Source organism: Mesorhizobium sp. B283B1A (genome assembly GCF_020165735.1).
Lineage (GTDB): Bacteria > Pseudomonadota > Alphaproteobacteria > Rhizobiales > Rhizobiaceae > Mesorhizobium > Mesorhizobium opportunistum.
The window spans coordinates 1-49348 of the sequence record NZ_JAIUIQ010000044.1; the positions used below are offsets into that span (position 1 = coordinate 1).

Annotated in this window: 45 protein-coding genes; 18 read left to right on the forward strand and 27 right to left on the reverse strand. The window is 63.4% G+C overall.

Annotated features, from left to right (window positions below; genetic code table 11):
* Nucleotides 1-216, reverse strand: a 216-nt coding sequence (locus tag LB577_RS27485) for a hypothetical protein (RefSeq protein ID WP_224689712.1), incomplete at its 3' end; no start/stop codon positions are given.
* Between the two features lie 42 nt (nt 217-258).
* Here LB577_RS27485 and LB577_RS27490 point away from each other — a divergent pair.
* Together LB577_RS27490 and LB577_RS27495 are read left to right on the forward strand one after the other, a co-directional pair.
* Nucleotides 259-444 (forward strand): hypothetical protein, encoded by a 186-nt coding sequence (locus tag LB577_RS27490; protein WP_023763389.1) that lies wholly within the window; start codon nt 259-261, stop codon nt 442-444.
* A gap of 251 nt (nt 445-695) precedes the next feature.
* The gene (locus tag LB577_RS27495) at nt 696-1649 is read left to right on the forward strand and encodes an alpha/beta hydrolase (protein ID WP_224689713.1); all 954 of its coding nucleotides are present in this window, start codon (nt 696-698) and stop codon (nt 1647-1649) included.
* 27 nt (nt 1650-1676) lie between these two features.
* Here the strand turns inward: LB577_RS27495 and LB577_RS27500 are convergent, their stop codons facing one another.
* Nucleotides 1677-2576: a LysR substrate-binding domain-containing protein gene (locus LB577_RS27500; protein WP_013894970.1), complete on the reverse strand. Its 900-nt coding sequence runs from the start codon at nt 2574-2576 to the stop codon at nt 1677-1679.
* A gap of 224 nt (nt 2577-2800) precedes the next feature.
* Here LB577_RS27500 and LB577_RS27505 point away from each other — a divergent pair, with 224 nt between their 5' ends.
* The 3 genes from LB577_RS27505 to LB577_RS27510 all read left to right on the forward strand — a co-directional run bounded on the left by LB577_RS27505 (nt 2801) and on the right by LB577_RS27510 (nt 4714).
* Nucleotides 2801-2986: a hypothetical protein gene (locus LB577_RS27505; protein WP_023763386.1), complete on the forward strand. Its 186-nt coding sequence runs from the start codon at nt 2801-2803 to the stop codon at nt 2984-2986.
* Nucleotides 2987-3325: 339 nt separating this feature from the next.
* Nucleotides 3326-3460 carry a hypothetical protein gene (locus LB577_RS33190; protein WP_013894968.1) on the forward strand — a complete coding sequence of 45 codons (135 nt, stop codon included), beginning with the start codon at nt 3326-3328 and terminating at the stop codon, nt 3458-3460.
* Nucleotides 3461-3775: 315 nt separating this feature from the next.
* Complete coding sequence (locus LB577_RS27510) at nt 3776-4714, forward strand: GlxA family transcriptional regulator (RefSeq protein WP_348625706.1); 939 nt, start codon at nt 3776-3778, stop codon at nt 4712-4714.
* Between the two features lie 16 nt (nt 4715-4730).
* Here LB577_RS27510 and LB577_RS27515 read toward each other — a convergent pair whose 3' ends face one another.
* The 15 genes from LB577_RS27515 to LB577_RS27585 form a co-directional block, all read right to left on the reverse strand.
* Nucleotides 4731-5528, reverse strand: coding sequence for an ABC transporter ATP-binding protein (locus LB577_RS27515; protein ID WP_224689714.1), 798 nt, complete (start codon nt 5526-5528; stop codon nt 4731-4733).
* A complete protein-coding gene (locus LB577_RS27520; protein WP_013894965.1) occupies nt 5525-6298 on the reverse strand; it encodes an ABC transporter permease in 774 nt (257 codons plus the stop codon). The genes LB577_RS27515 and LB577_RS27520 overlap by 4 nt, the downstream gene beginning before the upstream one ends.
* A gap of 117 nt (nt 6299-6415) precedes the next feature.
* On the reverse strand, nt 6416-7366 hold the full coding sequence (locus LB577_RS27525) for an ABC transporter substrate-binding protein (protein WP_224689715.1): 951 nt from the start codon (nt 7364-7366) through the stop codon (nt 6416-6418).
* 161 nt (nt 7367-7527) lie between these two features.
* Nucleotides 7528-7866, reverse strand: a complete 339-nt coding sequence (locus LB577_RS27530; RefSeq protein ID WP_013894963.1) for a peptidase inhibitor family I36 protein — start codon at nt 7864-7866, stop codon at nt 7528-7530.
* Between the two features lie 93 nt (nt 7867-7959).
* Nucleotides 7960-8808, reverse strand: a complete 849-nt coding sequence (locus LB577_RS27535; RefSeq protein WP_224689716.1) for a DUF1194 domain-containing protein — start codon at nt 8806-8808, stop codon at nt 7960-7962.
* 92 nt (nt 8809-8900) lie between these two features.
* Nucleotides 8901-11462, reverse strand: coding sequence for an FAD-dependent oxidoreductase (locus LB577_RS27540; protein ID WP_224689717.1), 2562 nt, complete (start codon nt 11460-11462; stop codon nt 8901-8903).
* Between the two features lie 148 nt (nt 11463-11610).
* Nucleotides 11611-12369 carry an FkbM family methyltransferase gene (locus LB577_RS27545; RefSeq protein ID WP_224689718.1) on the reverse strand — a complete coding sequence of 253 codons (759 nt, stop codon included), beginning with the start codon at nt 12367-12369 and terminating at the stop codon, nt 11611-11613.
* Complete coding sequence (locus LB577_RS27550) at nt 12366-13598, reverse strand: hypothetical protein (protein WP_224689719.1); 1233 nt, start codon at nt 13596-13598, stop codon at nt 12366-12368. Before LB577_RS27550 ends, LB577_RS27545 begins: the two co-directional genes overlap by 4 nt.
* Nucleotides 13599-13620: 22 nt before the next feature.
* Complete coding sequence (locus LB577_RS27555; RefSeq protein WP_224689742.1) at nt 13621-15051, reverse strand: aspartate aminotransferase family protein; 1431 nt, start codon at nt 15049-15051, stop codon at nt 13621-13623.
* 103 nt (nt 15052-15154) lie between these two features.
* A complete protein-coding gene (locus LB577_RS27560; RefSeq protein ID WP_224689720.1) occupies nt 15155-16162 on the reverse strand; it encodes an NAD-dependent epimerase/dehydratase family protein in 1008 nt (335 codons plus the stop codon).
* Nucleotides 16159-16626, reverse strand: coding sequence for an EamA family transporter (locus tag LB577_RS27565; protein ID WP_224689721.1), 468 nt, complete (start codon nt 16624-16626; stop codon nt 16159-16161). Before LB577_RS27565 ends, LB577_RS27560 begins: the two co-directional genes overlap by 4 nt.
* 88 nt (nt 16627-16714) lie before the next feature.
* Entirely contained in the window at nt 16715-18064 is a 1350-nt protein-coding gene (locus tag LB577_RS27570) for an FAD-dependent oxidoreductase (RefSeq protein ID WP_224689722.1), read from the reverse strand.
* A gap of 2 nt (nt 18065-18066) precedes the next feature.
* Nucleotides 18067-19500 carry a UbiA family prenyltransferase gene (locus LB577_RS27575; RefSeq protein WP_224689723.1) on the reverse strand — a complete coding sequence of 478 codons (1434 nt, stop codon included), beginning with the start codon at nt 19498-19500 and terminating at the stop codon, nt 18067-18069.
* A gap of 226 nt (nt 19501-19726) precedes the next feature.
* Nucleotides 19727-19990, reverse strand: coding sequence for a hypothetical protein (locus LB577_RS27580; protein WP_023763371.1), 264 nt, complete (start codon nt 19988-19990; stop codon nt 19727-19729).
* A gap of 144 nt (nt 19991-20134) precedes the next feature.
* The gene (locus tag LB577_RS27585; protein WP_224689724.1) at nt 20135-22624 is read right to left on the reverse strand and encodes a mechanosensitive ion channel family protein; all 2490 of its coding nucleotides are present in this window, start codon (nt 22622-22624) and stop codon (nt 20135-20137) included.
* Nucleotides 22625-22822: 198 nt separating this feature from the next.
* On the opposite strand from LB577_RS27585, the gene LB577_RS27590 reads away from it, so the two are divergent.
* The 5 genes from LB577_RS27590 (at nt 22823) to LB577_RS27610 (ending at nt 29584) form a co-directional block, all read left to right on the forward strand.
* Entirely contained in the window at nt 22823-24082 is a 1260-nt protein-coding gene (locus tag LB577_RS27590; protein WP_224689725.1) for a sarcosine oxidase subunit beta, read from the forward strand.
* 10 nt (nt 24083-24092) lie between these two features.
* Entirely contained in the window at nt 24093-24389 is a 297-nt protein-coding gene (locus LB577_RS27595) for a sarcosine oxidase subunit delta (protein ID WP_224689726.1), read from the forward strand.
* Entirely contained in the window at nt 24386-27406 is a 3021-nt protein-coding gene (locus LB577_RS27600; RefSeq protein WP_224689727.1) for a sarcosine oxidase subunit alpha, read from the forward strand. The genes LB577_RS27595 and LB577_RS27600 overlap by 4 nt, the downstream gene beginning before the upstream one ends.
* Nucleotides 27399-27986, forward strand: a complete 588-nt coding sequence (soxG, locus tag LB577_RS27605; protein ID WP_224689728.1) for a sarcosine oxidase subunit gamma family protein — start codon at nt 27399-27401, stop codon at nt 27984-27986. The genes LB577_RS27600 and soxG overlap by 8 nt, the downstream gene beginning before the upstream one ends.
* Nucleotides 27987-28141: 155 nt before the next feature.
* Nucleotides 28142-29584, forward strand: a complete 1443-nt coding sequence (locus tag LB577_RS27610) for an MFS transporter (RefSeq protein ID WP_224689729.1) — start codon at nt 28142-28144, stop codon at nt 29582-29584.
* A gap of 22 nt (nt 29585-29606) precedes the next feature.
* On the opposite strand, the gene LB577_RS27615 is transcribed toward LB577_RS27610, so the two are convergent.
* Nucleotides 29607-30311 (reverse strand): nitroreductase, encoded by a 705-nt coding sequence (locus tag LB577_RS27615; RefSeq protein ID WP_224689730.1) that lies wholly within the window; start codon nt 30309-30311, stop codon nt 29607-29609.
* A 163-nt stretch (nt 30312-30474) separates the two neighbouring features.
* Between LB577_RS27615 and LB577_RS27620 the strand changes: the two genes are divergently transcribed.
* The 5 genes from LB577_RS27620 to LB577_RS27640 are packed head-to-tail and all read left to right on the forward strand — an operon-like array spanning nt 30475 to nt 38068.
* Nucleotides 30475-31074, forward strand: a complete 600-nt coding sequence (locus LB577_RS27620; protein WP_198028397.1) for a helix-turn-helix domain-containing protein — start codon at nt 30475-30477, stop codon at nt 31072-31074.
* 21 nt (nt 31075-31095) lie between these two features.
* Nucleotides 31096-33549, forward strand: coding sequence for an FAD-dependent oxidoreductase (locus tag LB577_RS27625; protein WP_224689731.1), 2454 nt, complete (start codon nt 31096-31098; stop codon nt 33547-33549).
* A complete protein-coding gene (locus LB577_RS27630) occupies nt 33546-34412 on the forward strand; it encodes a homocysteine S-methyltransferase family protein (protein WP_224689732.1) in 867 nt (288 codons plus the stop codon). The genes LB577_RS27625 and LB577_RS27630 overlap by 4 nt, the downstream gene beginning before the upstream one ends.
* Nucleotides 34413-34430: 18 nt before the next feature.
* Nucleotides 34431-35612, forward strand: a complete 1182-nt coding sequence (locus LB577_RS27635; RefSeq protein WP_224689733.1) for a pyridoxal phosphate-dependent aminotransferase — start codon at nt 34431-34433, stop codon at nt 35610-35612.
* Entirely contained in the window at nt 35609-38068 is a 2460-nt protein-coding gene (locus LB577_RS27640) for an FAD-dependent oxidoreductase (RefSeq protein WP_224689734.1), read from the forward strand. The genes LB577_RS27635 and LB577_RS27640 overlap by 4 nt, the downstream gene beginning before the upstream one ends.
* A gap of 142 nt (nt 38069-38210) precedes the next feature.
* On the opposite strand, the gene LB577_RS27645 is transcribed toward LB577_RS27640, so the two are convergent.
* The 7 genes from LB577_RS27645 to LB577_RS27675 all read right to left on the reverse strand — a co-directional run bounded on the left by LB577_RS27645 (nt 38211) and on the right by LB577_RS27675 (nt 45245).
* Nucleotides 38211-38798: an NAD(P)H-dependent oxidoreductase gene (locus LB577_RS27645; RefSeq protein ID WP_224689735.1), complete on the reverse strand. Its 588-nt coding sequence runs from the start codon at nt 38796-38798 to the stop codon at nt 38211-38213.
* A complete protein-coding gene (locus LB577_RS27650; RefSeq protein WP_023780453.1) occupies nt 38798-39379 on the reverse strand; it encodes an NAD(P)H-dependent oxidoreductase in 582 nt (193 codons plus the stop codon). The genes LB577_RS27645 and LB577_RS27650 overlap by 1 nt, the downstream gene beginning before the upstream one ends.
* 291 nt (nt 39380-39670) lie before the next feature.
* The gene (locus LB577_RS27655; RefSeq protein WP_224689743.1) at nt 39671-41074 is read right to left on the reverse strand and encodes an FAD-binding oxidoreductase; all 1404 of its coding nucleotides are present in this window, start codon (nt 41072-41074) and stop codon (nt 39671-39673) included.
* Entirely contained in the window at nt 41074-42375 is a 1302-nt protein-coding gene (locus tag LB577_RS27660; RefSeq protein ID WP_224689736.1) for a cytosine deaminase, read from the reverse strand. The genes LB577_RS27655 and LB577_RS27660 overlap by 1 nt, the downstream gene beginning before the upstream one ends.
* 195 nt (nt 42376-42570) lie before the next feature.
* Entirely contained in the window at nt 42571-43416 is an 846-nt protein-coding gene (locus tag LB577_RS27665; protein ID WP_224689737.1) for an ABC transporter permease, read from the reverse strand.
* On the reverse strand, nt 43403-44227 hold the full coding sequence (locus LB577_RS27670; RefSeq protein WP_224689738.1) for an ABC transporter ATP-binding protein: 825 nt from the start codon (nt 44225-44227) through the stop codon (nt 43403-43405). The genes LB577_RS27665 and LB577_RS27670 overlap by 14 nt, the downstream gene beginning before the upstream one ends.
* Nucleotides 44228-44240: 13 nt before the next feature.
* A complete protein-coding gene (locus tag LB577_RS27675) occupies nt 44241-45245 on the reverse strand; it encodes an ABC transporter substrate-binding protein (RefSeq protein ID WP_023763352.1) in 1005 nt (334 codons plus the stop codon).
* Between the two features lie 266 nt (nt 45246-45511).
* Here LB577_RS27675 and LB577_RS27680 point away from each other — a divergent pair, with 266 nt between their 5' ends.
* Both LB577_RS27680 and LB577_RS27685 read left to right on the forward strand, forming a co-directional pair.
* Nucleotides 45512-45895 carry a RidA family protein gene (locus LB577_RS27680; RefSeq protein WP_023763351.1) on the forward strand — a complete coding sequence of 128 codons (384 nt, stop codon included), beginning with the start codon at nt 45512-45514 and terminating at the stop codon, nt 45893-45895.
* Between the two features lie 55 nt (nt 45896-45950).
* The gene (locus LB577_RS27685) at nt 45951-46754 is read left to right on the forward strand and encodes a creatininase family protein (RefSeq protein WP_224689739.1); all 804 of its coding nucleotides are present in this window, start codon (nt 45951-45953) and stop codon (nt 46752-46754) included.
* Between the two features lie 4 nt (nt 46755-46758).
* Here LB577_RS27685 and LB577_RS27690 read toward each other — a convergent pair whose 3' ends face one another.
* Nucleotides 46759-47268, reverse strand: a complete 510-nt coding sequence (locus LB577_RS27690; protein WP_224689740.1) for a tyrosine phosphatase family protein — start codon at nt 47266-47268, stop codon at nt 46759-46761.
* On the reverse strand, nt 47265-48311 hold the full coding sequence (gene cobD / locus LB577_RS27695; RefSeq protein ID WP_224689741.1) for a threonine-phosphate decarboxylase CobD: 1047 nt from the start codon (nt 48309-48311) through the stop codon (nt 47265-47267). The genes LB577_RS27690 and cobD overlap by 4 nt, the downstream gene beginning before the upstream one ends.
* Here cobD and cbiB point away from each other — a divergent pair.
* A complete protein-coding gene (cbiB, locus tag LB577_RS27700) occupies nt 48310-49278 on the forward strand; it encodes an adenosylcobinamide-phosphate synthase CbiB (RefSeq protein ID WP_023763346.1) in 969 nt (322 codons plus the stop codon). The genes cobD and cbiB overlap by 2 nt on opposite strands.
* Nucleotides 49279-49348 lie beyond the last annotated feature (70 nt).

A 49348-nucleotide genomic window follows, 5' to 3' on the forward strand; every position in this document is an offset into this window, starting at 1 on the left:
GCCGCGATTGAGCAGCGCCATGCGCGCACCGGCGCCGGCGTTCACGCGAAGGTCACGCGGCAAGGCGCGGCCGGGAATAGGCCGCGCCCTTACGCATTCAATTTCATTTGTATGCAAATGTTTCCGGATCGCCCGATCCGGAAACCAAAACGCTGTTTTCGCGAAATCCATCCGATACATGGCAGGCGCATTTACCCGGCATTGCACGGCGGCCACGAATAAACCCTCGGCCGCCGCTGCTCTTCAAGGGAGATGAAAATGTCGATGTTCGAAAATCTCGGCCGCTTCGGTGCGACCATCAGGCAGGCCCACGCCAGGAACAGGGCGACCCGCGCGCTGAACAGCCTGCCGGCACATGTCCAAAAGGACATCGGCTGGCCGGCATCGCCGCAGAATGATCCGCAGGCCGCGCTCACCGCGCTGCTTCTGGGTACGTCACGCTGATGACCTTCGCCGACAAATGCAAATTGCTCGGCATCCGCCGGGGACCTCGCACGTCCCCGGCGATCACCAGCAACCGATTGGGCGCCGCACTCTTGCCGCGCCGCTGACCACCGCGGTATGTCGGATCCATGCGGCGGATCACACCACCGTGTTGCACACGGCGTCAATCTTGACATTTTCGGCCAGTACACGATCTTCAAAAAAGAAGGGGAGTTCTTTTAGTCGGCTGTCGCCGAAACTCGTGTATGCGCATGCCAAGTTTGAAAAGCCACTTCGTTTCCTTCGTGCTCAGGTACAGCCGGAAAAAGGCGTTTTCCAGCCCGGAAAACCTGCAACGCTGGATTGCCGCCGCGCGCAAGACCGAGGATCATCATCCGCCGGTCTCGCTGCAGCAGCGTTTCGACATCCAGACGCGCGCAGTCGACGGCTTTCCGGTCTACGAGATCGCCCCCAGGGCCGGCGAGCGCAAGCGGATTCTCTACCTGCACGGCGGCGCCTATGTCTTTGAAATCACGCCCTATCATTGGTACCTGATTGCCGACATGGCCGACCGTCTGGGCTATGCCGTCACCGTACCGATCTATCCCATCGCTCCCGAGCATGACTTCCACGCCATGTTCGGCATGGTTGGCGACGTCTATCGCCAAATGCTCGACGAGACCGACCCCGAGGACATCGTCTTCATGGGCGATTCCGCCGGCGGCAACATGGCCGTCGTGCTGACCATGATGGCGGCCGAACAGGGTCTGCCGCCGCCATCGCGTCATGTTCTGATTTCACCAGGGCTCGACGTTTCGCTTGCAAACCCCGAAGTGTTCGAAGCGGAGAGGAACGATCCCTGGTTGGGCATTGCCGGCGGACGGGAGGCGATCCGGCTCTACAGTGCCGGAATGCTTCCCACCGACTGGCATATCAGTCCGGTCTATGGCGATCTCTCGGTTTTGCCAAAGACATTGCTTCTCACGGGCTCGCGCGATCTCCTCACACCCGACAATCTGATCTTCGCGCAAAAAGCGCGCAGCGCAGGCGTCGAGGTCGAGCTCGTGTACGAGGAAGGCATGTTCCACGTCTGGCCATTGATCGACATGCCGGAATCGCGCCGCGCGCGCCAGCACATCGTCACGTTCCTCAACGACGTCGGCGCACCGATCAGCCAAGGCACCAGAACAAGCTTCGAAGCGCCCTCCGCCGAGGCGGCGGAGTAGCGCTTTCAGTCCCGCACGCCCGGCGGATCAGAACTTGCCGGTTTCCCGGAACACTTCGAAGGTGGCACGGATGTGGTCGGCGACAGCCTTGACCGGAGCGCTGGCATCCGGCGCCACCACCATGGCCAGATTGTAGGTGCCGATGTCGGGCATGCCGTCCTTCGGGCAGAGTTCGACCATGTCGTTGCCGAGGAAGGACTTCGGCAGCGGCGCCACGGCGAGGTCGGACATGATGGCGGCCCGCTGGCCGGCCGTATGGGCGCTCATATAGGCAATGCGGTAATTGCGCCCTTCGCGGCTCAGCGCTTCGAGCGCGCCGGCCCGCCAGGCGCAGCCCTCTTCCCATAGCGACACCGGCAAGGGCTCGCGCAAATGCGCGCAGCCGCCCTTGGCGCCGGCCCATACGATCGGCTCGGTCAAGAGCACCTCGGCGCCGAGCGCGCTGGTCTTGTAGGAATTGGTCAGCAGCGTGATGTCGAGCGCGCGGTCGTCCATGCGCCGGCGCAGGTTGCTGCTCTGGTCGATGGTGACGTCGACCGCGATCGAGGGATGCGACTGCGCGAAGCGCTTCAGCACATGCGGCAGCACGCGCTCGCCATAGTCATCCGGCGAACCGAGCCGCACCACGCCGACGATATCGGGGATGATGAACTTCGACACCACCTCGCGGTTGATCGACAACAGCCGGCGGGCATAGCCGAGCAGCATTTCGCCGTCCGTGGTGAGCGTCACCGAACGCGCGTCGCGCGCGAACACCGAGCGGCCGAGAATGTCTTCCAGCTTCTTGATCTGCATCGACACCGCCGACGGCGTGCGGAAGACGGCGTTGGCGGCGGTGGTGAAGCTGCCGGTCTCGGCAATCGCCACGAAAGTGCGCAAAACGTCGAGATCGAGCAGCGGTAGCGGATGATTGAGTGGGGCGTTCATGGCGATCGACCTTCAATTTTTCTGATACAAAGCATCATTCCATTTCGTTTGATTGAACATCAGTTTGGGAGGATAGTCAATCTTGTCGAAGCAGGATGCTGCCAGATGCAGCCCATGAAACCAACACGACACAGACCTGCATCCGACATGAAATGAAGCTGAAACAGACATGACGTAACCAGCCACTGCCTGGCATCCCCGTCAGGCACAGAAGGGAGAATGAAATGTCTATCCTGTCGTCCATCGGCCGCATCGCGACCGAATTCAGCGAGGCCCGTGCCCGCTACCAGACCGAACGTGCCATCCGTTCCCTGCCGATCGAACTGCAGAAGGATATTGGCTGGCCTGAAGCCTCCGACGCCAAGGCCGGTATTCGCAACGGCATCGGATCCTGGGCTGGAGCAAAGTAAACCGTGTGTATCAAATGCTGAAGGCCTGCCGCGCCACCCGCCCGGCAGGCCTTCTCTATTTTATTTGCATTCAAATGAATTCACGAGCCATGCTGCCGCTGCATGGCGCATATGAACAAGCCGCATAGCATCCCGATTTTTGAACTAACCGACTGTAAACAATAATGGATTCTGAGCATCATGCCCAAATTTGTCGCATCTGATGTCGCTTTTCATATCAAGCGCTTCGCTTTTGCGATTTAGTTTCTGCTTACACAAGCCTATATCACCGCCAGCAAACGAGCTGCCCCACTCCATCAAGCGAAGGCGACCCGTCTGAGCAACCGAATGGAGATGATCATGAAGCTTTTTGCCCGCCTCTTCGCCCGCCGCGAAATGAACCTGACGACCGCTCTCGAGCGTCAGCGCCTCGCCAACACCATGCCCGGCCAGACCGGCGCCATGGCTGCTGCACGCCTCGGCTTCGTCGCCTGAAGATTTCTTCGGGGCAGCGCGTCCCTGCCGCTGCTCCCATGACTGCAACGCCGCCCGGCCTTGGCCGAGGCGGCGTTTTTGTTTCGACCTCACCCGCTCCCGCGGGGTTAATCGATCGCATTGCCCATTTGCGACCCATGTCGCAAATTTAATCGCGTCCAGGCGGCGTAGCCGATTGACAAGCATGGTTTTTCCTGATGACGCTATGCTATTCGCGACATCCTGTTCGCGTCATGGCTGTGTGAGGTTCCCTTGAACGCCGTAAAGCATCCGATCAAGCGATCGTTTGTGTTCTTTCTTGTCCCCGACTTCACCATGATCGCTTTTGCGACCGCGCTCGACCCGCTGCGTTCGGCCAACCGCATGCTCGGTTACGAGGCCTATCGCTGGCGCCTGGCCAGCATCGACGGCAAGCCGGTGCGCGCCTCCAACGGTGTCGAATGCGCCGTCAACACCTCGCTCGAGGAGGAGCGCAGGAAGATGGCCGGCCCTGAACGGCCCAACATGGCCATCGTCTGCAGCGGCATCGATGTCGAGCGCTACCATAACAAGTCGGCCTTCGCCTGGCTGCGCGAGGAGTACAATCGCGGTGTCGCCGTCGGCGGCCTGTGCACCGGCGCGCACATCCTCGCCGCCGCCGGTCTGCTGTCCAACAAGCGCTGCGCCATTCATTGGGAAAACCTGCCGGGCTTTTCCGAGGCGTTTCCCAAGGCCAATGTCTTTGCCGATCTCTTCGAGATCGACCAGAACATCTACACCTGCGCCGGCGGCACCGCAGCACTCGACATGATGCTGAAGCTGATCGGTGACGATTTCGACGAGAGCCTCGTCAACCGGGTCTGCGAGCAGGTGCTGACCGACCGCGTGCGCAGCCCGACCGACCGCCAGCGCCTGCCGCTGCGTGCCCGCCTCGGCGTGCAGAACTCGAAAGTGCTGACCATCATCGAACTGATGGAAGGCAATCTCTCCGAACCGCTGTCGCTGATCGAGATCGCCGACCATGTCGACCTGTCGCGCCGCCAGATCGAGCGCCTGTTCCGCACCGAGATGGGCCGCTCCCCTGCCCGCTATTACCTGGAAATCCGGCTCGACCGCGCCCGGCACCTGCTGATCCAATCGTCGATGCCGGTGGTCGAGGTGGCGGTAGCCTGCGGCTTCGTCTCGGCCTCGCATTTCTCCAAATGCTATCGCGAGCTTTACGCCCGTTCGCCGCAGCAGGAGCGTGTCGACCGCAAGCAGCTGCTGGCCGCTTGATCCACAATTCCGCCGGTCAGGCCTCGGTCGGTTGTGCCTGCGCCGTCCGCATCGCCTCGACGCGGATATCCTCGGTCAGTCGCGCCTTCAGCGCGGAGAATTCCGGACTGGTTTTGAGCGTGTAATGGCGCGGATGCGGCAGGTCGATGGCGACGTCCGACTTGATGCTGCCGGGCCGCGCCGTCATCACGATCACCCGCGAGGCCATGAAGATCGCCTCCTCGATGTCGTGGGTGACGAACAGCACCGTCTTCTTGCGCCGTTCCCAGATGCCGAGCAGCAATTCCTGCATCAGCCCGCGCGTCTGGTTGTCGAGCGCGCCGAACGGCTCGTCCAGCAACAGGATCTCCGGATCGTTGGCCAACGCCCGAGCAATCGCCGTGCGCTGCTGCATGCCGCCGGAAAGCTGCTTCGGCCAATGGTTCTCGAACCCTTTCAGCCCGACGAGATCGACATAGGAAGCGACGATCCCGTCACGCTCCTTCTCAGTCATGCCGCGTTCGCGCAGGCCGAAGGCGATATTCTCGGCCACCGTAAGCCACGGAAACAGGGTGTAGGACTGGAAGACCATGCCGCGATCCGATCCCGGCCGCGTCACCGGCTTGCCGTCGAGCAGCACGCGGCCTTCGCTCGGGGCTTCGAGGCCGGCGACGATCCTGAGCAGTGTCGACTTTCCGCAGCCGGAGGGCCCCAGAATGGTGATGAAATCGTTGGCGGCAACCGCCATGTCGACCGGCATCAGCGCCCTGACCGGCTGTCCGCCGCGCACGCCGGCAAAGGTGCGCGAGACGCCCTCGATGAGAAGCTTGCTCACGCCAGGCTCCACGGAAAGAGCCAGCGGTTGAACGCCTTGAAGGCGAAGTCGGACAAAAGCCCGATCAGCCCGATGACGATGATGCCGAAGATGATCTGCCCGGTCGCCAGCCGCGACTGGCTGTTGATGATCATGTAGCCGATGCCCGACGACGAGCCGATCAACTCGGCGACGATGACATAGGTCCAGGCCCAGCCGAGCACCAGCCGCAGCGTCTCGGCGATCTCGGGCGCATTGGCCGGCATGATCACCCGTTTGACGATGCCGTTGTTGGTCGAGCCCAGCGTATAGGCGGCCTCGACCAGATCGCGCCGCGTCGACCCCACCTTGACGGCAATGATCAGGATGATCTGGAACACCGAGCCAACGAAGATGACGAGCAGTTTTTCCAATTCGCCGATGCCGGCCCACAGGATGAGCAGCGGAATGAAGGCGGATGCCGGCAGGTAGCGCGCGAAAGAGACGAAAGGTTCGAGAAACGCCTCCACCGGCTTCCAGGCGCCCATCGCGATGCCGATCGGCACGGCAACAACCGACGCCAGCACAAAACCGCCGAAGACCCGCCAGATGGTGATCAGTATGTCGAGCCAGAAACGGTCCTCGACCAGCAGCCGCCAACCGTCCCGCAGCATCGACAGCGGGTCGGCTAGGAAGATGCGGTTGACGTGCCCGCCAAGCGTGATCCAAGCCCAGAACGCCACAAACAGCACGAAGAAGGAAATGCCGAGCACGGTTCGGAGGCCCGGCGCGACCGGATGCAAGGGGCGCATCGTCAGATCGTCCGCATCGTCAGATCGTCCGCATCGTCATTTCGTCCCCATGCTCAAATTTGTCCGTGGGAAAGCGGCGGCGCCAGGCGCCGTCGCTTCATGGGCAAAGGCTGTTCGTCAGTTCGCCACCGCGCTGGTGTCGGCCAACGTCCCGACGTCGGGCGCTTCCTTGATCAGCCCCATCTGCAGCAGCAGATCGCCGGCGGTCTTGGAAAAATCCTGGAATTCCTTGGTGAAGAACTGCTTGTTTTCGGCCTTGTCGGCCCATTTCAGGTACTTCGCCGAATCCTCGAATTCCTTGGCAGACTGTTTCACATCGGCGCCCATGATCTCGTAGGATCTCTGCGGATCCTTCTTGATCAGGTCGAGCGCCTCGAAATAGCTGTCGGCGAGCGCCTTGGCGGCATCCGGGTTGGCCTTGAGGAATTCCGGCGTGCAGCCGACCGTGTCGAGGACCATCGGATAGTCGAGCGTGGTCGCCAGGATATGGCCTTGGTCGGCCTTGTCACGCACCGCCGAGATGAACGGCTCATAGGTGACCGCGGCATCGTTCTGGCCGGCGAGGAAGGCTTGCGCCGCCGCGTCCGGCTCAAGGTTGACGACGGTGACATCCTTGGTCGACATGCCGTTCTTGTTCAGGACCCAGGCGAGCATGAAATAGGGTGACGTGCCCGGCGCCGAGGACGCGACATTCTTGCCCTTGAGATCGGCGACGGTCTTGATGTCGTTGCGCACGACGATGCCGTCGGCGCCGTAGGATTTGTCGAGCTGGAAGATCTGCTTGGTGGTCACCCCGCTGGCGTTCCACACCAGCCAGGTCTCGACCGTGGTGGCGGCGCATTGCAGGTCGCCGCTGGCGATGGCGAGCGGACGGCTGGCCTGCGGCACCTTCTTCAAGGTCACGTCGAGGCCGTGTTTCTCGAAGAGGCCTGCCTGCTTGGCAAGCGTCAGCGGCGCGAAGCCGGTCCAGCCGCTAATGCCGATGGTCACCGACGTGGCGGCCATCACCGGCGCGGACAGGCCGGCGGCAAGCGTCAATGTTGCGGCAAAAATCGCGATTCTGCTCATGTCGGTTCCCCTTTTGTTTCTCTTGGAGGAAATAGTTCACAGACACCGGCGACCTTGTCAATCAACAGCATGGTGAAGCGTATGCCGGGTTGACCGCAGACAGCAGCCGGCCCGGCAGCCAAATGACCCAATGGCTACTGGCCGCCTGAATCCAGGATATTTTAACCGTCGCAGACGCACTCGGCGGACGAGATGCGATCGTTCCAGTTGCCTCCGAGATAGCGGGCTCTGCGGCCGATCTCGATCGAACGGCCGCCCATCCGCGTATCCTCATAGGCCACGAGCGTGCAGCCGCGGCTGACGAACACCGACGAAACACGATCGTTCCAGAACTGACCACCGCGAAAGCTCACCGAATCGTCGGGCGCCATTTCGATCGACCGGCCGCGAAAATTCGCGTGCTCGAACATGACGCAGGCAGGCTGGTCGTTGTATTGGGCGCTGGCGCCATCTGCAAAAAGCACGGACGCGACAGCTGTCAGGACGGCAAGGCGTTTCATCTGATGTTTCCTCGGTTCGACCGTGGCCCCCGCCGGCTGGATAGCGCGGGCTGATCAGTTTGCCAATGCCTCCTCCGACCCGCGCCTGGGTCTCTAGCGGCTGTCCGGCATCCAGCTCCGGTTGCGCCACATTTTCTCGCCGATCTGGCAATCGCTGGCGGGCTTTTCCTGCGCCAGCACGACTGGCGGACGATCCGCCTCCTCGGCCGCCCATTGCGGTGACGCCGGGCCGGCAAGCTCCAGCACCAGCTTGCGGCGGATGGCTTCGGGGAATTGCGTCCAGTCGTTGACCGGGATCATGAAGGCTCCTGGGCCGCCGATAACGCAGTCGCTGTAGTAGCGGTCGAGATCGTTGACGTCGTAGGCGCCGGAAAAGCCGCCGCGGGTCATCAGCGGCAGGCCGTTGATGACGATGCCTTGGCTGACCACCCCGTCACGGGTGAGGTTGACCGGCGCGCCCTGGTTGTTGGGCCCGTCTCCGGAAATGTCGATGACCCGCTTGGTCCCCTGGTAGCCGCTTTCGGCGAAAAGGTCGCTGCCGAACTCCAGTGCGCCGGAAATCGAGGTGCGTCGCGCGCTGTCGGGCGGATGCGCCGACATTTGCGCGACCACCCGCTCGGCATCGTCACGGTTGGCGATGACCGTCCATGGCACGATGACACGCTGCCAGCTCGTGCCGGCCCATTCGACATAGGTGACGGCGATCTTGCCATAGGAGCCATTGGCGATCGCCTGCAATACATTGTCATGCGTCAGTGCCGCCGCGTAGCCATGGCGCTGGATTTCGAGTTCGTCCGCCGACATCGACAGCGAGACATCGACCGCCAGCACCAGTTCGACATCGACAGGCTCGTCCGCGCGCGATCCCGGCGTCAGCCAGAGCGTCAGTGCCAGCGCGGCGCAGCCGGAAAGCAGATGTCTTGCACACGGGAAAGCAGACATGCCGCAAGGGTAAGCGAAAACCATCCGGTTAAAAAGACAAAAGCCCGGCTCGAGGCCAGGCTTTTGCGATCGCTCCGCTGCTCCGCCGGCACTCAGCTGCGCGGCTTGAGGTTCTCCGGATCATAGAGCGGCTTGTAACCGACAGCCGCGACTTCGACCGGATATGTCTCGCCGAAATACTCGACAGCCAGCTTGCGGCCTTCCTGGGCATATGCCCACGGCAGATAGGCGAGCGCAATGTTCTTGCCGATGGTCGGGCCGTAGGCGACCGAGGAAGTGAAGGACCGGCGGCCGAGTTCGTCGACCAGCGTTTCGCCCGTCTTTGGGTCCATCACCGGCATGATGCCGACGGGATAGCGGGCGACGCCCTTGGAATCGGTGTTCTCGGTCATCACCAGCGTGCACAGCATGGCCGGCTGGTGCTCGCGCGCGCGATACTCCAGGTGTTTGGCCTTGCCGCAGAAATCGTTCTCCTTGACCTTCGGACGCGCGAGATCGGCTTCGAGCAGATTGTACTCGGTCAAGAGGTCGGCGTTCTGCAGTCGCAGGCTCTTTTCCATGCGGCGCGTGTTGGCATAGGTCTCGACGCCGAACGGCATCACGCCGGTCGAGCGCAGCGCATCCCACACGGCGAGACCGTCCTCGTAGCGCATGTGCAGTTCCCAGCCCTGCTCGCCGACATAGGAGATGCGGAAAGCGGTGACGTCCTTGCCGCCGATCCTAACCGGCTTGATCGCCGCGAACGGAAAGTTCTCGAGCGAAAGACCCTCGGGGTTCTCGACCATTTTCTGCAGGGTGGCACGGGCATTCGGACCCCAGATGCCGATGGTGACGAATTTCTCCGTCACGTCGGTAATGGTGACATCGAAACCTTTGTCCTGCGCCGTGCGGCGCATGTACTGGAAGTCCCTCGGGCCGGCATCCGCGCCGTCGATCAAACGACAGCGATCCGCCATGCGGATGACGGTGAAGTCGGCGCGCACCATCCCTTCCTCATCGAGGAAGTGGGTGTAGATGCCCTTGCCGATATTGTTGTCACCGCCGATCTTGGCCGCGCAAAGCCACTCCAGCAACGCGACGTGGTCGGGTCCCTCGATGTCGTACATCGAGAAATGCGACAGGTTGACGATGCCGCAATCCTCGCTCATCGCCAGATGTTCGGCGTTGGAGACACGCCAGAAATGGCGATTGTCCCATTCGTTCTCGCGCACCGGTACGCGGTTGCCGTATTTCTCCAGCAGATGCTCGTTGGCGGCATAGCCGTGAGCACGCTCCCATCCGCCCAGTTCCATGAAGTAGCCGCCGAGCTCCTTCTCGCGCTCCCAGAACGGCGAACGCCTGATGTTGCGGGCCTTGGAAAACGGCTCGCGCGGATGCACCGCGGGATTGTAAACCTTCATCGCCGTTTCGGTGCAACGGTCCCAGATGAACTGTTCCTTCGTCTGGTGCGGATAGAAGCGCGCATAGTCGATGGCGTGGTGGTCGATTTCCGTGCGGCCGTCCGTCATCCAATCGGCGATCAGCTTGCCCATGCCGGGGCCGTCCTTGACCCAAATGGCGACGGCATACCAGAGCCCCCTCACCTTCTGGCTTTCGCCCATCGACGGTCCGCCATCGGCCGTCACCTGCAAGAGGCCGTTGAAGGAATGGCTTTCGTTGTAACCGAGTTCGCCTAGGATCGGCGTCAGTTCCATGGCGCGCTCGAGCGGCGCCAGGATCTGCTCCATGTCGAGATCGCGTTGCGACGGCGATAGCCGGGCCTCATGCTTTTCCAGCAGGTCGCGCGGATGGCAGAGCCGCGGATTGTTTTCTTCGTAATAGCCCCACTCGATCTGCCCGCCCTCGGCGGTCTTGGGATCGCCGGTGTCGCGCATGTAGGCCGAGTTACCCTGGTCGCGCAGCAGCGGCCAGCCGATCTCCTTGCCGGTGCCGGCGAACTCATTATAGGGGCCGAAGAAGGTCAGCGGATGGTCGATCGGCATGACCGGCAGATCCTCGCCGACCATTTCCGCGATCAGACGGCCCCAGATACCGGCGCAGACGATGACATAATCGGCTTCGATGGTGCCGCGATCGGTCACCACGGCGCTGATCCGGCCGTCCTTGACGACGAGCGACCTGGCCGGCGTGTTGGCGAAGGATTTGAGCTTGCCCGAAGCTTCCGCTTGGTCGACCAGCTTGCCTGCAACGGTTTGCGAGCGCGGGATGACGAGGCCCGCATCAGGGTCCCAGAGGCCGCCCTGCACCATCCCTTCTTCGATCAGCGGGAATTTTTCCTTGATCTCGGCGGGTTCGATCAGGCGTGCACGTGTGCCAAAAGCCTTCGCAGAAGCGATCTTGCGCTTGATCTCGTCCATGCGGCCGTCGTCGCCGACGCGCGCGACTTCAAGGCCGCCGATGCGCGCGTAATGGCCCATCTTCTCGTAGAAGTCGATGGAATAGAGCGTCGTCCAGCAGGACAGGAAGTCGTGGCTGGTCGTGTAGCAGAAGTCGGAGGCATGCGCGGTGGAACCGATATCGGTCGGGATGCCCGACTTGTCGATGCCGACGATGTCGTCCCATCCACGCTCGATCAGATGATGGGCGATCGACGCGCCGACAATGCCGCCGAGGCCTATGATGACGACCTTCGCCTTTTTCGGAAACTCTGCCATTGCCCGCGACTCCAGATGCTATTGCGGGCAGCGTCGGCGCCCGTTTGATCGGCGCACAATATGCAGGCGACAGCGACCACGCTACCGCCTGTTTGCGACACGCCGCTGGTGCGGCGCGACCCCTGCATGATCAGGAGAATCATGACCCTCAGGCGAAGGCCCAGATGTCCTCGGCCTGGAAGCCGACCTGGTAGCCCGCCGTCTTCAACTTGACCACGACCTGGCCGATCTCGGTCGCCGGCAGCGCGCCGACCTCGACCTTGATCATGCCCGGACGATAGCGCTTGAGATCGAGCTGTTCGAAGACGACCCAGTCGGCGCCTTCGCAATCGACGAGGAAGGCGTCGATATGACTGATGCCGTTGCGGTCGAGCAGCGTCTGCAGCGTTTCCGACGGCACCTCGATATCCCGAAGGTGCGGTGCGAACTTGTTGAAGTTGGCGTCGGCCTCGCCCCAGGCGTTCTTGCCCGACATCAGATTGGTGTCGGTGACCGACGAGCAGCCGATGAACTCGATCGGCAGCGTGCCGGCCTCGAGCGCCGCGGCATCAAAAGTGTGGACGGTGATCGTGCCCTTGGTTTTTGTGACCGCCACGGGCTCGATGATGAAGCGGCTCGTGTCGGGATAATTGGCGCGCAGCCGCTTCTGATTGTACGGGATCGGCTCGACCAGCATGGCGCGCGCACCGGCAATCTTGTGCAGCCATGGCGTGACGTCATCGAACAGCGCGCCGTCGCAGGCGCCGACATTGACCATCTGGAACGGCCGTCCTGCTCCACCGAAGCGTGCTTTCAACGCCGCCTTGGCGAGGAATTTCGTGCCGCGCAGCGACGGTCCGCGATCGAGCAGGCCTGCCGGGAGACCGATAGACAGCGCAGTCCGCGCCAGGCTGGATAGCGAATTCATGGCTTGTCTCCGGGAATGATTTGCAGCGCCGCGCGATGCTGGCCGCGGGCAATGGCTGCCCACAGCGCCATGAACGGCGTTGCCAGCAGCAGGAAGGGCGGGATCAGATGCGGGAAATAGATCCGCGTGTCGTGGATCGGAAAGACGGTGAACTTCGCCAGCGCGCCAAGCACCAGTGCGGCGAACAGGATGCCGGCACGCCGGTCGAGGCGGAAGCCGGCGCGACCGGCAGCGTACCAGCCGGCCAGCGCCAGCACCGAAACGCCGACCCAACTGTTCAAATTGACGGCGCGCAACAGCGACACGGCGAACGCCCTGAGATAGGCGATGACCGAGAAGGCCGGCTCGAACCCGTCCATATTATAATGCTGCTCGATGGTGGAGAACCAAAGATGCGGCCACCAGCCGGGATGATGAGCCCAGTGTGAAATCGCGAAATAGGCAATGAAGGACGCGGCAAAGCCGGCCAGCGCGCCCCATGCCTTGTGCCGGAAGACGACCAGCAGCACCGCGAAAACGGCAAGGAAAACAATATTGTCCGGCCGCACCATGAAGGCGAGAAAGAGCAGGATCGCCGTCGCCGCCTCGCGGCACCTGATGTAGGCGTAGAGCCCGCCGAGCAGCAGCGCCGACGTCAGCAGGTCCGGCGTCGACACGCGCGCCGCATCGCCGAAATCGGCCATGATCAGCACCGCGCTGACCACCGGCGCTAGGGCCAACGCGTTTTGCGAACGCAGCCAGAGCAGCGTGATCGCGCCGAACAGCAGCACCGAGAACACCTGCACCAAGCGCATCGCCTTGACCGGGGACATCACCGAGCTCATCGTCGACAATATCTCGGCATAGAGAAACTTGATCCGGTACATGCCGAGCAGCGAATGGAAATCGGCGGCATTCTCCGTCATATGGCTGCGGAAGCCGCCGCCATCGTCGGTCAGCGTCTGGTAGTCACCGGCCGACACGCCGGATTTGACGGTGCTGTAGGCGTAGTCATGCAGCGCCTGCGCATCGGGATAGGTGCCTTCCTCCGATATTGCGAGATAGGGCAGCATGTCCCAGTTGGCGTCCGGCATCACCCAGGCCGTGAACGCCGTCAAAAGGATGTAGAGCGCGAAGGCCGCCGCGCCGATCGGGGCTGCCAGCCTCGCATAAGACCCCTCGCCCCACGCCAGGCCGGCCTCGGTGAGCCGGTCGATCTGGTTTTGCGGAGCGGGCGACTTGGTCAGCATGATCTACTCAGCGAGCTTCATTTTAACGAACTTGGCTTTTGACGAAATCCTTCACGATTCCGACAATGCCGCGCGACAACAGGCTGTCGAAGGCATCGACGAAGCGGTCGACATGTTCGCGCTGGCAGATCAGCGGCGGCTCGAGCCGGATGACGTTGCGGTTGTATTCGGTGAAGGCGACGAGCACGTCGTAGTCGCGCAGCAACAGCGCCCCAACGAAACCGGACAGCGAGCCCTTCAGCTTGTCGTCGAGCACGCTGACGATCGGCCGCAGCACCATCGGCAAGGTCTGCGAGAAATCGTGGAACTCAAGCCCGACCATGAAGCCCTTGCCACGCACATCCTTGATGATCTTGGGATATTTGTCCTTGAGCGCTTGCAGGCGCGCGAGCAGATAATCACCGGTGACGACGGCGTTGTCGATCAACCCCTCGTCATAGAGCACGTTGAGGCCCTCGATCGAGGTGACGCAGGCCTCGCCCATGCCGCCGAAGGTGGCCATGGCATGGATCATTGCCGTCTTCGGCGTGCCGTATGCCTTCATGTAAACCTCGCGGCGCGCGATCATGGCGCCGACCGCCGCCTTGCCGCCACCGAGCGACTTGGCCAGCGCCGTCACGTCGGGCACCACGCCGTAGTGCTCGAAGGCGTAGAACCGACCCGAGCGGCCATAGCCGCACTGCACTTCGTCGGCGACCCACAGCACGCCATACTGGTCGCACAGCGCGCGCAGCTTCTGCCAATACTCGGCAGGCGCCTGGATGATACCGCCGCCGCCCTGGATGGTTTCGAGCACGATGACGCCGACCTCCGGATCGGAGCGGAACAGGCGCTCGACCGCATCGATGTCGGCAAAGGGAATGCGCACCGTATTGTCCGCCATCTTGAAGTCGGCGCGGTAGAGCTGCCCGTCGGTAATGCCGAGCACGCCCTTGGTCTTGCCGTGGAAGGAATTCTCGGCATAGACGATCTTCGGCCGCTTGGGGCCTGCGGCGCGCTCAGCGAGTTTCACCGCCGCTTCCATGGCCTCCGAGCCGGACGAACCCAGGAACACCATATCGAGATCGCCGGGCGAGCATTTGGCGAGGTTGTGCGCCAATGCCGCCGCATATTGCGACATGAAGGCGATGGCGATTTCCTGGCGCTTCTCCTCCTGGAACTTTTTGCGCGCTTCCAGGATGCGCGGATGGTTGTGGCCGAAGGCCAGCGACCCGAAGCCGCCGAAGAAATCGAGAATCTTGCGGCCGTTCTGGTCGATGTAGAACATGCCCTCGGCACGCTCGATCTTGATCTTGTGGAAGCCGAGCAGCTTCATGAAATGCAGCTGGCCGGGGTTGAGATGCGCCTTGAACAGGTCGGTCATTGCCGCGATGTCCATCGCCTTGGCCTGCTCGACGCTGATCAGGTCGGGCTTGGCGATGGTGGCGGGCGACAGCGCCGGCGCGTTGACCATGGTACGCGCATTCGTCTGTTCGGGCTTGGCCATGACGGTCATTTCAATCTCCCTGTCCGCGCTTACGACCAGAGTCGTGCGCCATAAGCTGTTGGCAAACCCGCTATTCGGCGGGCACATGTTTGGTGGCGACGGCATGCCCGGCCTTCTTGGCGCGGTACTCGCTGTAGGCGGCGATCAGCATGTCCTCGTCGCGATATTGCGGCACCCAGCCGAGCTGCCGCTCGGCCTTGGACACGTCGAGCACGCATTCCTCGTCCGCGATCAGATACTGCTCCGGATCCATGATCGGCATGTTCATGAGATCGAGCAGGTCAAGCGTGCGCTTGACCGCCCAGCCCGGCGTCGGGATCAGGAGCGATTTCGACCCTGCATGCCTGATCAAGTCGCCAAGCAGCCTCTTGACCGGCGGAGGATTAAGCGAGCCGAGATTGTAGGCCTCGTTTGGCACGCCGGCTTTCCAGGCCGCGCGGGCAGCTTCCGCACAATCGAAAACCGAAATGAACTGATAGGGATTTTTGCCCGAACCGATCATCGGCACCGGCAAGTTCCAGTCGATCAGCTTGAACAGTTTTTCCAGGATGCCGAGCCGGCCGGGCCCGATGATCAGGCGCGGGCGAAACAGCGAGATCGACATGCCGCGCTTGCGCCATTCCGCCGCCAGTTCCTCAGTCTTCTGCTTTGACCAGCCATATTCGCCGAGCGGCGCGACCGGATGCTCCTCGGTCATCGGCTGGGTGACAGTGTGGCCGTAGATCATGTCGGTCGTGTAGTGGACGAGCTTGGGCGCGCCGGCTCTGTCCATGGCCTGCAGGATGTGTTCGGTGCCGTGAAAATTCACCGGAAAGAAGAAATCGTGCCGCTTGGCGCGCACCTGGATCGGCGACAGCATCTTGGCCGACAGATTGTAGACCATGTCGTCGGCCTTGAGCCCGACAGCGGCGACCGACGCCAGATCGGTGACGTTGCACGTGACGAATCGGACGTTGCGGTAGTGCGCAAGGTCGCTCCTGGCGATGTCGGCAACGACGACCTCTTCGCCATCGGCCACGAGCTTCGGGGCAAGGTGGCGGCCGACGAAGCCGTCACCACCGAAAATAACATGTCTCATCGAACGGTCTCATTGTGAATCTTGTCGGACGGAAGGGAAGCCGTTTCCTCTTCGTGCACGCGACCACTCTGCGCGATCAGCACCGTGCCGACGCAGATGAAGGCGATGCCGGCGATGCGCCAGCCATTGAGGTCCTCGCGGAAGACGAAATAGGCGAAGAAGGAAACGGCGACATAGGCGAGGCTGAGGAACGGATAGGCAAAGGAAAGCTCGACCTTGGACAGCACATAAAGATGCGAGGCCATGGAAATCGCGAAGGTGCAAAGCCCCAGGAACACCCACGGGCTGAAGACGATCTGCAGCAGCTTGACCAGCGGGTTGGCACCCTCGAACGAGATCGGCCCAAGCGACATCATGCCCTGCTTCAGCATGAGCTGCGCAGCGGCATTGGTCATGACCGTAAATAGAATGAAGACGATATATTTCATGTCAGTGCGCCCGCCCCGTGACATCGAGTAATACAAACCCCAAAAGATTTCGTGAACTCAGAAGAATGTTTTGAGTAAACCTTGGTGTTAAGCATTCGATAACCATGAATCATTTCAATTTTAGCTATTCGGCAGCCTCGGCGCGGCGTCGCCGCAGGTCGATGCTCCCAGCCGTGCGCGCCCAGAAATCAGACATGAAGGCAGGGTCGCGCAGCGCTTCCAGCCGCGGCCAGTCCGGGAAGGAGGCGGCGAAGGTCGAAGCCGCCATGCGCGCATCCTTGTAAGGGTTGACCGCCCCTCCGGCCGCGATTGTGATGCGGTCGAGTTCGCCGAGCAGCGCAAGCGTCGCCGCCCCCCTGTTGGGGAAATCCAGCGTCAGCGTATAGCCCGGCCGCGGAAACGACAGCAGTGCCGGCGAGCGGACTCCGCCGAAGCGCTTCAGCACGGTCAGGAAGGATCCCTGCCCGGCCCGCCTGGCGGCGGCGAGCAATTCCGGCACGACGATGCGCGCGGCCTCCTCCGGCACCACGCTCTGGTGCTGGAACAGTCCATTGGGGCCATAGAGCCGGTTCCAGTCGCGCACGCCATCGAGCGGAAAGAAGAAACCCTGGTAACCGCTCTGGCGCGCCACTGTCGTCCGACCCTTCTTCCACCGGTAGGCGGCGTTGAAAACGGTCAGGAACGGCCGGTTGAGCACGTTGAAGGGCGGCTGGAACGGCACCGACAGATTGCCGCCGGCCCGCGCGGCCGTATGCGAGCCATGCTCGGCGTGGTTGCCAGTAAACAAAAGGCCGCGCCCGCTCCGGCGGCCGCCCGCGAGCTGATCGATCCAGGCCACGGCATATTCATTGGCCTGATCCGCCGCCTCGGCGATATCGAAGAATTCGCCGAGGTCGCGAAACGGCGTTGCCTTCTCGACGATGTCGAGCGAAGGAACCCGCATCAGCCGGATCGAGGCCGACAGGATCAGGCCAGTGAGCCCCATGCCGCCGATGGTCGCCGCAAACAGGCGCGGATTGTCGGTGGCCGAGCAGCGATAGGTTTTTGCGTCGGATCGCAGCAGCGTGAAACTCTCCACGTGGCAGCCGAACGTGCCGCGCCGGTGATGGTTCTTGCCATGCACGTCATTGGCGATGGCGCCGCCGAGCGTGACGAATTGCGTTCCCGGAACCACTGCCGGAAAGAAGCCGTGGGGTGCTGCGTGCGCGATGATGTCGGACAACAACACGCCGGCATCCGCTTCGAGCACACCGGTCATGGCATCGAAGCCGCGAATGCGGTTCAGGGATCGCATGTCGACCACCGCGCCGGCCTGGTTCTGGCAGGAATCGCCATAGGAACGGCCATTGCCATAGGCAAGCAGCGAGGTTTCGCCGGCCTGACCAGCCTTCAGCAACGCGATGGCATCATCGGCCTGGATGGCCCTTGGCGCCGGCGGCGTGGCAAGGCCAAAGCTGCGGAAGCGTTCAGCCATGCCTACCAGCCCCCGATGACCAGCAGCACCGCGCCGATCAGCACCACGATCTGGCTGCGCCAGTCGCGGATGATGAAGACGACCGGATCGTCATGCATTTCGTCGCGACGCGCCAGGATCCAGACCCGCATGGTGAGATAGAGCACGATCGGCGCCAGCGGCCAGATCAGCCACGGATGTGGATAGAGTTCGCGCACCGCGACACTGTCCATGTAGAGCGCCAGCACCAGAGCAGAGGAGAAGGCCGAAGCCATGCCGGCCTGGGCGATGATCTCCTGGTCCTCGGTGCGATAACCCCGTCCGGCAATGCGCTCGCCGGGCGGAATGGCGGTGGTGCGCAATTCCACAAAACGCTTCACCAGCGCCAGCGACAGGAAGAAGAAGATCGAGAAGGCGAGCAGCCAGAACGAGACGTCGACGCCGGTCGCGGCCGCACCGGCGATCACCCGGATCGTGTAGAGGCCGGCAAGCGTCAGCACGTCGACAAGCAGCATGCGTTTGAACGACAGCGAATAGGCTGTCGTGACCACCATGTAGCCGCCAAGCACGGCCAGGAATTCGAGTGACAGGAACGCCCCGGTGCCAATGCCGATCCCCAGCAGCACCGCGATCGCGCCAAGGCCGAAGGGGATCGACAGCGCGCCGCTGGCGAACGGCCTGTTGCGTTTGGTGACGTGCTTGCGGTCGAGCGCCAGATCGAAAAAATCGTTGAGGATGTAGATCGCCGACGCCACCGCGCTGAACGACACGAACGCCAGCAGGCATTCCCAGATCATGTTGGAATTGAAATATTCGTGCGAGAGCACCATCGGCACCGCGATCAGCGAGTTCTTCAGCCACTGGTGCACACGCAGCATCTTGACGACGGTCCGCAATGTCGGCTTCGGCGCCGGCATCGTTTCGGCGCCATGCGCCGCCTGCCAGCGCGCGGCATGACGGTCGGGTGCGACGACAATCGCATTGCGCGCGGCGTCGAAGACCTGGAGGTCATGGCGGCTGTTGCCGGCATAGTCGAAACCGCCATCGCCATAGGCTGATATCAGCGAGGCGCGCTTCCGGCTCGCTGTGAGATTGTCGAAGCCGTCGGTAGCCAGCACCCGGTCGAAAATGCCGAGATGGGCCGATATGGCGTCGGCAAATTTGCGCGGCGTGCCGGTCGCCAGCACGATCTTGCGGCCCTCGGCATATTCGGCGCGAAGGCGGTTGAGCAATGGCTCGCGATAAGGCAGCGACGCGGGATCGATGTCGATGCGCTGCGCGATCGCCTGCTTCAGCCGCGCTGGCCCGCCAGCCGCCCAGAACGGGACGAGGAAGATATAGAGCGGGTTCTTCTTGAGAAGGATGAACAGTCCTTCCCACAACAGGTCGGTCGCGATCAGCGTGCCGTCGAGATCGACCGCAAGCGGTATTGCGTTCCTGTCCGACCGCGCATCCATGTACGTCCTGCCCCTGCCGCCGTTTGATCCGGGAAACCGGAATCTCGTTGCGCGCCGTGTTTCGGCGTCTTGGGGCTGGTATAGCGGGGTATGGCGTAGCGAACGTTAAAACGCACGGTTGTGGGCGGCTGTCGCGGTGGTATTTCCGGCGTCATTGTTAAGCAACCGCTACCGAAAACAATAAAAGGCCGGACAAATGCCCGGCCTTCCAATCATGCCGCCAGGATTACTTGATGCGGGCGACGCCGCCGGAGATCTCGACGGTTTCAGAACCCGTCAGCGCTTCGAGGTCGCCATTGGGCAAGGTGACGAAGCAGCCATTCTGGCAGAATTCGACGGTTTCACCGCCGGCCAGCGCAAGGTCGGTCTTGCTGCCGCCTTCCGTCACGATCAGCGTGCGGGTCTCGGCGTCCTTGTTGACCGCGCTTGCGGAATGGGCCGAGCCGCTCACGGCGAGCAAGGCGACGGCAGCGACGAGAGACTTCCACATTTGCAATATCGGTGTTCCCACCGCCTCTGTTGCATTACGCAAGGCATTTTCGCCTTTGCATGGGAGCTTATATGAGATGGAAGCTGAACCGCAACTGAATGCCGCATTCATGCCGCAATTGGCTTCGGCTTGCCGGCTTCCGGTCTAGTCGGGATCCGGCTTGCGCAGCTTGCGTCCTGATTTGGCGAGCTTTTTTGCCTCGGCCGCGGCCTCAACCTTGGCTTGTTCCTGTTCGGCGAAGTCGGCCTCGACCTTGTCGTCGTCGGTCGGCCAGGCCTTGGGCTTGTGGGCCTCGACGACGGCGCGCGGCGTCGAGGGGATCTCGATATGCTGGTCGCTGAACTTTTCCAGCACGGCGAAGCGGACATCGTTCTGAACGATGTTGCCGTTCATCACATCGGCCAAAAACACGCGGATTTCGAATTCGAGCGCGGCAGGTCCGAAATTGGAAAACAGCACGAAGGGCTCGGGGTTCTTCAACACCAGCTGATGACTGCGGGCGATGTCCAGCAGGACGGCGTGAACCTGCTTGACGTCGCTGCCATAGGCGACGCCGACCTTGATGTCGATGCGGCCGAGCTTGTTGCGGTGCGTCCAGTTGCCGACGGCGTTGTTGATCAGGTTGGAATTGGGCAGGATCACCGACTGCCGCTGGAAGGTTTCGATCTCGGTGGCGCGCACGCTGATCTTCTTGACGGTGCCGCTGACATCGCCGGCGACGATCCAGTCGCCGACCTTGAACGGCCGCTCGGCCAGCAGGATCAGGCCGGAGACGAAATTGGACACCACATTCTGCAGGCCAAAGCCGATACCGAGGGAAAGCGCACCCGCGACCAGCGCCAGGCTGGAGAGGTCGATGCCGGCGGCCGAGATACCGACCAGCGCCGCCAGCGCGACGCCGGCATAGCCTACCGCCAGCCGGATCGAGTTGCGCACCCCGGTATCGACCTTGCCGCGCGCCATGACCGAGCCGTCGAGCCAACCCTGGAACCAGCGCGTCAGGAAATAGCCGATGACGAAGACGACGATGCCCGAAAGGATGCCTGTGACCGAAATCGTCACCGAACCGATGTTGATCCCTGTCGCGAGCTTGTAGGCCCAGGCCTGGATGTCGCCGGGCTGGAATCCCCACATCAACAGGATCAGCGGCAGGAACACCAGCACGATCAACAGGTTGATGGCGATGCTGACGACGAGGCCGAGCTGGTCGAGCGCGGTGTCGTCATAGCTGGAATTGGCCGACAGCCAGCGGCCCACGAAGGTGTTGGCGAAAGCGCCTTCCTCGCCGATCGCCTGCGCCGACAGGAAGCCGATATAGGCGGTGATCAAGGCTGTGCCGGTGACAACCACCTGCAGCGAGACGAACAGCGCAAGGCCGATATAGCCGAGCAAGGCTGCTATGATGGTGAACAGGCCAAGGCCCAGCGACAGGTAACGCAGCCATGCTGGCCACGGCCGCCAGCTTCCGTCGCGCGCCTTGAACGGCCGCAGCATCGCCATCAGGATCAGGATGATGCCGACGACGATGGTGGCGACAAAACTGCGCGCGATGGTCAGCGACAGCGGCGAGCCCATCTTGTCGTTGATCACCGACAGGAAGGTGTTGACGCTGATGACCACGGCCATGGCGGTGGCCAGGCGCACCAGCCAGCGCGCCGGCCCGGTTTCGACCGGGATCAGGCGCCAGTTCGGCAGCCGCGGTTCCAGCGCCGCGTTGGTCAGCCGGTTGACGCAGAACACCACGCCAATGACGGTCGCCAGCGCGTTGAGGAAGAGCCCAATGTCGCCGCGCAACACATTGTAATAATTGAAAAAGAAAATTGTCGATCCAAGAAAGGCGGCGACCGCCAGCGTCGGCAGCAAGGTCGACCAGAAGGCCACCGACAAGCGGCTGAGATAGGATGGGTCCTCATTGGTGGGGTCGGCTTCGAACACCCGCCCGAACAGGCGCCTGCCGCCGACCAGCAGCACCAGCGCCAGGCCGAGCGCCACGAAGGTTGCCGCCAGGATCGCCTGGAACTTGAACTTGAAGGCAAAGCTCAGCCAGGACGACACCGCCTTGTAGAAATTGCCGAACTCGTCGCGGGCGTCGGAAAACACCTGCGGGCTCAGCGCGTCCGACAGCACGTAGCGCTTGGTCAAAAGATTGCGGAACAGCTCGCTTCGCATGTTGCCGATCTTGTCGATCAGCCCGCTGATGCGGATCGAGAGGGCCTGGGCCTGAGAGATGACCGCGTTGATCTCGGCCTTTTCGGATGTCAGCGCCTGGCGTTCGGCGCTGACGATATCGGGCTCTTCCGGCTGGCCGGCGGCGGGGGCCGGGCCAAGCTGCTCCAGACGGGCGTTGATCTCGCCAAGGCGCGTGCGGAAGGCCAGCGCGCTGTTCAGCGATTGCCGTGACAATTCCTCCAGCTGCAGGCGGATATCGACAAGGCTGCTATCGTCCTCGCCATTCTGCTGGGTCTGCTTTTCGAAACTGTCGGTCTTGGTGGTCAGGCCCTGGATGATCTTCTGCTGGTCGGCGACCAATCCGGCGGGTGCCTGGCCGACGCCCTGGGCCGCCGCGTCGAACGTCGGCGGCGCCGAGACGACCAGCATGAGAACCATGATGAGGCGGAGCAATCGGAAAAGCATGATTTGTGGGCGACTCATGGGCGGCAAAGGCAATTTGAAAGCCTGTCCTTGATAAAGACGGCCATATCATGGGGCAAGCCGTCGCGTCGGGGCGTTGACAAAGGCGTCGGCCAGTCGAAAGGCCATGGCGCAATATTGGCTTTGCGCGTGCGGCCTGCTCTATAGTCTGCCGCATCGCCCGAACCGGACAACGTGCACATGGCAGAGTACTCGGCCCTTTCGCTGCTCGCGAACGCGCTCAAGGGAAACAAGGACTGGAAACCGGCTTGGCGCAAGCCGGACCCTAAGGCGTCCTATGATGTCATCATCATCGGCGGCGGCGGCCACGGGCTGGCAACCGCTTACTACCTTGCCAAGGAGCACGGCATCACCAATGTCGCGGTGCTGGAAAAGGGTTGGCTCGGCTCCGGCAATGTCGGCCGCAACACGACGGCCGTGCGCTCGAACTACCTGCTGCCGGCCAACACCCGTTTCTACGAATATTCGATGAAACTGTGGGAGAACCTCTCGCACGAACTCAACTACAACGTCATGTTCTCGCAGCGCGGCTGCCTGAACCTGGCGCACACGCCGGCCCAGTTTGACGACTACGCACGGCGCGGCAACGCCATGCGCCATCTCGGCGTCGATGCGGAGCTGATGACGCCGACCGAGATCAAGCGCCTAATCCCGGCGCTCGACATCTCCGGCGATGCGCGCTTCCCCGTGGTTGGCGGCCTGATGCAACGGCGCGCCGGCACCGCCCGCCACGACGCTGTCGCCTGGGGCTATGCGCGCGGCGCCGACCGGCGCGGTGTCGACATCATTGAGAATTGCGAGGTCACCGGCTTCCTGCGCGACGGCGATCGCGTCACCGGCGTCGCCACCTCGCGCGGAGACATCCGCGCCAAGAAGGTGGCGGTCGCGGTGGCCGGCAGCACGGGCCGGGTCATGCAACTGGCCGGCGTCGAGACGATGCCGATCGAAAGCCATGTGCTGCAGGCCTTCGTCACGGAATCGCTAAAACCCTTCATCGACACCGTCGTGACCTTCGGCATGGGCCATTTCTACATGTCGCAGTCAGACAAGGGCGGCCTTGTCTATGGCGGCGACATCGACGGCTACAACAGCTACGCCCAGCGCGGCAACCTGCCCGTCGTCGACGAGGTGATGAGCGAGATGCTGGCGCTATTCCCGGGTCTTGCCCGCGTGCGCATGCTGCGCTCCTGGGGCGGCGTCTGCGACATGTCGATGGACGGCTCGCCGATCATCACCACCGGCCCCCTGCCCGGCATGTATCTCAACTGCGGCTGGTGCTATGGCGGCTTCAAGGCGACGCCGGCCTCTGGCTGGACCTTTGCCTGGACCATCGCCAAGGATGAGCCGCACGACTTCAACGCGCCGTTCACGCTCGACCGTTTCCACCGCGGCCTCGTCATCGACGACAAGGGCCAGGGTGCGAACCCCAGGCTGCATTAGGTAGAATTGAATGTTGATCACCTGCCCCTATTGCGGCCCGCGCGACGTCATCGAGTTCACCTACCAGGGTGATGGCAACCGCGAACGCCCGGATCCCGCCTCGCAGAATTTCGAGGCGTGGAACGCCTATGTCTACGACCGGCTGAACCCGGCCGGCGACCACAATGAGATCTGGCAGCATTCCGGCGGTTGCCGCGCGCATCTGCGCGTCGTGCGCAACACGCTGACACATGAGATTTCGAGTGTCGCCTTCGTGCGCGGCGACCACGGTTCGGCTGCCCGCCGCAAGGCGGAGGACAAGGCATGAGCCCGCGCCGCACCGACACGGGCGGCCGCATCGACCGGCTGAAGACCATCCGTTTCACCTTCGACGGCGTTGCTTATACGGGCCATGCCGGCGACACGCTGGCTTCCGCGCTGCTGGCCAAGGGCGTCACGCTTTTCGGGCGTTCGTTCAAGTATCACCGGCCGCGCGGCCTGCTGACCGCTGGCGTCGAGGAGCCCAATGCGCTGGTGACGGTGCTGAAGGGCGAGGTGCGCGAGCCCAACATCCCGGCCACCATGGTCGAGATCCATGACGGCCTGGTCGCCGTCAGCCAGAACCGCTTCCCCTCACTTGCCTGGGACATCAACGCCGTCAACCAGCTCGGCGGCAAGATCCTGTCGGCCGGCTTCTACTACAAGACCTTCATGGGACCGGTGGTCGGCCCGCTCAAGGGCACGCGCTTCTGGATGTTCTGCGAGCACTTCATCCGCCGTGCCGCCGGCCTCGGCAGCGCCGGATCGGCGAAGGACCCGGCCCGCTACGAACGCATGAACGCCTTTTGCGACGTGCTGGTGGTCGGCTCCGGCCCTGCCGGCCTGATGGCCGCCAAGGCAGCCGCCGATCAGGGCGCCCGTGTCATGCTGGCTGATCTCGAACCGCGTTTCGGCGGTTCGGCCAACTGGTCCGATGAAATCATCGATGGCGCGCCCGCCGCCGATTGGGCGCGGCGCACCGTCGCTCAGCTCGCAGGCCGCGACAATGTCCGGCTTCTGCCGCGCACCACGGTCTGGGGTTACTACGACAACAACACGCTTGCCGCGCTCGAACGGGTCAGCGACCACAAGGAGCATCCCGCCAAGGGCGAGCCGCGCCATCGCTACTGGGCGATCCGCGCCAGGTCCGTCGTGCTGGCCACCGGTTCCTTCGAACGGCCGCTTGTCTTCCCTGGCAATGACAGGCCGGGCGTCATGCTGGCGCATGCCGCCGAGCGCTATGCCAATGAGTTCGGCGTGCTGCCGGGCGAACGGGTCGCGCTGTTCACCAACAATGACAGCGCCTATCGCGCGGCGGTCGCCTTGAAGAAAGCGGGCGCCGCGATCATCGCCATCGCCGACGTCAGGTCCGAGCTTTCGGCCGAGATGCGCAAGCTCGCCGCGGAAGCCGAGGCCGAGCTGTTGACGGGCCATGCCGTCGTCGCCACCGAAGGCGGCAAGGCGCTCTCGGGCATCAAGGTTCAGCGTTTCGACATGGTCACGGGCACGCTGAGCGACGATGCGCGCTCGATCCACGCCGACTGCCTGCTGATGTCGGGCGGCTGGTCGCCGACGATCCATCTCGCCAGCCAGGCCGGCGCCAGGGCGGAATGGAACGCAGCCCGGCAGGCCTTCCTGCCACCGAAGCCCACACAGGGGCTTACACAACAATGGCCAACCCAACAATGGATTGGTGCCGGCGCCTTTACCGGCAGTTTTTCGACTGCCGAAGCCATCGCCGAAGGCCGCGCTGCCGGGCTCACGGCGGCTGGTGGAACAGCCACGTCGCCGGCGCTGCCCACCGTTGAGGCAGCACCTGGCGATCCCGATCCGGCGCCGGTTTTCGAGATCAGGGCCAAGGGCAAGAGCTTTGTCGATTTCCAGCACGACGTGACGGCGGAGGATGTGCGGCTGGCGCATCGCGAAGGCTTCGTCTCGGTCGAGCACCTCAAGCGCTACACCACGCTCGGCATGGCGACCGACCAGGGCAAGAGCTCCAACGTCCCCGGGCTCGCCATCATGGCCGAGGCGCTGGGCAAGCCGATCCCGGAGGTCGGCACGACACGCTTCCGGCCGCCCTTCGCGCCGGTGTCGATCGGCTCGCTGGCGGCCGAGCGTTTCGGCGACCTGAAGCCTGAACGGCTGACGCCGATGCATGACTGGCACCTCGCCAACGGCGCGACGATGTATTCCGCCGGCCTCTGGTACCGGCCGATGATCTACGGCCATGCCGGCGAGACGGTCGAGCAGGCCTATGTACGCGAAGCCAAGGCGACGCGCGAAAGCGCCGGCATCGTCGATGTCTCGACGCTGGGCAAGATCGCCGTGCAAGGTCCCGACGCAGCCGCTTTCCTCGACCGCGTCTATACCAACATGTTTTCGACGCTCGCCGTCGGCAAGGCGCGCTACGGGCTGATGCTGCGCGAGGACGGCTTTGCCTTCGACGACGGCACCACCTGGCGGCTTGGCGAGCAGGATTTCCTGATGACCACCACCACGGCCAATGCCGGCAAGGTGATGCAGCATCTGGAATATTTCCTCGACGTGGTCTGGCCGGAGCTGAAAGTGCACGTCACCTCGGTGACCGATGAATGGGCGGGCGCCGCGATCGGCGGGCCGAAGGCGAGGCAGATCCTTGGGGCTTGCGTCACCGGCACCGCTGTCGACAATGCGATGCTGCCCTTCATGGGCATCGTGCGTGGCGAGATCGCCGGCGTCCCGGTGATGATCTGCCGGCTGTCCTTCTCCGGCGAAATGGCCTTCGAGGTCTATTGCGGCGCCGGCCATGGCACGCATGTCTGGGAAGCGCTGATCGAGGCGGGCAAGCCGTTCGGGCTGGTCACCTACGGGCTCGAGGCGCTCGGCACGATGCGCATCGAAAAGGGCCATGTCACCGGCGCCGAGATCGACGGCCGCACCACGGCGCGCGATCTGCATCTAGACTGGATGCTGTCGAAGAAGAAGCCCTTCATCGGCTCGGCCATGATGGACCGCGAAGGCCTGATCGCGGCCGACCGGCTGGAACTGGTCGGCCTGATCGCGCTGGACAACCGGCCGCTCAATGGTGGTGCGCACATCGTCGAGGAGGTTGACGAAGCCAATCCGCACGGCTCGATCGGCCACATCACCGCCTGCTGCTATTCGCCGGCGCTCGGCAAGCATATCGCGCTGGCGCTAGTCAAGGGCGGCAAGGCAAGGCACGGCACGCGTGCCTACGTCTCCGATCCGTTGCGCAATCGCTTCGGGCCGGTCGAGATCGTCTCCAACCATTTCTACGATCCGGAAGGGACCCGCATGCATGGTTGAGCGCCAATCTCCCCTTGAGCCGGAGTTTCACACCGGCTCGCACGGCAATTTCGAGCACGGCGTCGAGATCCTCCTGACCGAGACAAGGCCGGGCTCGATCGTGCAGCTCGCGGCATGGCCAGGCGAGGAGAAGAAGCTGATCGCTGCCATCCGCACAGTCACCGGCCTTGCGTTGCCCGACGGTGCCGGCGGCGGCCTGAGCGACGGCGTGAAGTCGGTGTTCGGCTTCGCGCCGGGAAAATTCACCGTGGCCGACGAGGCCGAAGGCCTGGCCGCCGCCTTCGCCAAGGCGGTGACACCGGCCATCGGCACGGTGACGGACCTGTCGCATGGCCGCACCGCGATCCGCATCGCCGGGCCGAAGGCCGAATGGGTGCTGGCGAAATTCTTCGCCATCGACTTCGCGCTGCCGGCCTTTCCCATAGGCGCCGGCCGCTCGACTGCACATCACGATGTCTTCGCCCAGATCCAGCGCACCGGCGCCGACGAGTTCGACATCTACGTCTTTCGATCGTTCGCCCGCTCGTTCTGGAAGGCGCTCTGCCATGCCAGCGAGGAAGTCGGCTACGAGGTGCAGTAGAGCAATTGCTTCTGGCATCAACACCAGCCGGTTCTGCAGCTAGAGAATCCTGCCGCGTGCGTCCATGGTGGAAAAAAATGGCCGCCCAACCGGTCCGAGGGGCATAAAAATCCCGTCTTTAAGAGTCGGCGCATTCGTTTGGTTCGAACATCCCCATGACCGCAGAACTATCCGCCGGCGCCACGGATCGCGCCGATATGTCGGCCCGAGCCTTGCTCCTGCTGCCGCTGACGGTCGCCTGCGGCGTGTTCATGACCAGCCTCGACCAGAATGTCGTGGTGACGGCACTGCCCGGCATCGGCGAAAGCCTCGGTCGTCCGCCGAGCCAGCTCGGCCTGCTGATCACCGTCTATGTCGCCAGCCTGATCATCTCCATGCCGCTCGGCGGCTGGGCCGCCGACCGCTTCGGTCTGCGCAACGTCTACTGCTTTGCCTTGTTGGTGTTCGCTAGCTCGTCGGCGCTCTGCGGCCTGGCCGATGATATCTGGACACTGGTCGGCGCCCGCGCGCTGCAGGGCTTCGGCGGTGCGCTGATGGGCACGCTCGGCCAGGTCGTCATCCTGTCGAGCTTTCCGCGCAGCCGCACGCTCAAGATCAATATGTACATCTCGCTGGCCAGCCAGTCCGGGCCATTGGTCGGCCCGCTCGTCGGCGGCGCGCTGACCACCTACATTTCCTGGCGCTGGATTTTCTTCATCAATGTGCCGTTCGCGCTGGCGGCGGCGATCCTTGCCGCCTCGCTGTTCCCGACGGTGACCAAGCCCGTTCGCACGCGGTTCGATTTTCCCGGTTTTCTGCTGGTCGGCAGCGGCATGGTCCTGCTTGTCTTCGGCATGGACTCGCTTGCCGCCAAGGATGCCGCCGGCGGCATGATTGCCGGCGAACTGGCGCTGGCGGTCATCATCCTGTCGATCGCCTCGCTCTACTGCCTGCGCGTGCCCAATCCCCTGCTCGACCTCAAGCTGCTGCGCATCCGCACCTTCCGCATCTCGTTTCTCACCGGCGGCGGCCTGGACACGATCGGCCTCAGTTCCGTCGCCTTCCTGCTGCCGCTGATGTTCCAGCTCGGGTTCGGCATGAGCGCGGTGCAGGCGGGATCGCTGACCTTCGTTGCCGCGCTCGGCTCGGTGGTCATGCGTTTCTTCATGCCGCGCGTCCTCAACCGCTTCGGCTTCCGCCGCGTGCTGGTCGTCAACACGCCGATCGTCGCCGCGATGGTTGCGGGCTTCGCCCTGATGCAGGCGGCGACGCCGGTCTGGATCGTGCTTGGCTACATCTTCGTTTTCGGCGTCTTCCGCTCGGTGCAATGGGCCTCGACCGGCAACCTCGCCTATTCCGACATCGCTCCCGACCAACTCGCCCGCTTCAGCGCGCTCTATTACATCCTCTGGCAACTGGCAGTGGCGATCAGCGTCGGCCTTGCGGCGGCCATGCTGTCGTTCCTGGCCGGCGGCGGGCCTGCCGTGATCGGCGATTTCCGGATTCTGTTCGCGATCGAGGGCGTCATCACGCTCTGCGCACTATCAGCCTATCTCAAGCTGACGCCACAGGACGGCGCCCATGTCAGCGGTCATGGCGCGCAGATGAATACGAAATAGTGCCGCAGCCTGTCGCGGCCGGCTATTCGCTGAACGTAACCCATTCCTCGAGCGGCACGCGGTCGGTGCGGAAGGCGTTTTCGGGCTTGGAAATGTCCTCATAGCCCAGCGCCATGCCGCAGACGACGATTTCCTCGTCGGGAATGTTGAGCACCGGCCGGATCTGCCGGTGATAGGGCGCGAAGGCCGCCTGCGGGCACGTGTGCAGGCCCCTGCCCCGCGCCGCGACCATGATGTTCTGCAGGAACATGCCGTAATCGATCCACGAGCCCTGGTTGAGCCGGCGGTCGATGGTGAAGACCATGCCGACCGGCGCGTCGAAGAAGACGAAGTTGCGGTCGTGCTGGGCACGCATCTTGTCGACCTCGCGGCGACCGATACCGAGCGCGCCATAGAGGCCGAACCCGTTGGCTCGTCGGCGGGTGAGATACGGTTCGAAGAACTGCGTGGGATAATAGCGGTACTCGTCCCATTCGGCCTTCTCGGCGCGGATGCCGGAATTCAGGATGGCATCCGATATCTGTTGCTTGGTCTCGCCCTTGGTGACGTAGACCCGCCATGGCTGCATGTTGGTGCCGGATGGAGCACGTGCCGCAACCGTCAGAATGTCCCGGATCGTCTCGTCGTCGATCATGTCGGGCAAAAATGCACGCACCGAACGGCGCGATAGGATCGCGTCGTCGACGATCTCGGCCTCAACCGCGATTCGAGCCTTCTTTTCCAGCATGGGCCGTCCCTTAGCTACCGCGATCGGACGTCCCCATTCGCCGCTCGCGGCGGAGCCTTTGCATGAACCGTCAAAGTCCTGCAAGCAAATCTTGAGCATTGGTGAAAATCTACTTGATTTTTTCATAAGCTTGATTTCTCATGAAATTCGGATGGGAATTTTCATGAAGAGCGTTTTGCCCCCGACGACCGCACGAACACTGCAGGGGTCCGACGAACGCGTGCTGGCCAGCGACATCAGAGCCTTGCGCCGCGTTCGCGGGCTGACGCTGGCCGAGATCGCGCTGAAACTCGGCCGTTCGGTTGGCTGGGTCAGCCAGGTCGAACGTGGCCTCTCGACGCCATCGGTCGGCGACCTCAGGGCTTTCGCCGAATTGTTCGGCGTGCCGATCAGCCTGTTCTTCAGCCATGAGGTGCCTGTCGAGAGCGAGCGCGGCGTGGTGGTGCGTGCCGGCAGGCGCCGCTCGCTTGGCACCAGCGAATCCGGCCTGGTGGAAGAACTCCTGTCGCCCGATCTCAGTGGTAGTTTTGAAATGGTGCGCTCGATCTTCGCGGCTGGCGCGGAGATGAAGACCGAGCAGCTGCGGCCGACCGAGGAGGCCGGCTATATCGCCTCGGGCATTTTCGAGATCGAGATAGCGGGTGTCTGGCATCGGCTCGGCGAAGGCGATTCCTTCCGCTTCGAAGGCAAGCCCTATCGCTGGCGCAATCCAGGCACCGAGCCGGCGGTTGTCATCTGGGTGGTTTCGCCACCGGTCTATTAGGTTTCAAGTTGGGAGAAGAACATGGCGGGTTTGCCGAGCACGGCGCGCGTGGTGATCATCGGAGGTGGCGTGGTCGGCACTTCCGCGCTCTATCATCTCGCCAAGGCTGGCTGGACCGACTGCGTACTCCTGGAGAAGAACGAGCTGACCTCCGGTTCGACGTGGCACGCGGCCGGCAATGTGCCGACCTTCTCCTCGTCCTGGTCGCTGATGAACATGCAGCGCTATTCGACCGAGCTTTATCGGGGCCTGGCCGACGCGGTCGACTATCCCATGAACTATCACGTCACCGGCTCGCTGCGGCTCGCCCATTCGAAGGAGCGCATGCAGGAGTTCCAGCGCGCCAAGGGCATGGGCCGCCACCAAGGCATGGACATCGACGTGGTCGGCGTCGACGAGATCAAGCGCCGCTATCCCTTTATCGAAACGCATGACCTGGAAGGCGCGCTCTACGACCCCAGCGACGGCGACATCGACCCGGCGCAGTTGACCCAGGCGCTGGCCAAGGGCGCGCGCGACATGGGTGCCAAGATCATCCGTTTCTGCCCCGTCACTGGCGTGCGCCGCGAGAACGACGAATGGGTGGTCGCCACGGCGCAAGGCGATATCCGTTGCGAAATCGTCGTCAATGCCGCCGGTTATCGTGCCGCCGAAGTGGGCCGGATGTTCGGACGCGAGGTGCCGATGATGGTGATGAGCCACCAATACATCCTGTTCGAGGAAATCCCCGAACTCGCCGCCTGGTCCAACGAACAGGGCAAGAAGCTGCCGCTGCTGCGCGATGTCGACACGTCCTACTATCTGCGCCAGGAAAAGGCCGGCATGAATCTCGGCCCCTATGAGCGCAATTGCCGCGCGCATTGGGCTGATCATAACGATCCGATGCCGGACGATTTCTCCTTCCAGCTCTTCCCTGACGATCTCGACCGGCTGGAACATTATCTGGCCGATGCCGTCGCCCGCGTGCCGATCCTGGGCACCGCCGGCCTGTCCAAGGTCATCAACGGACCGATCCCCTACGCACCGGACGGCAACCCGCTGATCGGCCCGATGCCAGGCGTTCCCAATGCCTTCGAAGCCTGCGTCTTCACCTTCGGCATTGCCCAGGGCGGCGGTGCCGGCAAGGTGCTCGCCGAATGGGTCACGCAAGGCCAGACCGAATGGGACATGTGGTCGTGCGATCCGCGCCGCTTCACCTCTTTCGCTTCGGCACCGGATTATTGCGTCGCCAAGGGCATGGAAATCTATGGCAACGAATACGCCATCCAGTTTCCGCGCCATGCCTGGCCAGCGGGCCGCGACCGCAAGCTGTCGCCGATCCACGATCGCATCAAGGCGCTGGGTGCCCGCTTCGACGCTTATAATGGCTGGGAGCGCGCCACATGGTACGCGCAGGACGGCGACGACATCTCCGAGGAAGCCACGCTGACCTTCCGCCGCGACGGGCCGTGGCAGCATCGCGTGCGCGAAGAGTGCCTCGCCGTGCGCGACGCCGCCGGCATCCTCGACCTGCCTGGGTTCTCGCGCTTCAACCTCGATGGGCCGGGAGCGGCAGAATGGCTCGGTCTGCAGGTCACCGGGCTGGTGCCGAAACCCGGCCGCATCGGCCTCGTATATTTCGCCGACGACAAGGGCCGCATCGTCACCGAAATGTCCGTGGTGCGCCACGACGAGAACCTGATGACGCTGATCACCGCGGCGGTGGCGCAGTGGCACGATTTCGAATGGCTGAAATCGCGCATGCCTGAAGACGCGACCTTCAAGCTGATCGACCGGACCGAGGAATTCTCCACCCAGATCCTGGCCGGACCCAATTCGCGTAAAATCCTCGCAGAGATCTGCGACGCCGACCTGACGCTGCCATGGCTGACGCATCAGGAAACCAAGATCGCCGGCCGCTGGGCGAAGCTCGTGCGCGTCTCCTTCGCCGGCGAACTCGGCTGGGAAATCCACACCAGGGTCGACGATACCGCCGCCATCTTCGACGCCATCTGCGCTGCGGGACAAAACCATGGGCTGAAACCATTCGGCATGTACGCGCTGGATTCGCTCAGGCTCGAAAAAGGCTACCGCACCTGGAAAGGTGACCTGTCGACCGACTATTCCATCCTGCAGGGCGGGCTTGAGCGCTTCGTCAAATGGGAAAAACCCGACTTCCGCGGCAAGGTCGCGCTGCAGAACGAGAAGCAGCAAGGCGTGAAGAAGCGCTTCGTCACGCTGGTCGTCGAAAACCCCGGCGATTGCGACGCGCCCTACATGTCGACGCTGTGGAACGATGGCCAGATCGTCGGCGAGACCACATCGGGCGGCTGGGGCCATCGCATCGACAAATCGATCGCGCTCGGCATGCTGCGCGCAGATTTGACCGAACCCGGTACCGCCGTCGAAGTCGAAATCTTCGGCGATCGCTTCAAGGCGATCGTACAGAAGGACGAACCCCTGTGGGATCCGAAGAACCAGAGGCTGCGCGCATGAAGAAGGTCATTCTCACCGATGGCGGCATGGGCCAGGAACTGGTGCGGCGCAGCAAGTCCGAGCCGACGCCGCTATGGTCGGCCAGGGTGCTGATCGACGAACCCGACCTCGTGCGCGGCCTGCACGCGGAATTCATCCGCGCCGGCGCGCGCGTCATCACCATCAACACCTATTCGGCGACGCCCGAACGCCTGGCGCGCGAGGGTGCCGAAGACCTGTTCGAGCCCCTGCAGAGGCGCGGCATCGAATTGGCCAGGCAGGCGTGCGATGAAGCCGGCGACGCCACGATCGCCGGCTGCCTGTCGCCGCTTTTCGGCAGCTACGCCCCGGCGCTGACCATTTCCTATCAGGAAACGCTCGACATCTACCGCCGCATCGTTGCCGAGCAGGCGGATGGCGTCGATCTGTTCTTGTGCGAGACGATGGCCTCGTCCGACGAAGCGCGCGCGGCCGTCACCGCTGCATTGGAAAGCGGCAAGCCCGTGTGGGTATCATGGACACTTGCCGACCATGGCGCGCCGCGCTTGCGCAGCGGCGAGACGATAGCCGGCGCGTCCAGCGCGCTTGATGGCCTGACCGTCGCAGCGCGGCTGCTCAATTGCTGCCGGCCGGAAGCGATCGGCGCCGCTTTGCCTGAACTGATCGACCTCGGCGGCCCGGTCGGCGCCTATGCCAATGGCTTCACCTCCACCGAAGCGCTGAAGCACGGCGGCACGGTGGATGTTCTGCACGCGCGCCATGACCTTGGCCCTGATGCCTACGCCCACCAGGCGACCGGCTGGGTCGAAGCCGGCGCTACTATCGTCGGCGGTTGCTGCGAAGTCGGGCCGCCGCATATAGCGGCCCTGCGCGATCGGCTATGAGATTTCGGGAGTTCAATAATGCCAAGACCATCATCGCGCATTTCCGGTATCGTACCTTCCGGCAAGGATGGCTGGGAGGTTCATTTCGCCGCCTGGACACGCAAGGAAGCTGGCGAAGACATCATCATGCTGTCGGTCGGCGATCATGATTTCGACACGCCCTCGGAAACGATCGAAGCCTGCGTGACCGCGGTTCGCGGCAGCAATCACCACTATACCCCGCTGCCCGGCCTGCCGCGCCTGCGCAAGGCGATGGCCGCGGCCTCGAACGCCTGCACGGGCATCGAGACGCTGCCGGATCAGGTGATCGCAACGCCGGGCGGCCAGGCCGCCCTTTACGCGGCCGTGCAGGCCGTGCTTGACCAGGGCGACCATGCCATCGTCGTGGCGCCCTACTACGCGACCTATCCCAATACGTTCAGCGCCGCCGGCGCCAGTTTCACCGTCGTCGAGACGCCGGCCGAGGATGGCTTCCAGCCCCGCGCCGACATGATCCGCGCGGCGATCAGGCCCAACACGCGCGCCATCCTGATCAACACGCCGAACAACCCGACAGGCGCCGTCTATTCGCGCGAGCGGCTGGAACAGCTGGCCGAGATTTGCCGTGAGCACGACCTCTGGCTGCTGTCGGACGAGGTCTACTGGACGCTCGGCGGCGGCGAGCACGTCTCGCCGCGCTCGCTGCCCGGCATGGCCAAGCGCACGCTGGTCATCAATTCCATGTCCAAGAGCCATGGCATGACCGGCTGGCGCATGGGCTGGCTGACCGGTCCCAGCGAGATGATCACGCTGCTGATCAACCTCAACCTGGTGACGACCTACGGCCTGCCGGCCTTCATCTCGATCGCTTGCGCCGAGGCGCTGGAGAACCGCTATGGCGTCAAGGACATCGCCGAGCGCTACGCGGCGCGCCGCACCGTCTTCATCGAGGCCGTGCGCGGCATGAACGATGTCACCGTGCGCGGTTCCGAGGGCGGCATGTATGTCATGCTCGACATATCCAATGTCGAACCCGACGACGAGAAATTCGCCTGGGCCTTGCTTGACAAGGAGAATGTCGGCGTGATGCCCGGCTCCAGCTTCGGCGAGGCCGCCGCCGGCCACATCCGCATCAGCCTCTGCCAGCCTGAGCCCGTGCTGCGGGAAGCAGCGCTGCGGCTGCGCCGTTTTGCTTCCAGCTATCGCCGCGAGGCCGCATGACGACCATCCCCACCAAGGCCATCCCTGCCAAGGCAAGGGCGGTCATCATCGGCGGCGGCGTCTCCGGCTGTTCGGTCGCCTATCACCTTGCCAAGCTCGGCTGGACCGACATCGTGCTGCTCGAGCGCAAGCAGTTGACGTCGGGTACGACATGGCACGCCGCTGGCCTGATCGGCCAGTTGCGCGGCTCGCAGAACATGACGCGGCTGGCCAAATATTCGGCCGACCTCTATGTCAAGCTGGAAGCCGAGACCGAGGTCGGAACCGGCATGCGCCAAGTCGGCTCGATCACCGTGGCCCTGACCGAGGAGCGCAAGCACGAGATCTATCGACAGGCCTCGCTGGCCCGCGCCTTCGATGTCGACGTGCGCGAGATTTCGCCCAGCGAAGTCAGTGAGATGTATCCGCATCTCAATGTCTCCGACGTCGTCGGCGCCGTGCATCTGCCGCTCGACGGCCAGTGCGACCCGGCCAACATCGCCATGGCGCTGGCCAAGGGCGCGCGCCAGCGCGGCACCACCATCGTCGAGAATGTGAAGGTGACAAAAGTCCACACCAGGGCCGGCCGCGTCACCGGCGTATCCTGGGCGCAAGGTGACGAAACGGGCATGATCGAGGCCGACATCGTCGTTAACTGCGCCGGCATGTGGGCGCGCGAACTGGGCGCCCAGAACGGCGTCACCATCCCGCTGCACGCCTGCGAGCATTTTTACCTTGTCACCGAACCCATCCCCGGTCTCGGCCGCCTGCCGGTGCTGCGCGTGCCGGACGAGTGCGCCTACTACAAGGAAGACGCCGGCAAGATGATGCTCGGCGCCTTCGAACCGGTGGCCAAGCCCTGGGGCATGGACGGCATCCGCGAGGATTTCTGCTTCGACCAGCTTCCCGAGGACATGGACCATTTCGAACCCATCCTCGAAATGGGCGTCAACCGCATGCCGATGCTGGCCACCGCCGGCATCCACACCTTCTTCAACGGCCCCGAGAGTTTCACTCCCGACGACCGCTATTATCTCGGCGAGGCGCCGGAACTGCGGGGCTATTGGATGGCGACCGGCTACAATTCGATCGGCATCGTCTCTTCCGGTGGCGCCGGCATGGCGCTGGCGCAGTGGATCAACGACGGCGAAGCACCGTTCGACCTGTGGGAAGTCGACATCCGCCGCGCCCAGCCGTTCCAGAAGAACCGCCGCTATCTCAAGGAGCGCGTCTCCGAAACGCTTGGCCTGCTCTACGCCGATCACTTCCCCTATCGGCAGATGGCAACGTCCAGGAATGTCCGGCGCTCGCCGCTGCATGAACACCTGAAGGCGCGCGGCGCCGTGTTCGGCGAGGTCGCGGGCTGGGAGCGGGCCAACTGGTTCGCCCGTGAGGGACAGGAGCGCGAATACCGCTATTCCTGGAAGCGGCAGAACTGGTTCGACAACCAGCGCGAGGAACATCTGGCGGTCCGCGACAAGGTCGGCATGTTCGACATGACCTCGTTCGGCAAGATCCGCGTCGAGGGCCGCGACGCTTGCGCTTTCCTGCAAAGGCTCTGCGCCAACGACATGGACGTGGCGCCGGGCAAGATCGTCTACACCCAGATGCTCAATCGGCGCGGCGGCATCGAGAGCGACCTCACCGTGTCCAGGCTATCGGACACGGCCTACTTCCTCGTCGTGCCGGGCGCCACGCTGCAACGTGATCTCGCCTGGCTGCGACGGCATGTCGGCGAGGAATTCGTCGTCATCACCGATGTGACCGCGGCCGAAAGCGTACTTTGCCTGATGGGTCCGGACGCCCGAAAGCTGATCCAGAAGGTCAGCCCCAACGATTTTTCCAACGAGAACAATCCGTTCGGCACGTTCCAGGAGATCGAGATCGGCATGGGCATCGCCCGCGCCCACCGCGTCACCTATGTCGGCGAACTCGGCTGGGAGCTCTATGTCTCGACCGATCAGGCCGCCCATGTCTTCGAGGCGATCGAGGAGGCCGGTACCGATGTCGGCCTGAAACTCTGCGGCCTGCACACGCTGGATTCATGCCGCATCGAAAAGGCCTTCCGGCATTTCGGCCACGACATCACCGACGAGGACAATGTCCTGGAAGCCGGCCTGGGCTTCGCAGTGAAGACGGCCAAGGGCGATTTCATCGGCCGTGATGCTGTGCTGCGCAAGAAGGAGGCCGGACTCTCACGCCGGCTCATCCAATTCCGCCTGAAGGACCCGCAGCCGCTGCTCTTCCACAACGAAGCGATCCTGCGCGACGGCAGGATCGTCGGCCCGATCACCTCGGGCAATTACGGCCATTATCTCGGCGGTGCCATCGGGCTCGGCTATGTGCCATGCCCCGGCGAGAGCGAGGCCGATGTGCTGGCCTCGTCCTACGAGATCGAGATCGCCGGCGAACGTTTTGCAGCAGAGGCGTCGCTGAAGCCGATGTATGATCCCAAGGCCGAGCGAACGAAGACGTAGCTCTTCCTTCGCCCCGTTCCACGGGGAGAAGGTGGCCCGAAGGCCGGATGAGGGGCGGCGCCAGCATTCGAAAGTCGCGCTGCCCCTCATCTGCCTTCCGGCATCTTCTCCCCGTGGAACGGGGAGAAGGACGCTAATTTCCTCAAAACCGCTCCAGCTTCGCCCTCACCTTCGCCAGAAACGCCGTCCTCGATTGTGGCGTCGAGGCATCCATCAGATAATGCGCCAGGAAAAATGTCCTGCAGCGCGTCGCGCAGAGCGCCCGCATGCCGCGCAGCAGGGTTTTGCGCCCGGGTTGGCCGACAACGACACTCCACCAGGTCGGCGCGCCGCAGGTGGTGATGACGCCGACCTTGGTTACATGCGTCATCAGCGATTTGATCCGTCCCTTGCCCGCTGGCAGCTTGAAGGCGACATCGGTCGCCCAAACGCGATCGAGCCAGCCCTTCAGCATCGCCGGCAGCCCGTACCACCAGGTCGGATAGACGAAGAGGATCGCCTCGGCCCAGTTGAGCAGCTCGAAATGCGGCTTCAGCGCCGGGTCGCGCGGCGCCTGGTAATTGTAACCACGCCGCTCCTCGCAGCCCATCACCGGGTCGAATTTCTCGGCATAGAGGTCGAGCAGCCGCACCTCCCAGCCTCTTTGCGTCAACACTTCGACAGCGGTATCGCGGATCGCGGCGCAAAAACTCTCCGGCACCGGATGGCAATAGACGACCAGCGCGCGCATCAGAAGGCATCCATGCTGGCCGCGGTCTTGGCCATGAAGGCCTTGCGGCTGTCGTCGGTCGACAGGTTCATCGCGTAATGCGCGAGATAAGTCACCGGCGCCCCGGGTTTCACGGTGGCGCGCAGCATGCGCTTGATCAGCCTGCGCGGCGGATCGCCCATCAGCATGGCGCGAAACCGGCTGCCGCCGTACGTGGTGACGGCCGCGACCTTCTTGATGTTGTGCAATGACGGCTGCACCTTGCCGTCGACCAGCTTGAACGACACGCCGGGCAGGAAGACGCGATCGAAGAAGCCTTTCAGGATCGCGGGGAAGCCGTAGTTCCAGACCGGATAGGAAAGCACCAGCGCATCGGCCCGCAACAGGCGCTCGACATAGGGCGCCGCCGGGTCTTCGGGGCCGCGCCGATTGTGATAATCCAGCCTCTCCTGGTGCGTCAGCCGCGGGTCGAAATCCTCGGCGTAGAGATCGCAGTCATCGACCGCATGACCCGCCGCCGTCAGCCGCTCGACGATCATCCGGTGCAGTCCGGCATTGAAGCTGGTCTCGACCGGATGGGCGTAGAGGACGAGGATGTTCACGGTGAAACATCCCCTATGTTAGCGCGAGGCGCCCCCCTCTGCCCTGCCGGGCATCTCCCCCTCAAGGGGTGAGATTGGCAGCTTTTTTGTTGCGACCAAACTGCGGTGTTGATGATTGGCGAAAGCAATGCGGCAGTCCGATCTCCCCCCTTGCGGGGGGTGACGAGTGGTCCGCGCAGCGGACGGGAAGCCAATTGCTTGGCTTTCCGAGCGACGAACGCCCGGAGCGACAGCGAAGGGCCCGGGCCGCCAGGCCAGAGGGGGGTACAACGCCATGCGCCGGTCATCGTCTCACCCTGCCTTTTGCAGCCCCTTGAAAAGGAAGGTTCGCCCCGAACGATAGTCATAATCCGGGTTTTCCCAGGCGATCATCTTGCCGGGATTGAGCAGCCCCTGGGGGTCGGTCTCGCGCTTGAAGGCGAGCTGCACCGCGTCGGTCTGCTTCATGCCGCCCTCTTCCAGCGTGTAGCGGTGCGGGTTGAAGATCGGGCAGCCATTGTCCTCATGCAGACGGATGATCTTGTCGAGCCGCGCCTCGGTGGTGAACTTGACCAGCGGCAGGCCGAAGCAGGTGATGTTGCCGTCCAGCCGCACGAACTCGAGATGCGAGAACACTTCGCCGGGAAACATCGCATCCATTTTCTCGACCAGCGCCAGCTGATTTGGAAAGGGATAGAGCGATTGCAGGTAGGTGATCGAAGGGTCAACCCGCAGCGCCCTCAGCGTTGTGTGGTTCCAGGCCAGCTCATAGGCCGGCGGCAGACCCTTTTTCTCCTCCGGCGTTGCCGTCGCGGCATTGAAGATCAACTCGCCGCCGGCGCGGCGGGTGAAGGTGAGGAAGGCATCCAGCCCATGCCGCGCCACCATGACGACGCAGATGCTCTGCCCTTCCCGTAGGAATTTCTGGTGCCGCTTGAAATAAAGCTGCGGCACGGGTGCCGCGATCGGCGTGATCAGCTTGGTCAGGATGCCGTCCTGGCACGCTAGCGCATTGCCATAGCGCGCCGCGTCCATGAACTTGTCGAAGCCGACGATGACATCGACCCACTCATAGGCAGCGGTCAGCGGCATCTCGACTTCCGTGATGATGCCGTTGGTGCCGTAGGCGTGGGTCACCTTGTGCAGATCCTCGCCGGTTAGTTCGAGCACCTTCGGTTCGGCCTCCATGGTCACCACGCGCAGGCGCAGCACATTGCCGAAATCGCGCAACCCGCCGAAATTGATCGAGCCGACGCCGCCCGAGCCGCCGGCGATGAAGCCGCCGATCGAGGCAGTGTTGTAGGTGGAGGGCGACAGCCGCAGCTCCTGGCCGGAATGCGCCCGCGTCGCTTTGTCGATATCGGCCAGGATCGCACCGGGTCCGGTCACGACACGGCCCGGCGCGATCGACTTGATCTCGTTCATCTCGGCAAGATTGAGCACCACGCCGCCCGACAGCGGCATCGCCTGGCCGTAATTGCCGGTGCCGCTGCCGCGCGGTGTCACCGGTACGCCATGCCGATAACAGGCGGCCAGCAGGCGGACCAGTTCGGCCTCGTTCCTCGGCGTCACGATGAGATCGCCGGTGACATGGTCGAGCTGCCGCTTCAGCACAGGGCTGTACCAGTAGAAATCGCGGCTCTTCTGCTGGACGATGGCTGGATTGTCGTCGATCTTCAGGCCTTCGAGATCGCGTTTGAGCGCCGAGACGTCCATCATTCCACCATCAGTCCGTCGAGTTCGGCATAGTCGGGCAACTGCCGGTCGATCGCGCGCCCGCCGCGCACGACGATGCGATCCGATTCGGGCCGCGACAGCAATTCGGTCCAGCTCCTACCTTTGAACAGGATGAAGTCGGCATCGCCGCCGGCGGCAAGCGTGCCGAACCCGTCGAGCCGCATAACGCTGGCCGGCGTCGCGCTGACGGTTTGCGGCCAGTCCGCGACCGGATGATCGAAATGCAGGATGCGCGTCGCCATGCGGTAGACCTCCAGCATGTCGAGATCACCATAGGCGTAGAACGGGTCACGCGTGTTGTCGGAGGCGACGGCGACCGGAATGCCCCTCGCCTTCATCTCATGCAGCAGCGTCACGCCACGCCAGCGCGGCGTGGTCTGATCCGTGCGCCGATCCTGCAGATAGAGATTGCACATCGGCAGCGACACGACGGCTAAGCCGGCCTTCGCCACCTTGTCCAGCGTGTCCAGCACATCGAGATCGGGCTGCCGCGCCAGCGAACAGCAATGGCCGACGAGGATGTTGCCCTCGAAGCCGTTCCACAGTGCCGCCTCGGCGATCTTCTTCAGCGAGATCGCGGCGGCATCGTCCGTCTCGTCGGCATGGAAATCGAGATCGAGGCCATGCTTGATCGCCTGCGCGAAGACCTGGTCGAGCAGCTCTTCCAGGTCCGGCACCATGTAGGTAACGACGCCGAGCACGCCCTTAGCGGCGGCAACCCGTTTCGCCAGCCTGTCGAACCATTTTCTGTCGCGCACGCCCTCGATGCCGAGCAGGCAGGCGCCCTGCAATTCGACGCGGCCACGCCATGCCTCGCGCATCGTCTCGAACACCGGCCAGGAAATCTCCTCCTGCGGCGCGACGCTGTCGATGTGGGTGCGCAGTGCCCTGGTGCCATGCGCGTAGGCAGAGCGCAGCGAGAAATCCATCCGCCGGGCCACATCCTGGGCACTCCAACGGGCTACGCGGTCAGCGCCGGTGGCGTTCAGCGCGCCCATGAAGGTGCCATCCGGATTGGGTTTTCGCGGCCAGATATGGCCCTTGTCGATATGCGTGTGGCAATCGACGAAGCAGGGCAGAACGATGCGGCCGCCGAGATCGACGGCATCGGCTGGTGCCGCTGCCTGGTCATGCGCGGCAATGCCCGCGATCTTGCCATCGGCGACAGTGATGTCGGCCAGCGCAAAGCCATCGCTGTCGAAGACGGCGGCGAAGCCGGGCGTAACAGACTGATGAACACGTGCTTTGGCAAGGTGGTAGGAACCAGAGGCTGGTATCAAGGCCTGCCCCCCTCTGCCCTGCCGGGCATCTCCCCCTCAAGGGAGGAGATTGGCAGCGTCGGCGCCGGCTCATTTTTTTCAATGTTGGAGATTGGCGAAGATCGTGACAGCGGCCAATCTCCCCACTTGAGGGGGAGATGTCCGGCAGGACAGAGGGGGGCGCCTCGCACCAACATATCAATCACGTCACACACCCTACCGCTCTTGCTTCAGTGCGCTCTCATGCCAGCGCCGCAGAATGAGATGCGAAATCAGCGACAGCACGAGGAAGATCAGGATGCCGGTCAGCGAGATCAGGAACAGCGCCGCGAACAGCCGTGGCGCGTTGAGCCGGTAGCCGGCCTCGATGATGCGCGAGGCAAGCCCCGACGACTGGCCGGTGGCGCCGGCGACGAACTCGGCCACCACGGCGCCGATCAGCGACAGGCCGCCCGCGATCTTCAGCCCGCCGAGGAAATACGGCATCGCCGCCGGCAGCCTGAGATAGCGCAATTGCTGCCAGCGCGTCGCGCCGTTGAGCTTGAACAGGTCGCGCAGATTGCGGTCGACCGAGTTGAGGCCGAGCGTTGTGTTGGACAGGATCGGGAAGAAGGCGACGATCCAGGCGCACAGCAGAAGCTTGGTCGTCTGGTTGTTTACATAGATGTTGATCAGCGGAAAGATCGCTACGATCGGCGTCACCTGCAGCACGATGGCGAAGGGGAAAAATGACATCTCGACCCATTTCGACTGCGCGAACAGCACGGACAGGCCGACACCGCCGATGACGGCCAAGGCCAGGCTGAGGAAGGTGATGCGCAAGGTGATCAGCAGCGACGAGAACAGGAGGCCGGCATCGCTGTAGAGGGTCCACAGCACCACGCCAGGACGCGGCAGGATATATTGCGGGATACCGTTCCAGACGCAGATGCGGTCCCAGAGCCAGATCGCCAGGATCATGATCGCCAGAGGCAAAACCCAGCGGCCGATCCGCTCGAATCGCTCCTGGCGCACGCGTCGCGCCTCCTCGGGATCGAGCTTGAGTTCGTCAATGGCCGTCATGATGCGCGCCTGCTGTTGAATTGATGGCACCGATCAGCACATCGGAAGCCCGCCGACACAAAGCAGCATAGTCGGGAGAGGTCCGAAACACCTCGTCGCGCGGATAGGAGGCATCGATGGCGAGTTCGTCGAACACCCTGCCCGGGCGTGCCGCCATGACGACAACGCGATTGGAGAGAAACACGCTTTCGAAAACACTGTGGGTGACGAAGACGACGGTGAAGCGCTCGTCCTGCCACAACTCCAGGAGGTCGTTGTTGAGCTTGAAACGCGTGATCTCGTCGAGTGCGGCGAACGGCTCGTCCATCAACAGCACGCGCGGCTTGGTCACCATGGCGCGCGCGATCGAGACGCGCATCTTCATGCCGCCCGACAGTTCGCGCGGCACCGCGTCCTCAAAGCCGGTCAGGTGCACCCGCGCCAGCATCTCCGTGATGGCCGGCGCCGCCTTGGCACGGGAAATGCCCTTCAGCCTGAGCGGCAGCCAGACATTGTCGAGAACGCTGGCCCAGGGCAGCAATGTCGGCTCTTGGAAGACGAAGCCGATGTTGGCGCGGTCGAGCGAGCCGCTGCCGCGCCAATCGAGCACGCCGGAAGTCGGCGTCGACAGGCCGGCGATCAGCCGCAGAGCCGTCGACTTGCCGCAGCCGGACGGTCCGAGCAGGCTGAGAAAATCGCCTTCCCGGATCGTCAGGTCGACATCGCTCAACGCAGTCACGCCGTTGGAAAAGACCTTGCCGACGCCACGCAGCGCCAGCAAGGTCGGAGCGGTGACCAAGGCCGGCGCTTGCGCCACCTTTTCCTTTATCATTGCCGGGACCGGCCTATTTCTTCAGCTCGAGCCCGACGCCCTTGTTGACGAAGGCCAGCGTATAGGCCTTCGTGATGTCGATGCCGTCGGGCGTAACCTTGGCCTTGACCATCTTGTCGTAAAAACTCTTGATCCGCGCGTCGGTCATGGCGCCGATGCCGAGCTTCTCGGTGTCGCCGGAATCGGCAAGGCCGAACTTTTTCATCTGTTCGATCGAGAAGGCGATCTGCTCGTCGCTCATGTCAGGATTGTCTTTCTTGATCATGTCGTTGGCGGCCTTGTTGTCGCCGTAGAGATATTTGTACCAGCCCTTGGCCGAGCCATCGACGAAGCACTGGACCACCTCCGGCTTCTTGTCGATCGTGTCCTGCATCACCTCGATCGTCGTCGAATACGTATCCCAGCCATAGTCGGCGAGCAGGAACTGGTTCGGCACGAAGCCGCCTTCCTTCTTGACCGCGAACGGTTCCGACGTGACATAGCCCTGCTGGATCGACTTCTTGTTGGCGAGGAACGGAGCGGTATTGTAGGTATAAGGCGCGCGCTTGGCGGCGTCGAAGCCCAGTGCCGTGACCATCCACTGGAAGAAGGTCTGCACGCCTTCGTCGCCCAGGATGTACTGGTCGGCGTTCTTCAGATCCTCCCATTTGTCGAGCCCCTCGCCGGGATGGGACATGATGACCTGCGGGTCCTTCTGGAAGTCTGCGGCCACCACGCGCATCGGAATGCCCTGCTGGACGGCATCGAAGGCCGACAGCAGGTTGCCGCCCATGTAGAAATCGATCTTGCCGGCCAGCAGCATCGGCCGGCCGCTGACCTGCGGGCCCCCCTGCATGATGGTGACGTCGAGGCCGCAGGCGGCATAGGTGCCGTCCGCCACGGCCTGGTAATAGCCGCCATGTTCCGGCTCGGCCAACCAGTTGGTGCCGAAGGTGACTTTTTCATTCGCCGCCGCCCCAAGCGTGCCGGCGGCAAGCAAGGCCACCACCGCCACCGAGATCTTCTGTTTTGCGTACATCGACACCACCCTTTGTTTGCTCCGGCGCGACACGCGCCAGGCTCGACACCAAAGATTCAAGAAGCAAGACACATGCCACCGGCGTCGCGCGCCGGGACCCGCCCGCCTGCACCACAGCCATCTGCGAAAGCCGGAAAGGTCGTGCTGCACTGGAGGCATCGTGCCTATTTTTTGAACGCCTGTCCACAATCGCACCGGCAACATGCACCGCCATCTTGATGCTGTAATGCATCCCGCCTTACGCTGGCGGTATCCAGGAGATTGCCATGTTCAAATTCCTCACCCCGAAGTCGATCAAGCCGCCCTTTGCCCGCTACAGCCACGGCGTCGAGGTGCCCCCTGGCAAGCGACTGGTGCTGTGCTCGGGCCAGGTTGCGATCACGGCGGATGACCAGATACCCGAAGACGCCGGCGCCCAGGCCGAGCTCTGCTTCCGCAACATCGCCGCGATCCTCGGCGAGGCGGGGCTTGGACTTGGGGATATCGTGCGCATCAACGCCTATGTCACCGACCGCGTGCATCTGCGGCCCTATATGGACGTCCGCGACCGGCTGTTTTCCAGCCCGGCACCGGCCTCGACGCTGATGATCGTCAGCGGATTCGCGCGGCCCGAATTCAAGGTCGAGATCGAAGCCATCGCAGCCGGGTGATCGACAGGCCGTCCGTCCCGCGCTAGGTCTGGCCGGTTCATCGAAGAGGCATGACATGACCGTTGCAAAAAGACGCGTGTGGTGGGGCGACTACCGGACCACCGAATACGCTTCGATCGATCCCGAGGCGACCATCGCCGTGCTGCCGGTGGCGGCGATCGAGCAGCATGGACCGCATCTGCCGGTGTCGACCGACACCTCGATCATGAACGGCATGCTGGACACCGTCATTTCGCGCCTGCCCGACGATCTCGACATCCGCATTCTGCCGGTCCAGGCGGTGGGCAAGTCGAACGAGCATCTGCACGCGCCGGGTACTCTTACCCTGCCGGCAACGACGCTGGTCGAGGCCTGGACCGAGCTTGGCCTGTCGATCGCGCGCGCCGGTGTGCGCAAGCTCATCGTCGTCAACTCGCATGGCGGCAATGAAGAGATCATGGGCATCATCACGCGCGAATTGCGGGTGCGCGAGAAGATGCTGGCGGTGAAGACCAGCTGGCAGCGTTTTGGCCGCCCGGCCGGCATGTACACCGAGATCGAGGATCGCCACGGCATTCATGGCGGCGATGTCGAGACCTCGCTGATGCTGCATTTCCGGCCGGATCTCGTCGACATGGGCAAGGCCGACAATTTCGTCTCCAACGTCGCCAAGGCCGAGCAGGAATTTTCGCTGCTGCGCCACACCGGCACCCACGCCTTCGCCTGGATCGCCAGTGATCTCAACCCGAACGGTGTGGTCGGCGACGCCAGCATCGCAACGGCGGAGAAAGGCCGGCTGACGGCTGAATATCAGGCCGATGGCTTCATCAGCCTGCTCAGGGATGTGCGCAAGGCGCAGTTGGCCGAGTGGCTGAAATAGCCGCCTAAACGTCGATCTTCAGCGCGAATGGCGTGCCCTCGAACGCATCCGCACCGCGCCCGATCGATTCGATCGCCTCGATCATGCGGCCATTGCGGCCAAGCAGCATATCGGCCACCGCGATCAGCCGCGGGTTTGGTGTGGCCGAGGGCGACAGGGCACGCAGCGTCTGCGCCAGTTCGGCCTCGTCGCGTTTCGGCGCCAGTGCGGCGGCGATGATATACGCAGACGCCGTCGAGCGGCTGATGCCGGCATAGCAATGCACCACGATCGGCTTTGCCCGGTCCCAGCGGCGCGCGAAATCGAGCAGGCTGCGCACATGCTCCTCGCCTGGCATGGTCATGCCGTCCTGCGCCACCGCGATGTCGTGCATGACCAGATGCAGATGGTTTTCCCGCGATATCGAGGACGGCCGAACAACCTCGGTCCCCACCGTCAGCAAGGACAGCATGCGACCGGCGCCGGTCCTGGCCACCGTTTCCTCGATCTTCGCCAGCGAACAGACATGGATCATCGCGCGATCTCCCTGACGCCATCGTCGCGCCGCATCGCCCAGCCGGCAAGAGCCGATTCGAGCCGCTGCCACTCTTCCTCGCTTCCCGGCAGGCCGGCGCGCAGGACATGCGGCCGGTCGGAGAAATGCCGAAGCAGGATGCCGCGTTCGCCAAGTGCCGAAAACAGTCCGGCGGCATCCGCCAGGCTGAGATAGCGAAACAGCGTGGTGCCGCCGGCGACGGCAACGCCGAAGCGGCCGAACAGGGCGTCCAGCCGCGCGGATGCCTCCATGAGGGAAGCTCTCATATCCGCCTGCCAGCCGATATTGGCAAGCGCGCGAATGCCGTATTCCAGCGCCGGGCCGGCGACGGCCCATGGTCCGAATTGCGTCTCCAGCAATTCCACCGTCGGCACATCGGAAAGCGCAAAGCCGAGCCGCAGGCCAGCCAGGCCAAAGAACTTGCCGAACGAGCGCAAGACGACGATGCCGCCCTGTTCGACATCGCCGGCAAGACTATGTTCGCGCGGGCCGACATCCATGAACGCCTCGTCGACGACCAGCAGCCCGCCCTTGGCGCGCAATTGCACTGCCAACGCCAGCAACCGGTCGCGCTCGATGATGCGCCCGTCCGGGTTGTTCGGATTGACGATGATGGCAAGGTCAGCTTCGGCCAGCGTCGCAAAATCGCTGACTTCGCTCACCCGATGCCCCGCGATCGCTGCTGCGCGGGCATGTTCGGCGTAGGTCGGTCCCAGCACCAAAGCCTTGCCGGGCCTGACCAGCGCTGCGACGCGCGGCAGCAGGATCTGCGTGCCCGGTGCCGCCACGACATGGACTGGCGACGGCGCGCCGTAAGTGCCGGCCGCGATCGCTGTCAGTTCGCGCCCGCGCGCGGCCTCCGGCAATCGCGACAGCGAGGTGGCGGGCAGATCGAAAAGCGGGTAGGAGTGCGGATTGATACCGGTCGAGAGGTCGACGAAAGGCAGTACGGCGTTGGGGAAAAGCACCCTCGCCCGGCCAAGACTTCCACCATGGTCCACCGCTCCATCAAGAAGCTTCATGTCAGTCCTGATCGCTTTCCTGTCATTGGTCATCGAATTTTTTCTGGGTTATCCGGACTGGCTGTTTCGCGCCATCGGTCATCCAGTGACGTGGTTCGGCAGGCTGATATCCTTTCTCGACCTAAGGCTCAACCGCGCTACTGATCCCGACGCGCTGCGTCGTCAACGCGGTGTCCAGGCGCTGCTGGTTATCGTGCTGGTGCCGGCCGTGATCGGGCTCTGCGTGCAGGTCCTGCTCTGGTTCGTTCCACTAGGGCTGTTCGTCACCGCGCTCCTGGCGACATCGTTCCTGTCGCAGAAGAGCCTTTACGAACATGTCGAGGCCGTGGCCGATGCGCTGGACTCAGGCGGTCTCGCCATGGGCCGCGTCGCCGTCTCGCGCATCGTCGGCCGCGATCCAGAAACTCTGGACAGGGCCGGTGTCTGCCGTGCGGCGATCGAGAGCCTGGCCGAGAATTTTTCCGATGGCATCGTCGCTCCCGCCTTCTGGACGGGCGTCGGCGGGCTCGCCGGCGGCGCCGCCTACAAGGCCGCCAACACCGCCGATTCGATGATCGGCCACCACACCCCGCGCCATGAAGCTTTCGGCTGGGCGGCGGCCCGCTTCGACGACTGGATCAATCTTCCGGCGTCGCGGCTGACGGCTCTGCTGATCGTGCTGGCGGCTTTCCTGGTCAAGGAAGCCGATCCGAACAATGCTTGGCAAGCAGTGCGGCGTGACGCAAAAAAGCACCGCTCGCCCAATGCCGGCTGGCCGGAAGCGGCGATGGCCGGCGCACTTGGCCTGGCACTCGCCGGCCCGCGCAGCTATGGCGGCGTGCTGGTCGACGACGTCTTCATGGGCGAAGGCGGCCGCCGCGAAGCCGACAGTCTGGACATCAGGCGAGCGCTGAAACTCTACCGCGTCGCCGATTATCTGCTGATCGGGCTGTTTGGTTTGATCTCCGCGATCGCAATTGTGGCGTGACCAAGCACCATTTTTCCGCGGGCGTGAAGGCGCAGCAGGGGATCGAGTTCTGACCGTTCCTTACCCTCCC

Excerpts from the sequence above, each read along its gene's own strand:
- LB577_RS27490 (WP_023763389.1), top strand. The coding sequence starts at position 259 with ATGTCGATGTTCGAAAATCTCGGCCGCTTCGGTGCGACCATCAGGCAG.
- LB577_RS27495 (WP_224689713.1), top strand. The coding sequence starts at position 696 with ATGCCAAGTTTGAAAAGCCACTTCGTTTCCTTCGTGCTCAGGTACAGC.
- LB577_RS27500 (WP_013894970.1), bottom strand. The coding sequence starts at position 2,576 with ATGAACGCCCCACTCAATCATCCGCTACCGCTGCTCGATCTCGACGTT.
- LB577_RS27505 (WP_023763386.1), top strand. The coding sequence starts at position 2,801 with ATGTCTATCCTGTCGTCCATCGGCCGCATCGCGACCGAATTCAGCGAG.
- LB577_RS33190 (WP_013894968.1), top strand. The coding sequence starts at position 3,326 with ATGAAGCTTTTTGCCCGCCTCTTCGCCCGCCGCGAAATGAACCTGACG.
- LB577_RS27510 (WP_348625706.1), top strand. The coding sequence starts at position 3,776 with ATGATCGCTTTTGCGACCGCGCTCGACCCGCTGCGTTCGGCCAACCGC.
- LB577_RS27520 (WP_013894965.1), bottom strand. The coding sequence starts at position 6,298 with ATGCGCCCCTTGCATCCGGTCGCGCCGGGCCTCCGAACCGTGCTCGGC.
- LB577_RS27525 (WP_224689715.1), bottom strand. The coding sequence starts at position 7,366 with ATGAGCAGAATCGCGATTTTTGCCGCAACATTGACGCTTGCCGCCGGC.
- LB577_RS27530 (WP_013894963.1), bottom strand. The coding sequence starts at position 7,866 with ATGAAACGCCTTGCCGTCCTGACAGCTGTCGCGTCCGTGCTTTTTGCA.
- LB577_RS27535 (WP_224689716.1), bottom strand. The coding sequence starts at position 8,808 with ATGTCTGCTTTCCCGTGTGCAAGACATCTGCTTTCCGGCTGCGCCGCG.
- LB577_RS27540 (WP_224689717.1), bottom strand. The coding sequence starts at position 11,462 with ATGGCAGAGTTTCCGAAAAAGGCGAAGGTCGTCATCATAGGCCTCGGC.
- LB577_RS27545 (WP_224689718.1), bottom strand. The coding sequence starts at position 12,369 with ATGAATTCGCTATCCAGCCTGGCGCGGACTGCGCTGTCTATCGGTCTC.
- LB577_RS27550 (WP_224689719.1), bottom strand. The coding sequence starts at position 13,598 with ATGCTGACCAAGTCGCCCGCTCCGCAAAACCAGATCGACCGGCTCACC.
- LB577_RS27555 (WP_224689742.1), bottom strand. The coding sequence starts at position 15,051 with ATGGTCAACGCGCCGGCGCTGTCGCCCGCCACCATCGCCAAGCCCGAC.
- LB577_RS27560 (WP_224689720.1), bottom strand. The coding sequence starts at position 16,162 with ATGAGACATGTTATTTTCGGTGGTGACGGCTTCGTCGGCCGCCACCTT.
- LB577_RS27570 (WP_224689722.1), bottom strand. The coding sequence starts at position 18,064 with ATGGCTGAACGCTTCCGCAGCTTTGGCCTTGCCACGCCGCCGGCGCCA.
- LB577_RS27575 (WP_224689723.1), bottom strand. The coding sequence starts at position 19,500 with ATGGATGCGCGGTCGGACAGGAACGCAATACCGCTTGCGGTCGATCTC.
- LB577_RS27580 (WP_023763371.1), bottom strand. The coding sequence starts at position 19,990 with ATGTGGAAGTCTCTCGTCGCTGCCGTCGCCTTGCTCGCCGTGAGCGGC.
- LB577_RS27585 (WP_224689724.1), bottom strand. The coding sequence starts at position 22,624 with ATGCTTTTCCGATTGCTCCGCCTCATCATGGTTCTCATGCTGGTCGTC.
- LB577_RS27590 (WP_224689725.1), top strand. The coding sequence starts at position 22,823 with ATGGCAGAGTACTCGGCCCTTTCGCTGCTCGCGAACGCGCTCAAGGGA.
- LB577_RS27595 (WP_224689726.1), top strand. The coding sequence starts at position 24,093 with ATGTTGATCACCTGCCCCTATTGCGGCCCGCGCGACGTCATCGAGTTC.
- LB577_RS27600 (WP_224689727.1), top strand. The coding sequence starts at position 24,386 with ATGAGCCCGCGCCGCACCGACACGGGCGGCCGCATCGACCGGCTGAAG.
- soxG (WP_224689728.1), top strand. The coding sequence starts at position 27,399 with ATGGTTGAGCGCCAATCTCCCCTTGAGCCGGAGTTTCACACCGGCTCG.
- LB577_RS27610 (WP_224689729.1), top strand. The coding sequence starts at position 28,142 with ATGACCGCAGAACTATCCGCCGGCGCCACGGATCGCGCCGATATGTCG.
- LB577_RS27615 (WP_224689730.1), bottom strand. The coding sequence starts at position 30,311 with ATGCTGGAAAAGAAGGCTCGAATCGCGGTTGAGGCCGAGATCGTCGAC.
- LB577_RS27620 (WP_198028397.1), top strand. The coding sequence starts at position 30,475 with ATGAAGAGCGTTTTGCCCCCGACGACCGCACGAACACTGCAGGGGTCC.
- LB577_RS27625 (WP_224689731.1), top strand. The coding sequence starts at position 31,096 with ATGGCGGGTTTGCCGAGCACGGCGCGCGTGGTGATCATCGGAGGTGGC.
- LB577_RS27630 (WP_224689732.1), top strand. The coding sequence starts at position 33,546 with ATGAAGAAGGTCATTCTCACCGATGGCGGCATGGGCCAGGAACTGGTG.
- LB577_RS27635 (WP_224689733.1), top strand. The coding sequence starts at position 34,431 with ATGCCAAGACCATCATCGCGCATTTCCGGTATCGTACCTTCCGGCAAG.
- LB577_RS27640 (WP_224689734.1), top strand. The coding sequence starts at position 35,609 with ATGACGACCATCCCCACCAAGGCCATCCCTGCCAAGGCAAGGGCGGTC.
- LB577_RS27645 (WP_224689735.1), bottom strand. The coding sequence starts at position 38,798 with ATGCGCGCGCTGGTCGTCTATTGCCATCCGGTGCCGGAGAGTTTTTGC.
- LB577_RS27655 (WP_224689743.1), bottom strand. The coding sequence starts at position 41,074 with ATGGACGTCTCGGCGCTCAAACGCGATCTCGAAGGCCTGAAGATCGAC.
- LB577_RS27665 (WP_224689737.1), bottom strand. The coding sequence starts at position 43,416 with ATGACGGCCATTGACGAACTCAAGCTCGATCCCGAGGAGGCGCGACGC.
- LB577_RS27670 (WP_224689738.1), bottom strand. The coding sequence starts at position 44,227 with ATGATAAAGGAAAAGGTGGCGCAAGCGCCGGCCTTGGTCACCGCTCCG.
- LB577_RS27675 (WP_023763352.1), bottom strand. The coding sequence starts at position 45,245 with ATGTACGCAAAACAGAAGATCTCGGTGGCGGTGGTGGCCTTGCTTGCC.
- LB577_RS27680 (WP_023763351.1), top strand. The coding sequence starts at position 45,512 with ATGTTCAAATTCCTCACCCCGAAGTCGATCAAGCCGCCCTTTGCCCGC.
- LB577_RS27685 (WP_224689739.1), top strand. The coding sequence starts at position 45,951 with ATGACCGTTGCAAAAAGACGCGTGTGGTGGGGCGACTACCGGACCACC.
- LB577_RS27690 (WP_224689740.1), bottom strand. The coding sequence starts at position 47,268 with ATGATCCATGTCTGTTCGCTGGCGAAGATCGAGGAAACGGTGGCCAGG.
- cbiB (WP_023763346.1), top strand. The coding sequence starts at position 48,310 with ATGTCAGTCCTGATCGCTTTCCTGTCATTGGTCATCGAATTTTTTCTG.
- cobD (WP_224689741.1), bottom strand. The coding sequence starts at position 48,311 with ATGAAGCTTCTTGATGGAGCGGTGGACCATGGTGGAAGTCTTGGCCGG.